Origin of the sequence: Amycolatopsis sp. NPDC006131 (assembly GCF_040614175.1) — a bacterium.
Lineage (GTDB): Bacteria > Actinomycetota > Actinomycetes > Mycobacteriales > Pseudonocardiaceae > Amycolatopsis_E > Amycolatopsis_E tucumanensis.
This window is the reverse complement of the sequence record NZ_JBEXTX010000030.1, coordinates 1-54,781: the sequence shown is the minus strand read 5'-3', so window position 1 is coordinate 54,781 and position 54,781 is coordinate 1. Positions and strand designations below refer to the sequence as shown.

The 54,781-nt window shown below is 72.2% G+C and carries 59 protein-coding genes and 1 riboswitch (1 of these 60 cut by a window edge); of the genes, 29 read left to right on the top strand and 30 right to left on the bottom strand.

Features of this window, described 5'->3' with window-relative positions; translation table 11 throughout:
- Together dhaL and ABZ215_RS17925 are read right to left on the bottom strand one after the other, a co-directional pair.
- A protein-coding gene (dhaL, locus tag ABZ215_RS17930; protein ID WP_084506189.1) for a dihydroxyacetone kinase subunit DhaL crosses the window boundary here: on the bottom strand, window positions 1-350 show its 5' portion. Its footprint begins 247 nt before the window's first position; the window shows 350 of its 597 coding nt (coding positions 1-350); its start codon is at window positions 348-350; the stop codon falls past the left edge of the window.
- A gap of 11 nt (window positions 351-361) precedes the next feature.
- Window positions 362-1,360 carry a dihydroxyacetone kinase subunit DhaK gene (locus ABZ215_RS17925; RefSeq protein WP_020421364.1) on the bottom strand — a complete coding sequence of 333 codons (999 nt, stop codon included), beginning with the start codon at window positions 1,358-1,360 and terminating at the stop codon, window positions 362-364.
- 106 nt (window positions 1,361-1,466) lie between these two features.
- Between ABZ215_RS17925 and ABZ215_RS17920 the strand changes: the two genes are divergently transcribed.
- Genes ABZ215_RS17920 through ABZ215_RS17910 form a run of 3 tightly spaced genes read left to right on the top strand, consistent with a single transcriptional unit; the run spans window position 1,467 to window position 2,881 of the window.
- The gene (locus ABZ215_RS17920; protein ID WP_354950333.1) at window positions 1,467-2,207 is read left to right on the top strand and encodes an IclR family transcriptional regulator; all 741 of its coding nucleotides are present in this window, start codon (window positions 1,467-1,469) and stop codon (window positions 2,205-2,207) included.
- Window positions 2,208-2,214: 7 nt separating this feature from the next.
- Window positions 2,215-2,682, top strand: a complete 468-nt coding sequence (locus ABZ215_RS17915; protein WP_354950332.1) for an MOSC domain-containing protein — start codon at window positions 2,215-2,217, stop codon at window positions 2,680-2,682.
- A gap of 28 nt (window positions 2,683-2,710) precedes the next feature.
- Window positions 2,711-2,881 carry a hypothetical protein gene (locus tag ABZ215_RS17910; protein WP_237337173.1) on the top strand — a complete coding sequence of 57 codons (171 nt, stop codon included), beginning with the start codon at window positions 2,711-2,713 and terminating at the stop codon, window positions 2,879-2,881.
- Window positions 2,882-2,901: 20 nt separating this feature from the next.
- Here ABZ215_RS17910 and ABZ215_RS17905 read toward each other — a convergent pair whose 3' ends face one another.
- The 4 genes from ABZ215_RS17905 to ABZ215_RS17890 form a co-directional block, all read right to left on the bottom strand.
- Window positions 2,902-3,771: a dienelactone hydrolase family protein gene (locus tag ABZ215_RS17905; RefSeq protein WP_354950331.1), complete on the bottom strand. Its 870-nt coding sequence runs from the start codon at window positions 3,769-3,771 to the stop codon at window positions 2,902-2,904.
- An 83-nt stretch (window positions 3,772-3,854) separates the two neighbouring features.
- Window positions 3,855-6,341: a LuxR C-terminal-related transcriptional regulator gene (locus ABZ215_RS17900; protein WP_354950330.1), complete on the bottom strand. Its 2,487-nt coding sequence runs from the start codon at window positions 6,339-6,341 to the stop codon at window positions 3,855-3,857.
- A gap of 242 nt (window positions 6,342-6,583) precedes the next feature.
- Window positions 6,584-7,423 carry an SAM-dependent methyltransferase gene (locus ABZ215_RS17895; protein ID WP_354950329.1) on the bottom strand — a complete coding sequence of 280 codons (840 nt, stop codon included), beginning with the start codon at window positions 7,421-7,423 and terminating at the stop codon, window positions 6,584-6,586.
- 70 nt (window positions 7,424-7,493) lie between these two features.
- Entirely contained in the window at window positions 7,494-7,874 is a 381-nt protein-coding gene (locus ABZ215_RS17890) for an STAS domain-containing protein (protein WP_354950328.1), read from the bottom strand.
- A 199-nt stretch (window positions 7,875-8,073) separates the two neighbouring features.
- Between ABZ215_RS17890 and ABZ215_RS17885 the strand changes: the two genes are divergently transcribed.
- The 6 genes from ABZ215_RS17885 to ABZ215_RS17860 are packed head-to-tail and all read left to right on the top strand — an operon-like array spanning window position 8,074 to window position 14,136.
- Entirely contained in the window at window positions 8,074-9,081 is a 1,008-nt protein-coding gene (locus ABZ215_RS17885) for an Lrp/AsnC family transcriptional regulator (RefSeq protein ID WP_020421373.1), read from the top strand.
- A complete protein-coding gene (locus ABZ215_RS17880) occupies window positions 9,078-9,974 on the top strand; it encodes a polysaccharide deacetylase (protein ID WP_354950327.1) in 897 nt (298 codons plus the stop codon). The genes ABZ215_RS17885 and ABZ215_RS17880 overlap by 4 nt, the downstream gene beginning before the upstream one ends.
- A complete protein-coding gene (locus tag ABZ215_RS17875) occupies window positions 9,971-11,257 on the top strand; it encodes an MFS transporter (RefSeq protein ID WP_354950326.1) in 1,287 nt (428 codons plus the stop codon). Before ABZ215_RS17880 ends, ABZ215_RS17875 begins: the two co-directional genes overlap by 4 nt.
- Complete coding sequence (locus tag ABZ215_RS17870) at window positions 11,257-12,015, top strand: SDR family oxidoreductase (protein WP_354950325.1); 759 nt, start codon at window positions 11,257-11,259, stop codon at window positions 12,013-12,015. Before ABZ215_RS17875 ends, ABZ215_RS17870 begins: the two co-directional genes overlap by 1 nt.
- Entirely contained in the window at window positions 12,008-12,994 is a 987-nt protein-coding gene (locus ABZ215_RS17865; protein WP_354950324.1) for a 2-dehydropantoate 2-reductase N-terminal domain-containing protein, read from the top strand. Before ABZ215_RS17870 ends, ABZ215_RS17865 begins: the two co-directional genes overlap by 8 nt.
- Window positions 12,991-14,136 carry a M20/M25/M40 family metallo-hydrolase gene (locus ABZ215_RS17860; RefSeq protein ID WP_354950323.1) on the top strand — a complete coding sequence of 382 codons (1,146 nt, stop codon included), beginning with the start codon at window positions 12,991-12,993 and terminating at the stop codon, window positions 14,134-14,136. Before ABZ215_RS17865 ends, ABZ215_RS17860 begins: the two co-directional genes overlap by 4 nt.
- A gap of 342 nt (window positions 14,137-14,478) precedes the next feature.
- Here the strand turns inward: ABZ215_RS17860 and ABZ215_RS17855 are convergent, their stop codons facing one another.
- Entirely contained in the window at window positions 14,479-15,054 is a 576-nt protein-coding gene (locus tag ABZ215_RS17855; RefSeq protein ID WP_354950322.1) for a hypothetical protein, read from the bottom strand.
- Window positions 15,055-15,091: 37 nt separating this feature from the next.
- Between ABZ215_RS17855 and ABZ215_RS17850 the strand changes: the two genes are divergently transcribed.
- A complete protein-coding gene (locus ABZ215_RS17850; protein ID WP_354950321.1) occupies window positions 15,092-15,679 on the top strand; it encodes a DUF4291 domain-containing protein in 588 nt (195 codons plus the stop codon).
- Window positions 15,680-15,812: 133 nt separating this feature from the next.
- Here the strand turns inward: ABZ215_RS17850 and ABZ215_RS17845 are convergent, their stop codons facing one another.
- On the bottom strand, window positions 15,813-17,315 hold the full coding sequence (locus ABZ215_RS17845; RefSeq protein WP_354950320.1) for an FAD-dependent monooxygenase: 1,503 nt from the start codon (window positions 17,313-17,315) through the stop codon (window positions 15,813-15,815).
- Between the two features lie 73 nt (window positions 17,316-17,388).
- Here ABZ215_RS17845 and ABZ215_RS17840 point away from each other — a divergent pair, with 73 nt between their 5' ends.
- Window positions 17,389-18,099, top strand: a complete 711-nt coding sequence (locus ABZ215_RS17840) for a TetR/AcrR family transcriptional regulator (RefSeq protein ID WP_354950319.1) — start codon at window positions 17,389-17,391, stop codon at window positions 18,097-18,099.
- A gap of 12 nt (window positions 18,100-18,111) precedes the next feature.
- On the opposite strand, the gene ABZ215_RS17835 is transcribed toward ABZ215_RS17840, so the two are convergent.
- On the bottom strand, window positions 18,112-18,489 hold the full coding sequence (locus ABZ215_RS17835; protein ID WP_354950318.1) for an STAS domain-containing protein: 378 nt from the start codon (window positions 18,487-18,489) through the stop codon (window positions 18,112-18,114).
- Window positions 18,490-18,638: 149 nt separating this feature from the next.
- Between ABZ215_RS17835 and ABZ215_RS17830 the strand changes: the two genes are divergently transcribed.
- From ABZ215_RS17830 to ABZ215_RS17800, 7 genes are all read left to right on the top strand, one after another.
- Window positions 18,639-19,478 (top strand): MEDS domain-containing protein, encoded by an 840-nt coding sequence (locus ABZ215_RS17830; RefSeq protein ID WP_354950317.1) that lies wholly within the window; start codon window positions 18,639-18,641, stop codon window positions 19,476-19,478.
- The gene (locus ABZ215_RS17825; RefSeq protein ID WP_354950316.1) at window positions 19,475-20,410 is read left to right on the top strand and encodes an anti-sigma factor RsbA family regulatory protein; all 936 of its coding nucleotides are present in this window, start codon (window positions 19,475-19,477) and stop codon (window positions 20,408-20,410) included. Before ABZ215_RS17830 ends, ABZ215_RS17825 begins: the two co-directional genes overlap by 4 nt.
- A gap of 77 nt (window positions 20,411-20,487) precedes the next feature.
- Window positions 20,488-21,249: a maleylpyruvate isomerase family mycothiol-dependent enzyme gene (locus ABZ215_RS17820; RefSeq protein WP_354712727.1), complete on the top strand. Its 762-nt coding sequence runs from the start codon at window positions 20,488-20,490 to the stop codon at window positions 21,247-21,249.
- 77 nt (window positions 21,250-21,326) lie between these two features.
- Window positions 21,327-22,202: a MoxR family ATPase gene (locus tag ABZ215_RS17815; RefSeq protein WP_020422687.1), complete on the top strand. Its 876-nt coding sequence runs from the start codon at window positions 21,327-21,329 to the stop codon at window positions 22,200-22,202.
- A complete protein-coding gene (locus ABZ215_RS17810; RefSeq protein ID WP_354950315.1) occupies window positions 22,199-23,587 on the top strand; it encodes a VWA domain-containing protein in 1,389 nt (462 codons plus the stop codon). Before ABZ215_RS17815 ends, ABZ215_RS17810 begins: the two co-directional genes overlap by 4 nt.
- A gap of 78 nt (window positions 23,588-23,665) precedes the next feature.
- Window positions 23,666-24,619, top strand: coding sequence for a hypothetical protein (locus ABZ215_RS17805; RefSeq protein ID WP_354950314.1), 954 nt, complete (start codon window positions 23,666-23,668; stop codon window positions 24,617-24,619).
- A gap of 369 nt (window positions 24,620-24,988) precedes the next feature.
- A complete protein-coding gene (locus tag ABZ215_RS17800; protein WP_020422690.1) occupies window positions 24,989-25,222 on the top strand; it encodes a hypothetical protein in 234 nt (77 codons plus the stop codon).
- Between the two features lie 37 nt (window positions 25,223-25,259).
- Here the strand turns inward: ABZ215_RS17800 and ABZ215_RS17795 are convergent, their stop codons facing one another.
- The 5 genes from ABZ215_RS17795 to ABZ215_RS17775 all read right to left on the bottom strand — a co-directional run bounded on the left by ABZ215_RS17795 (window position 25,260) and on the right by ABZ215_RS17775 (window position 29,616).
- Window positions 25,260-26,294 (bottom strand): iron chelate uptake ABC transporter family permease subunit, encoded by a 1,035-nt coding sequence (locus ABZ215_RS17795; RefSeq protein ID WP_354950313.1) that lies wholly within the window; start codon window positions 26,292-26,294, stop codon window positions 25,260-25,262.
- Window positions 26,291-27,286 (bottom strand): ABC transporter substrate-binding protein, encoded by a 996-nt coding sequence (locus ABZ215_RS17790; protein WP_354950312.1) that lies wholly within the window; start codon window positions 27,284-27,286, stop codon window positions 26,291-26,293. Before ABZ215_RS17790 ends, ABZ215_RS17795 begins: the two co-directional genes overlap by 4 nt.
- A 72-nt stretch (window positions 27,287-27,358) precedes the next feature.
- Window positions 27,359-27,481: riboswitch (cobalamin riboswitch) on the bottom strand.
- A 28-nt stretch (window positions 27,482-27,509) separates the two neighbouring features.
- Entirely contained in the window at window positions 27,510-27,743 is a 234-nt protein-coding gene (locus ABZ215_RS17785; RefSeq protein WP_354950311.1) for a hypothetical protein, read from the bottom strand.
- 173 nt (window positions 27,744-27,916) lie between these two features.
- Window positions 27,917-28,693, bottom strand: a complete 777-nt coding sequence (locus tag ABZ215_RS17780; RefSeq protein WP_020422694.1) for a sulfite exporter TauE/SafE family protein — start codon at window positions 28,691-28,693, stop codon at window positions 27,917-27,919.
- A 101-nt stretch (window positions 28,694-28,794) separates the two neighbouring features.
- Window positions 28,795-29,616, bottom strand: coding sequence for a methyltransferase domain-containing protein (locus ABZ215_RS17775; protein WP_354950310.1), 822 nt, complete (start codon window positions 29,614-29,616; stop codon window positions 28,795-28,797).
- Window positions 29,617-29,675: 59 nt separating this feature from the next.
- Here ABZ215_RS17775 and ABZ215_RS17770 point away from each other — a divergent pair, with 59 nt between their 5' ends.
- Window positions 29,676-30,041 (top strand): DoxX family protein, encoded by a 366-nt coding sequence (locus ABZ215_RS17770; protein ID WP_354950309.1) that lies wholly within the window; start codon window positions 29,676-29,678, stop codon window positions 30,039-30,041.
- Between the two features lie 13 nt (window positions 30,042-30,054).
- On the top strand, window positions 30,055-30,564 hold the full coding sequence (locus ABZ215_RS17765) for a CGNR zinc finger domain-containing protein (RefSeq protein ID WP_354950308.1): 510 nt from the start codon (window positions 30,055-30,057) through the stop codon (window positions 30,562-30,564).
- On the opposite strand, the gene ABZ215_RS17760 is transcribed toward ABZ215_RS17765, so the two are convergent.
- Window positions 30,565-31,407 (bottom strand): LLM class F420-dependent oxidoreductase, encoded by an 843-nt coding sequence (locus ABZ215_RS17760; RefSeq protein ID WP_354950307.1) that lies wholly within the window; start codon window positions 31,405-31,407, stop codon window positions 30,565-30,567. It lies immediately after the preceding gene.
- Window positions 31,408-31,487: 80 nt separating this feature from the next.
- Between ABZ215_RS17760 and ABZ215_RS17755 the strand changes: the two genes are divergently transcribed.
- Genes ABZ215_RS17755 through ABZ215_RS17745 form a run of 3 tightly spaced genes read left to right on the top strand, consistent with a single transcriptional unit; the run spans window position 31,488 to window position 33,091 of the window.
- Window positions 31,488-32,087, top strand: a complete 600-nt coding sequence (locus ABZ215_RS17755) for a sulfite oxidase-like oxidoreductase (protein WP_020422699.1) — start codon at window positions 31,488-31,490, stop codon at window positions 32,085-32,087.
- 1 nt (window position 32,088) lies between these two features.
- Window positions 32,089-32,820, top strand: a complete 732-nt coding sequence (locus ABZ215_RS17750) for a ferredoxin reductase (RefSeq protein WP_354950306.1) — start codon at window positions 32,089-32,091, stop codon at window positions 32,818-32,820.
- 1 nt (window position 32,821) lies between these two features.
- The gene (locus tag ABZ215_RS17745; protein ID WP_020422701.1) at window positions 32,822-33,091 is read left to right on the top strand and encodes a DUF6510 family protein; all 270 of its coding nucleotides are present in this window, start codon (window positions 32,822-32,824) and stop codon (window positions 33,089-33,091) included.
- 154 nt (window positions 33,092-33,245) lie between these two features.
- Here the strand turns inward: ABZ215_RS17745 and ABZ215_RS17740 are convergent, their stop codons facing one another.
- The 10 genes from ABZ215_RS17740 to ABZ215_RS17695 form a co-directional block, all read right to left on the bottom strand.
- Window positions 33,246-33,938, bottom strand: a complete 693-nt coding sequence (locus tag ABZ215_RS17740) for a GPR1/FUN34/YaaH family transporter (RefSeq protein ID WP_354950305.1) — start codon at window positions 33,936-33,938, stop codon at window positions 33,246-33,248.
- Between the two features lie 27 nt (window positions 33,939-33,965).
- On the bottom strand, window positions 33,966-35,657 hold the full coding sequence (gene groL, locus ABZ215_RS17735) for a chaperonin GroEL (RefSeq protein ID WP_354950304.1): 1,692 nt from the start codon (window positions 35,655-35,657) through the stop codon (window positions 33,966-33,968).
- 28 nt (window positions 35,658-35,685) lie between these two features.
- On the bottom strand, window positions 35,686-36,711 hold the full coding sequence (locus tag ABZ215_RS17730; RefSeq protein WP_354950303.1) for an NAD(P)-dependent alcohol dehydrogenase: 1,026 nt from the start codon (window positions 36,709-36,711) through the stop codon (window positions 35,686-35,688).
- Window positions 36,708-37,424 carry an iron-sulfur cluster assembly protein gene (locus tag ABZ215_RS17725; protein ID WP_354950302.1) on the bottom strand — a complete coding sequence of 239 codons (717 nt, stop codon included), beginning with the start codon at window positions 37,422-37,424 and terminating at the stop codon, window positions 36,708-36,710. The genes ABZ215_RS17730 and ABZ215_RS17725 overlap by 4 nt, the downstream gene beginning before the upstream one ends.
- Window positions 37,421-38,458: an amidohydrolase family protein gene (locus tag ABZ215_RS17720; RefSeq protein ID WP_237337200.1), complete on the bottom strand. Its 1,038-nt coding sequence runs from the start codon at window positions 38,456-38,458 to the stop codon at window positions 37,421-37,423. The genes ABZ215_RS17725 and ABZ215_RS17720 overlap by 4 nt, the downstream gene beginning before the upstream one ends.
- 33 nt (window positions 38,459-38,491) lie before the next feature.
- On the bottom strand, window positions 38,492-38,851 hold the full coding sequence (gene mimD / locus ABZ215_RS17715) for a propane 2-monooxygenase effector subunit MimD (RefSeq protein ID WP_020422707.1): 360 nt from the start codon (window positions 38,849-38,851) through the stop codon (window positions 38,492-38,494).
- An 8-nt stretch (window positions 38,852-38,859) separates the two neighbouring features.
- On the bottom strand, window positions 38,860-40,029 hold the full coding sequence (locus ABZ215_RS17710) for a toluene hydroxylase (protein WP_237337201.1): 1,170 nt from the start codon (window positions 40,027-40,029) through the stop codon (window positions 38,860-38,862).
- Between the two features lie 12 nt (window positions 40,030-40,041).
- Window positions 40,042-41,082, bottom strand: a complete 1,041-nt coding sequence (locus ABZ215_RS17705) for a 2Fe-2S iron-sulfur cluster binding domain-containing protein (RefSeq protein ID WP_354950301.1) — start codon at window positions 41,080-41,082, stop codon at window positions 40,042-40,044.
- Window positions 41,083-41,141: 59 nt separating this feature from the next.
- Complete coding sequence (locus tag ABZ215_RS17700; RefSeq protein ID WP_345074680.1) at window positions 41,142-42,791, bottom strand: methane monooxygenase; 1,650 nt, start codon at window positions 42,789-42,791, stop codon at window positions 41,142-41,144.
- 67 nt (window positions 42,792-42,858) lie between these two features.
- Window positions 42,859-43,104 carry a hypothetical protein gene (locus ABZ215_RS17695; RefSeq protein ID WP_020422711.1) on the bottom strand — a complete coding sequence of 82 codons (246 nt, stop codon included), beginning with the start codon at window positions 43,102-43,104 and terminating at the stop codon, window positions 42,859-42,861.
- Between the two features lie 140 nt (window positions 43,105-43,244).
- On the opposite strand from ABZ215_RS17695, the gene ABZ215_RS17690 reads away from it, so the two are divergent.
- Entirely contained in the window at window positions 43,245-45,044 is a 1,800-nt protein-coding gene (locus tag ABZ215_RS17690; protein ID WP_354950300.1) for a helix-turn-helix domain-containing protein, read from the top strand.
- Between the two features lie 150 nt (window positions 45,045-45,194).
- Here the strand turns inward: ABZ215_RS17690 and ABZ215_RS17685 are convergent, their stop codons facing one another.
- A complete protein-coding gene (locus ABZ215_RS17685; protein ID WP_020422713.1) occupies window positions 45,195-45,797 on the bottom strand; it encodes an HAD family hydrolase in 603 nt (200 codons plus the stop codon).
- Window positions 45,798-45,843: 46 nt separating this feature from the next.
- Between ABZ215_RS17685 and ABZ215_RS17680 the strand changes: the two genes are divergently transcribed.
- Together ABZ215_RS17680 and rraA are read left to right on the top strand one after the other, a co-directional pair.
- The gene (locus tag ABZ215_RS17680; protein WP_354950342.1) at window positions 45,844-46,143 is read left to right on the top strand and encodes a helix-turn-helix transcriptional regulator; all 300 of its coding nucleotides are present in this window, start codon (window positions 45,844-45,846) and stop codon (window positions 46,141-46,143) included.
- Complete coding sequence (rraA, locus tag ABZ215_RS17675; protein ID WP_157358820.1) at window positions 46,134-46,610, top strand: ribonuclease E activity regulator RraA; 477 nt, start codon at window positions 46,134-46,136, stop codon at window positions 46,608-46,610. The genes ABZ215_RS17680 and rraA overlap by 10 nt, the downstream gene beginning before the upstream one ends.
- Before the next feature lie 35 nt (window positions 46,611-46,645).
- Here the strand turns inward: rraA and ABZ215_RS17670 are convergent, their stop codons facing one another.
- From ABZ215_RS17670 to ABZ215_RS17655, 4 genes are all read right to left on the bottom strand, one after another.
- Window positions 46,646-47,458 carry an FAD binding domain-containing protein gene (locus ABZ215_RS17670; protein WP_354950299.1) on the bottom strand — a complete coding sequence of 271 codons (813 nt, stop codon included), beginning with the start codon at window positions 47,456-47,458 and terminating at the stop codon, window positions 46,646-46,648.
- Window positions 47,455-47,925: a (2Fe-2S)-binding protein gene (locus ABZ215_RS17665; protein WP_237340276.1), complete on the bottom strand. Its 471-nt coding sequence runs from the start codon at window positions 47,923-47,925 to the stop codon at window positions 47,455-47,457. Before ABZ215_RS17665 ends, ABZ215_RS17670 begins: the two co-directional genes overlap by 4 nt.
- 1 nt (window position 47,926) lies before the next feature.
- Window positions 47,927-50,167, bottom strand: coding sequence for a xanthine dehydrogenase family protein molybdopterin-binding subunit (locus ABZ215_RS17660; protein ID WP_354950298.1), 2,241 nt, complete (start codon window positions 50,165-50,167; stop codon window positions 47,927-47,929).
- A 366-nt stretch (window positions 50,168-50,533) separates the two neighbouring features.
- Window positions 50,534-51,484 carry a helix-turn-helix domain-containing protein gene (locus tag ABZ215_RS17655; RefSeq protein ID WP_354714473.1) on the bottom strand — a complete coding sequence of 317 codons (951 nt, stop codon included), beginning with the start codon at window positions 51,482-51,484 and terminating at the stop codon, window positions 50,534-50,536.
- Window positions 51,485-51,607: 123 nt separating this feature from the next.
- Here ABZ215_RS17655 and ABZ215_RS17650 point away from each other — a divergent pair, with 123 nt between their 5' ends.
- From ABZ215_RS17650 to ABZ215_RS17640, 3 genes are read left to right on the top strand one after another with little or no spacing between them, the layout of a single operon-like run.
- Entirely contained in the window at window positions 51,608-52,561 is a 954-nt protein-coding gene (locus ABZ215_RS17650) for a VOC family protein (RefSeq protein ID WP_354950297.1), read from the top strand.
- Between the two features lies 1 nt (window position 52,562).
- Window positions 52,563-53,543: an alpha/beta fold hydrolase gene (locus ABZ215_RS17645; protein WP_354950296.1), complete on the top strand. Its 981-nt coding sequence runs from the start codon at window positions 52,563-52,565 to the stop codon at window positions 53,541-53,543.
- Entirely contained in the window at window positions 53,540-54,709 is a 1,170-nt protein-coding gene (locus tag ABZ215_RS17640; protein WP_020422721.1) for an acyl-CoA dehydrogenase, read from the top strand. Before ABZ215_RS17645 ends, ABZ215_RS17640 begins: the two co-directional genes overlap by 4 nt.
- The last annotated feature ends 72 nt before the right edge of the window (window positions 54,710-54,781 follow it).

The following is a 54,781-nucleotide window of genomic DNA, read 5'->3' as shown; positions in this document are numbered from 1 at the left end:
ACCTCCGCGCCACCCAGACGACGGACCGTCGCTTCCGCTTCGCCCGCGGCGCGCGCCAGGCTCCGCGCCGACACCTCGTCCCCGAGGCCCTTCGCGAACTCGCGGAACCACATCCCGAACAGCGGGCCGCTGGTGCCGCCCGTGTGCAGGAATGCGTTCGACACCGCGGTGAACACCTCACCCGGGGTGCGCGGGTCGTCCGCGGTCAGGTTCGCCCGCACCTTCGCCAGCGCGGACCGGAGGTTGGTGCCGTAGTCGCCGTCACCGGCGCGCCGGTCCAGCTCCGTCAGCTCGGCGCCACGCTCGTCGATGACGGCGGCGAACCGCTCGATCCAGGCACGAGTGTCCACAATGGTCTCCTTCACCACGTCAGGGCCGGCGTGCGGACCGGCGCGTCCCACAGGGCCAGCAGTTCGTCGTCGGCGCGCAGCAGCGTGATCGAGCAGCCCCGCATGTCCAGCGCGGTCACGTACGAGCCCACCAGCGCGCGCCCGATGCGCACCCCCAGCCCGTCCAGGAACCCGCCCAGCTCGCGGTGCACCACCGACAACTCCAGACCGTGCGTCGCCCCGAGGCCGTTGACGATCGCGATCACCTCGTCGCCCCGGTCCAGGCCGAGCGCGGCCACCAGCGGCTTCGTCAGATCGCCCACCAGCTCCCGCACCGGCGCGAACGGGCGCCGCCCGACGCCGTGCTCGCCGTGGATGCCGACCCCGAACTCGATCTCGCCGTCGGGCAGGTCGAACGACGGCCGGTCCTGTCCCGGCTGCGTGCACGCCTCCAGAGCCAGCGCCAGCGTGCGCGCCGACGACACGATCCGCTCCCCCAGCGCGGCCAGCTCGTCCAGCGACGCGCCGTTCTCCGCGGCCGCGCCGCAGATCTTCTCCACCGCGACGACCGCCGCCGTGCCGCGACGGCCCGGCGCGCCGTCCTCCTGGCCGTCGGTGGCGAGGTCGTCGTCGACCAGGACGGTGCGGGTCTCGATGCCGTCGTCGGCGGCCAGCTCGGCGGCGATGCGGAAGTTCAGCACGTCACCGGTGTAGTTCTTGACGATCAGCAGCACCCCGCGGCCGCGGTCGGCGGCGGCGATGGCGGCGCGGATCTGGAACGCGGTCGGGCTGGCGAACACCGCGCCCGGCACGGCGGCGTCCAGCATGCCGCTGCCGACGAAACCGGTGTGCAGCGGCTCGTGCCCGGAGCCACCGCCGGAGACCAGCGCGACCTTGTCCGCCTGCCGCGCGCGGACCACGTACGCCGGGTCCTCGTGGTAGCGGACGAGGTCCGGGTGCGCGCGTTGGAGCCCCTCGAGGGCCTCCCGGACGAAGTCGTCCGGATCGTTCACGAGCTGGCGTGCCGCCATGCCACCCCTCCGTCATCGTCGACTGTCATTCGACATTATCGAATGTCTTCCGAAGATAGAACGACGCGGGACTGTTGTAAAGTGCGGCTGGCAGGAGGGTGCGCCGATGATCCAGTCCGTCGACCGGGCGGTCCGCGTGCTCGGCGTGCTGCAGGCGGAACGGCGGCTGAGCCTGTCCGAGATCGCCGCCCGGCTCGCGCTGGCGCCGTCCACAGTGCACGGCATCATCAAGACCCTGCAGGCCCACGGTCTGGTGCTGCAGGACCGCGACTCCGCCCGCTACCGGCTCGGGCCGGCGGTGCTCAAGCTGGGCAACGTCTACCTCGACACCCTCGAACTGCGGTCCCGCGCGCTCACCTGGGCGGCGGAGCTGGCGCGCACGACCGGCTGCGCGGTGCGGACCGGGGTGCTGCTGCCGGGCGAGGTGATGATCGTGCACCACGAGCCGCGTCCGGACGGGTCCCGCCAGATGCCGGAGGTCGGGATCGTCATCCCGGCGCACGCGAGCGCGCTGGGCAAGGCGATGCTGGCGTGGTCGCCCGGCCTGGCGCCGGAGCCGCTGCGCAGCATGACCCGGGACACCATCACCGACCCGGCGGAACTGGCCGCGCACCTGGAGCAGGTGCGCGGCGAGGCGCTGGCGACCGAGGTGGAGGAGGCGGTGATCGGCGAATGCTGCGTGGCCGCGCCCATCTTCGATGCCGGGCAGGACATCGCCGGGGCGATCGGCGTGGTGGTGCCGATGACGGACTGGCCGGCCGAAGCCGCCGTACCAGGCGCGGTGCGCGAGGCGGCCCGCGCGATCTCCCGCGAGCTGGGCGCGCCGTCCTGGCCCCCGGCGGGGTGAAGGCGCCATGACCTGGACGGGCGAGCTGCTGCGGATCTTCACCGCCGAGACCGCCGGGGCCGCGATGGTGGAACTGGACGAGGCGGTCCTCGTCGCGGGCCACGGCATCGAGGGCGACCGGTACGCCACCGGCCGCGGCCTCTACTCGACGCGCCCGCACGAGGACCGGCAGGTCACCCTGATCGAGGAGGAGACGCTGGTCGCCCTCGCCCGTGACCACGAGCTCACCCTCGAACCCGGGGAGACTCGCCGCAACCTGCTCACCCGCGATGTGCCGCTGAACCACTTGGTGGGCAAGCACTTCCGCGTGGGCGGCACCGTGCTGTTCGGCGGACGGCTCAACGTGCCGTGCCGCTACCTGGAGAACCTGCTCGGCAAGCCGGTGTTCGCACCGCTGGCGAACCGGTCCGGGCTCAACTGCCGCATCGTCACCGGCGGCACGATCCGGCCAGGCGACCGCATCCTGCCCGCATGATCGCGTCCCCGCCGGGTACCCGGCCGACATGACGACCTCACCGTTCGAACCCGACCCGTACCTGGGCGAAGAGCGCATCGCCGCCGCGGATGCCGGTCCCGGCGCGCCCGAGCCGGCGCCCGGGTTCGGGCCCCGCGGCGGCAACGAAGAAGACGAGCACCGCGGCGAAACGGCGGACCAGGAGCGCGAAGACTCCTGATCCGCCGTCCGCCAGCGGAATCAGTACGGGCAGGTCGACCGGTACTCCTCGATCGCCAGGCCGCTCGGGTTCGGGCAGAGGAACTGGTCGTAACGCGTGTCGTTGTCGATGAACCGCTTGAACCACGAAATCATGTACTTCGCCATCGTGGTGTTGGACGTGTTCGGGAAGAAGTGCGACGCGTTGTTCAGCTCCATGTACGCCTTGTCCAGCGAGCTGGGCAGCGACGTGTAGAACGGCTCGGAGTGCGTGGCGACCGGCGCGACCGAGTCGGACTCGCCGCCGATGATGAACGTCGGCACCTGCACGCTGGAGAAGTTCTTCCGCAGGTTCCACGGCGCGAGCGGGACGGCCGCCTGCAGGCTGGGCCGTTCGTCGGCCGCCTCCAGGGTGCCGCCACCACCCATCGAGTGGCCCGCGACGCCCAGACGGCTGCTGTCGATGCGGCTGCGCACCGTGCTGCGCTGCGTGAGGTAGTCCAGCGCGGCGAGCAGCTGGTCACCCCGGCTGGACGGCTGGTCGTAGCGGGTGATCGTGTCGATGGTGAACACGACGAACCCCTGCGAGGCCAGGCGCGGCCCGATCCAGGCGATGCTGGACTGGTCCGCCGTGTACCCCGGCGAGATCGCGACCGCGCCGAACGTGCCCTGGCTGGTGTCGGTCGGGTAGTAGATGGTGCCCCCGCCGAAGCCGCTGACGGCCAGCGACGAAACCGTGGTCTGCGAGACGGCGAACGGGCCACGGCTGGCCTCGATGCTCGTCTCGGTGGGGTCGGGCCCGCGCTCGTACGGGTTGTCGGCGGCCTGGGCGGAGGCGGTCGCGGTGGCGGTGCCCGCGACCAGGGCCAGCGCCGTGACCAGCCGGGCCAGGTGTCTTGGTGAACGTGCCATGCGTTCGAACTCCCTTTCCGTGAGAGGGGAACCAGGGAACTCTGGCAAAGGCCGCCAACCACGCGCATCGGTGAAATCGCCAGTCAGCGGAAGCGGGCGGCCAGCTCCACGCGGGACCGGATGCCGAGGCGCGCGAAGATGTTGCGCAGGTGGTGGTCGACCGTGCGGTGGCTGATCACCAGCTGCGCCGCGATCTCCCGGTTGGTCGCGCCCTCGGCGACCAGCCGGGCGATCTGCAGTTGCTGCGGCGTCAGGTCCGCCGGCTTGGCGCAGCCCGGCACCGACTCCCCCGCCGCCCGCAGCTCAGCCGTCGTGCGCTCGGCCCACCGCGGCGCGTCGTAGCGCTGGAAGATCTTCAACGCGTCCCGCAGCAGCTCCCGCGCGGCCCGCGCCTTGCGGTTGCGGCGCAGCCGGTGTGCGTAGAACAGCTCGGTCTTGGCCAGTTCCAGCGCGGTCTGGCTGGCGCGGTGCAGCTCGATCGCGGTCTCGAAGTGCTCGTCGGCGTCCGGTTCGCCGAGCAGCGCGCGGCAGCGGTGCGACAGGGCCATCCGGACGTCGCTGCCGGTGCTGCGGGCCCAGTCCTCGTACGGGGCCAGCGCCTTGGCTGCCTTCACGGTCTGCCCGCAGCGGGCGGCGGCCTCGACGAAGTGCGGCGTCGCCATCGCCCGGATCCCCGGGTGCACCCGGCCGGTGCCGGCCGCCATCAGGCGGAACCGGTCCAGCGCGTCCTCCGGCCGGTCCTCCGCGAGGTCGACACACGCCGAAGCCCACGTGCTCAGCGCGCCGGGCCGCCCGAGCCCGCGGGTGGCGACCTCGTGCCCGGCCGTGTCCAGCCGCGCCTGCGCGGTCTCCCGGTCGCCGCGCAGGGACGCCTCCAGCGCGAGGATCGTCAGGTGGTCGACCGCCGAGTTCGGCTGGCCGATCGTGCGTGCCATCCGCAGCCCCTCCAGCGCGCTGGACAGCGCCGCCGAATGCCGGTCCAGCAGCAGCTCCGACACCGCCACGTACACCAGCGCCCATGGCACGACCGCGGTGGTGCCGCGGCTGCCCGCCGAGGTGACCGCGCCGACGGCCAGTTCGTGTGCGCGAGCGGCGTCGCCGAGCGTGTAGGCGGCCTGGCTCGCCCAGATCTTCGCCACCGGCTCGTCCAGCACCCCGCCGAGCCCGACGACCCGGCGCAGCGGTGCGGCCGCGCGGTCGTGCCGTCCGCGGAAGGCGTCGCTCATGCCGGCGAAGTGGTCCAGGATCAGCCGGGTGCGTGGCGAGTCGTCGGGGCGGCGCAGCTGCTGCGCGCGGTCGGCGATCGCGTAGTACCGCACGTAGTCGCCGGCCAGGCAGCTCGCCTCGCCGGCCAGCATCAGCGCGGTGAGGGCGTGGTCGCGCTGGGCCCCGGCGAGCTGGTTCGCCGCGACGAGCAACGTCTGGCTGGCCACCGCGGGCATGCCCTCGCGCATTTCGAGGCTGCCCTGGAGCAGGTCGGCCACGCCGCGCACGGACGTGCCCCGCGCCAGCGGACGGGCCTGGCGCAGCAGCGCCCGCGCCCGCCGGGGCCGCCCGGCCAGCCAGAACTCCGACGCCGACTCCAGCAGCTCGCCCGCCAGCCGCGGGTCCGCGCCCCCGGCGAGCGCGGCCCGGTGCCAGGTGCAGCGCAGCCGGTGCCGGTCCGGGTCCAGCACGGACAGCAGCAGGGTGTGGGTGGCGCGCCGGTCGGCCAGTGGCGCCTCCTCGCGGATCAATGCCTGCAGCAGCGGGCTGGCGGTGAGGACGTGATCGCCGTCCAGGCGGACGAACCCGGCCGTCCGGGCCTCCTCCAGCGCGCGGAGGTCCACTCCGGACCGTTCGGTGGCGCGCACCAGGGTGTCCACGTCCAGCCAGTCGTCGAGCGCCGCCATCAGGGCGATCTCGCGGGCGCCGCGATCCAGCGCGGCGAGCCGCTCGCGGACGGCGCGGCGCAGGCGGCTGTGCGGCGGGATCCGTCCCTCGGCGGCCAGCTCGGTGAGGGCGAGCGGGTTGCCGGAGGCCAGGTCGAGCAGGTCCGGGACGGGTTCGGGGACGCCGTGGTCGGCGAGCACCTGGGCGCTGTCCTCCGCGCCGAGCGGTTCGAGCCACACCGCGGGGACTCCGTCGAGCGGCGTCCCGGCCGTGAACACCACGAGCACACCGGCGCCGGACAGCCGGCGGGCCGCGAAGGCCAGCGCCTCGCGTGATTCGGGGTCGAGCAGGTCGGCGTCGTCGACCAGGCACAACAACGGCGCGGCTGCGGTCAGGGCCGCGTGCACGGCGCGGCCGAGCGCGAGCGGCTCCGCGGGGAGATCGGTCAGTTCCGGCAGGAGCTGGAGCAGGCCGCAGTGGGCGAGGTGCCGTTCGGCCGCCACGCCCCTGGCCTCGCGGACGCCGAACCCGGCCGCCTCGGCCCTGGCCGCGGCGAGCAACGCCGTCCGGCCCGAACCCGGCTCACCGAGCACGACGAAACCGCCGCCGCGGCCGTCCCGGGCGTCCCCGAGCGCGCGGCGGAGCACCGTCAGCTCACGATCGCGACCACGCAGAACCACCTGGTCAACGGCGCCCATGGCGTCATCGTGCCCCGCGCCCCCGGCCGTCCGTAAGGGACTGTTGTGGGGAACTCACGCGGCCGCCGCTTTTTGAGCCAGGAACACGCACGCGGATGACAAGTTTTCCGGCGCCGCGAGGCTCAGGGGGCCAGCCGCGGGCTGTCTGGCAACCCGGGTCAGTAATTCCCCGCCAGCCCCCCGACCACCCTCGGGACGGCAAGCCCGTAGACCGGCCACCCGCGGACCGGCCCGGCGGGCCGCTACGGCTTGCGGCCCACCGCCCCGACGATGCACCGCGCCGCGAGGCTCAACGGCGCCAGCCGCGGGCCGTCCGGCCACCACTCGTCGCAGACGGCGAGTCCGGGCTCGGACAGCGCGTTCGGCTTGATCAGCTCCAGGCCGTCCAGCATCGCCATGATCTCGTCGCGCGTGCGGAACCGCCCGGCGCCCATCGGGCCGTTGACGAGGATGTTCTCGATCCGCTTCGCCACCTCGGTCAGCTCCGGCACCTCGGGGTCGAAGAAGTGCGAGAACACCACGTAGGAGCCGGAGGGCAGCGCGTCGATGTAGGCGCGCATGATGGCGGTGGCGCCGTCGCCCTCGTAGTGGTGCATCGTGCCGACGTGCAGCAGCACCAGCGGCTCGCTGAAGTCGAGGTGGCGCCGCACGACCTCGTCGCCGAGCACCTCGGACGGCTCGAAGATGTCCGCCTCGGTCATGTGCACGAAGTCGTTCTCCTCGAGCAGCGCGCGGCCGTGCGCGAGGACCACCGGGTCGTTGTCGACGTAGACGACCATCGCCTCGGGGTTGGCGCGCTGCACGATCTGGTGCGTGTTCTCCGCGGTCGGCAACCCCGAACCGCAGTCGAGGTACTGGGCCACGGTGGTCTGGCCGGCGAGGAAGCGGCAGGCGCGGTTGAGGAAACCGCGATTGCCGCGGGCGATGTCCACCGCCTCCGGGACCGCTTCGTTGATCTTCCGCATCACCATGCGGTCGACCTCGTAGTGGTCCTTGCCGCCGAGGAATCCGTCGTAGATGCGGGCGATGCTCGGCCGGGTCGGGTCGACGCCGACCGGCACCTGGCTGGGCGAAGAAGCCATCACAACACCTTCTCGCGAGCTGGTGGGTGAACACACAGTAGTGCTCCGCGTTCGCCCCGTGGAACCGCCCTCAGGCGACGGGCGCGGACTGGGCCAGCGCGCCGGTCAGGGTCGAGTACACCGGCAGCACCCGGTCCAGGCCGGCGAGCTTCAGCGGCTGCAGCACGGTCCCGCTCGCCGCGACGACCCGCAGCGGCGTGTGGTTGCGGGTGCACCGGTCGTCGGAGTTGATCAGCAGCGTCAGGCCGCACCAGCCGAAGAACTCGACGTCCCGCAGGTCGAGCACGACGGGCGCGGGCGGGGTCGCGACGGTCACCGCGGTGCTGAGCTCCTCCTGGAGGTGCCCGAGCGAGCTGAAGTCCACCTCGCCGGCGACGTGCACCACGACAGCGGAACCACGCGCCTCCCGGCGGGTGGTGAGCAGACCGTCGGCGGAGGTGCTCCGTGACATGCCGCTGCCCTCCCCTGCGCCCGAGGCCCGGTGCGGTTGTCCTATCACGGGAGGTGCGGGGTGTCCACCGATCCACCGGCCCCGACCTGGCGTTTCGTCCTCGTTGGCCTCGTCTCGAAGGAGCCACCGCCGGGTTTCGCGCATGTTTCCCCCATATTTTTCCTTGACATGACGTTTTCCTGCACCGACGATCGCTGACATGCAGAATGACGTCAAGGTTGGCGAGCTGGACCGCCGGATCGTCGCCGCGTTGCAGCTCAACGGCCGGGCGTCGTGGGGCGCCGTGGCCAAGTACGCGGGCACCAGCGAGTCGACCGTCCTGCGCCGCGCCGCCCAGCTCACCGAGAGCGGGCAGCTGCGCGTCATCGGCGTGGTGGACGTGCTGCGCTGCGGGCTCGGCGTGCCCGTCCTGGTCCGGTTCCGCTGCCGTCCCGGCACCGCGGGCGCGGTCGCCGAGGCGGTCGCGGCGCGCCCCGAGACCCGCTACGCCAGTGTCCTCACCGGCAGCGCGGACTGCACCGCCGAGCTGGTGCTGCCGACGCACTCCGACGTGGCGCGGCTGCAGCTGGACGGCCTGCCCGTCGGCGGCGACGTCCTGGAGACCGAGACGCTCGCCGTGATGCGGACCTTCACGTCCAACCACGACTGGGACTCCGGCGTCCTCGGCCCGGACGCCGTCGCGGGCCTGCGTGGCGAAGACGTGCGGCCGTTCGAAGAACAGCTGTGGGAGCGGCCGCCGGAGAAGCTCGACGAGCTGGACCTGGCGATCATCGCCGCGCTCGGCGAGGACGGCCGGATGTCGTTCAAGGAGCTGTCCCGCCAGGTCGGCAGCAGCGAATCGACCGCGGCTCGGCGGGTGGACTCGCTGGTCAAGCGGGGCTGCCTGCGCTTCCGCACGCTCGCCGAGCCGGGCATCCTCGGCTTCACCGTCGAGTTCATGCTGTGGCTGTCGGTACTGCCCGGCCACCTCGACGCCGCCGGGCAGCAGCTGGCCGCCCACCCCGGCACGCGGTACCTGTCCGCCACGACCGGCCGGTTCAACCTGGTCGGCCAGGTCGTGCTGCGGCACTACGGCGAGCTGTACCGGCACACCACCGACGTCGTGGGCGCGCTGCCCGGGCTGCAGGCCGCCGACGTCACGCTCCAGGTGTCGACCCTCAAGCGCGCCTGGACCCCCACTCCCCGCACCATCCTGGAGGAAGCGTGAACGACCAGCTCCACCCCTGGCAGTGGGACGAGCCCACTTGGCGCGGGCACGTCGGACGGGTGCGGGCCGGACGGCCGCTGCGCCCGTCGTCGTGGCCCGGCCGCGCGCGTGTGGCGGTCGCGCTGTCGTTCGACTCCGACCACGAGACGCCCGCCCTGCGCGACGGCGAGGTGCTGCCCGGCAAGCTCGCGCAAGGCGAGTACGGCGCGCGCGTCGGCGTGCCGCGGATCCTGCGGTTGCTGGAGCGGTTCTCCGCACCCGCGACGTTCTTCATGCCTGCGGTGTCGGCCCTGCTGCACGACGGCGAAGTGAAGTCCTATGTGGACGGCGGGCACGAGGTGGCGCTGCACGGCTGGATCCACGAGCGCAACACCTCCCTGCCGCCGGAGGCCGAGCGCGACCTCGCCTTCCGCGCCGCGGACACGCTGGAGCGGCTGGCCGGGACCCGTCCGGTGGGCATCCGCACGCCGTCCTGGGACTTCTCCGCCGCCACGCTCGCCATCACCCGTGAGCTGGGGCTGGCCTACGACTCGTCGCTGATGGCCGACGACGACTGCTACGAGCTGCTGGCCGACGGCGAACCGACCGGGGTCGTCGAGCTGCCGGTGGAGTGGATCCGCGACGACGCGCCGTACTTCATGATGGAGCGCTTCGCGTCCCTGCGCCCGTACACGCCGCCGCGCGGGGTGCTGTCCATCTGGCGCGACGAGTTCGACGCCGCGCACGCCGAGGGCGGGTTGTTCCAGCTGACCCTGCACCCGCACATCATCGGCCACCGCTCGCGGATGGCCGTGCTGACCGAGCTGCTGGAGCACATCAGCGGCCACGACGTCTGGTTCGCCACCCACGCCCAGGTCGTCGCCCACGTCCTCGCCGAGCAGGAGGCACCGTGACCACCCACGCCGCGACCGCCCAGGAGCACCGGCTCTCGCCCGCGCAGCGCAAGGCGATCGTCGCCGGCGCGGTCGGCAACACCGTCGAATGGGTCGACTGGGCCGTGTACGCGACCTTCGCCCCGGTGTTCGCCAAGCAGTTCTTCACCCCGGGCAACGAAACCACCGCGCTGCTGTCCACGTTGGCCGTGTTCGCGGTCGGGTTCGTGATGCGGCCCATCGGCGGCGCGGTGCTCGGCGCCTACGCCGACCGGCACGGCCGCAAGAAGGGCCTGACGCTCACCATCTCGCTGATGGCGGGCGCGTCACTGGTGATCGCGGCGTGCCCGACGTACTCGAAGATCGGGGTGCTCGCGCCGATCGTGCTGCTGCTGGCACGGCTGGTGCAGGGCTTCTCCGCCGGTGGCGAGTTCGGGTCGTCCTCGGCGTTCCTCATCGAGTCCGCGGCCCGCGGGCGGCGCGCGTTCGCCGGGTCCTGGCAGCAGGTTTCGGTCGGCGCGGGCGCGCTGATCGCGTCGCTGATGGGAACCGTGCTGAACTCGACGCTGTCCGACGCGCAGCTGCAGAGCTGGGGCTGGCGGCTGGCGTTCGGCACCGCCGGGCTGCTCGGACTGGTCGGGCTGTGGCTGCGCCGCTCGGTGCACGAAACCGAGGCGTTCACCCGGATCAAGGACCGGCCGCGCGGCAACCCGCTGGTGGCGATGTTCCGCGACCACCCGAAGGCCGCGCTGCGGGTCGCCGGCGTGACGATCGCCGGCACGCTCATCTACTACGTGTGGGTCACCTACATGCCGACCTACGCGCACCTGGCGACCGGCATCCCGCTGCGGCAGGCGCTGCTGGCGAACACGCTCGCGATCGTGGTGTTCCTGATCCTGCTGCCCTTCGGCGGGCTGCTGTCCGACCGGATCGGCCGCAAGCCGACGATGGCCGCGTTCGCCGCCGGGTTCCTGCTGTTCTCCTGGCCCGCGTTCCACTTCCTGGCGGCGGACTTCTGGACGCTGTTGCTCATCGAGATCGTCGGCATGGTGCTGATCGTCGGGTACTCGGCCAACTGCGCGGTGATCATGGCCGAGCAGTTCCCGCCCGAGGTGCGCACCACCGGCATCGGGCTGCCGTACGCGCTGGCCGTCGCCGTGTTCGGCGGCACCGCGCCGTACGTGACGACCTGGATGAACGCGCAAGGGTTCGGGCACCTGGTGTGGCTGTACGTGGCGATCGCCGCGGTGATCGGCCTGGCCGTCTACACGACGATGCCGGAGACGAAGGGTAAGGAGCTGTAGTGCGGCACGTGCTCGTCACCGGCGCCGCGAGCGGGATCGGCGCCGCGATCGCCGCACGGTTCCGCGGTGACCGGCTGACCCTGGCCGATGTGGACGGTGGCCGGCTGGCCGCGGTGGCTGCCGGACTGGGCGCCGGGTGCCGGGTCGGCGACCTGGCCGACGCCTCGTTCGCGGAGTCGCTTGTGGACTCCGATGTCGATGTGCTGGTCAACGCGGCCGGGATCTACCCGGCGACGCCGCTGCTGGAGATGACGGCGGCGGCGTGGGACCGGGTGCAGGACGTCAACGTGCGTGCGGCGATGCTCACGACCGTCGCGTTCGGACGGAGCTGTGTCGCGGCCGGGCGCTCCGGCGTGGTGGTGAACATCTCGTCGGGCGCGGCGACGCGAGCCCGTCCCGGTGCGGCGCACTACGCGACATCGAAAGCGGCGCTGGAGATGCTGACCAAGGCGTGCGCCGTCGAGCTGGGGCCGCACGGCATCCGGGTCAACGCGGTCAGCCCGGGGTTCGTGACCGTGGACAGCGCGGCGAACCCGGTCACCGAGGAGTACGCGGCCGCGGTGTCGGTCAACCCACTCGGGCGGCGCGGTCAGCCCGCCGACATCGCCGAGGCGGTGCACTGGCTGGCGGGCGAGCAGGCCGCGTGGATCACCGGCGCGGTGCTGCGCGTGGACGGCGGTTCGACTGCCGGCGCGCCGGGATTGCCGTTGCACTGGGACGGCGCGACCGCCGTCCAGGAGGGGAGTTCGCATGTCTGAGCCGTACACGGTCGTCGGCGGCGGGGCGATCGGCGGCACGCTGGCGTTCCACCTGGCGCGGGCCGGGCACCCGGTGCGGATCGTCGACACCGACGCCGCGCACGTCGCCGCGATCCGGCGTCACGGGCTGGTGCTGCGGGGTCCCGGCGGCGACGCGAGCGTTGCGGTGGAGGCGTGTTCACCCGACGAGGCGCCCGCGGTTCTGGGCCCGGTGCTGCTGGCGGTGAAGGCGCAGGCGACCGAGCAGGTCCTGCCCTGGCTCGCGCCGCGGCTGGCGCCCGACGGGTTCGTGGTGTCGCTGCAGAACGGGCTGAACGAGCAGGCGATCGCGGCGGCGGTGGGCGCCGAACGGACGGTGGGGGCGTTCGTGAACCTGTTCGCCGACGTGGTCGAGCCCGGCGTCGTCCAGGACGGCGGCGCGGGCGCACTGGTGGTGGGCGAGCCGGACGGGCGGATCACGCCGCGGGTCGAGCGGATCGTGGCCGACCTGCAGGCGTGGGGCCCGGCCAAGGCGACGGCGAACGTCGAGGGGTTCCTGTGGTCGAAGCTGGGTTTCGGCGCGATGCTGACCACGACGGCGCTGGCCGACGCGCCGATGGCGGACCTGATCGACCGGCATCGCCCGCTGATGCACGCGATCACGGCGGAGGTGCTGGCCGCCGCGGGCGACCGGGTGCTCGAGCCGTTCGACCAGTTCGACCCCGGCGCGTACCTGCCGTCGGCGTCGCCGGTGGCCCGGGAGGCGGCGACGGACCGGCTGGTGGCGTGGCTGCGGACCCAGCCGAAGGACCGCAGCGGCATCTGGCGGGACATCGCGGTGCGGCGGCGGCCGGTCGAGGTGCACCACCACTACCGGCCGGTGCTGGAGCTGGGCGGGGTGCCGTTGCTGGCGGCGGTGCTCGCCCTCTTGCGGGACGTCGAGAGCGGACGCAGGCTGATGTCGGAAGATCACCTGAGCGAACTGGAGCGGATGCTGTGACCGATGTCCGGGCGTTGCACGAGTGGGCGCGGGCGCACCGCGAAGAGATGGTCGACGACCTGGGCCGGTACACCGGGCTGGAGACGCCGAGCACGGACCGGCTGCTGCTGGAGGCCGGGCTGTCCTGGCTGGACGGCTGGCTGCGGGCGCGGCTGGGTGAGCCGGCGTCGGTGGGCGTGACCGAGGGCGGCGAGTTCGGCGACGTCCGGGTCTACGACTACGCGGGATCGGACGCCGCGCCGGTTCTGTTGCTGTGCCACTACGACACGGTGTGGCCGCAAGGGACACTCGACGGGTGGCCGTTCACAGTGGACGGTGACATCGCGACCGGGCCGGGTGTGTTCGACATGAAGGCCGGGCTGGTGCAGGCGGTGTGGGCGTTGCGGGCGCTGGAGGCGGCGGGGCTGCCGCGGCCGCCGGTGCGGCTGGTGCTCAACGGCGACGAGGAGATCGGCAGCCCGGTGTCGCGGCCGGTGATCGAGAAGTCGGCGGCCGGGGTGCAGGCGGCGCTGGTGTTCGAGGCCGCGGCCGACGGTGCGGTCAAGACCGCGCGCAAGGGCGTCGGGATCTACCGGGTGTCCGCGACCGGGGTGGAGGCGCACGCGGGGCTCGACCCGGGCAAGGGCGCGAGCGCGGTGGACGAGATCGCGCGGGTGGTGCTGGCGCTGCACGGGCTGACGGACCTGGCGGCCGGGACGACGGTGAACGTCGGCGTGGTCGGCGGCGGTTCGCGGGGGAACGTGATCGCGGGCTCCGCCTGGGGCGAGGTGGACGTGCGCGTGTCGAGCGCGGCCGAGGCGGCGCGGATCGAGGCGGCGCTGGCCGGGCTGACGGCGGCCGACCCCCGCGCGACGGTGACCGTGGAGGGCGGCTGGAACCGCCCGGTGATGGAACGGTCGCCCGGGATCGCGGCGTTGTTCTCGCGGGCGCGGGACCTGGCCGCGGAGATGGGGGTGACGCTGCGGGAATGCGCGGTGGGCGGCGCCAGCGACGGCAACTTCGTGGCCGCACTGGGTGTCCCGGTGCTCGACGGCTTCGGCGCCACCGGCGACGGGGCCCACGCACGCCATGAGCACGTTTCGGTGAGCGGCATGGTGGAACGGAGCGCCCTCGCCGCCGCGGTACTCACCTCGCTGGCCTGAGGCTGTTCGCGCCTTGCCGGGAGAGCGCCTGGCCCCGGACGGCTGGCCGCGGGCGGCTGGCCACTGGCCGCTGGCGGCGGGCGACCGGCCACTGGCGACCGGCCGCTGGCGGCTGGCCGCGGGCGGCTGGCCGCGGGCGACCGAGCCACTGCCGACCTGCCGCTGGCGACCGGCCGCTGGCGGCTGGCCGCGGGCGGCTGGCCGGGAGGCGACTTCTCCCCCTGCGGAGGAGATACCGCTCCTGGGGCGGCACCCCCTCCTGGGTGCCGAATCCGATTGCCGCGCATCCCGCCGTCACCGCAGCGGGCGATGGCCGCGGCAGCACCGTGCCGGGCGTGCGGCTCAGGCGTCGCCGCCTTCGAGGAATGCCCTGCCTCTCGGCGAGAGGCGATAACCCACCTCCAGGCTTTCCGTCAGGCCGAGTTCCTTCAGGCGCCGCACGCGGCGTTTGAACACGTCGCGCGCCAGGCCGACCCGCTCGGCCAGCTCCACGGCCCGCACGCCCTCGCTGTCGGCGATCAGCCGCAGGAACGCGCCGGTCCACGGCACCTCCGCCACCCGGTCCATCCGCCACAACGCGGCGCCGATCGCGGCGCGGTCGTCGTCCGTCAGGTCGGCGGTTTCCCGCAGGGCGATCCGCGGGTCCGGGCCCGCCACGCGCAGTCCGATCCGGTACAGCCGTCCCGAACCGCGGTCGGGCATCTGCGCCGCCGACTCGTAGCCCGCGGCCCTGGCGTCCTCGTCCGTCACCGTCGCGACCTCGTCCACCGAGGTCACCTCGACCACTCCGGCCGCGGTGCGCATCCGGGAGCCGGGGCGCACGCGGGGCGCGTCCCACCTGCGGAAGGCCACCGTGACGCGGCCCGCCGCCAGTCCCTCGATCGCCGCGCGGTCGAAGAGCATGCCCCAGTCTCGCACGCAAAACCGCTTGCGCCCATGCCCGAAGATCACCCACATGAGCAATGAGATCCGTGCCCGGTACGACGACGACACGATCGTCGTGTACCAGGCCTACTCCCCCGAGATCGCCGAGCCCGCCCTGCGCGCCGGCACGTTCGTGCCGCCGTTCAAGCGCGGCCGCATGACGTGGATCAAACCGTCGTTCCTCTGGATGGCCTACCGCAGCGGCTGGGCCCGCAAGCCCGGCCAGGAACGGGTCCTCGCGGTGACCATCACCCGCGCCGGCTTCGAATGGGCGCTGGCGCACTCGTGCCTGTCCGCGTTCGACCCGGGCCACCACCCCAGCGAGGACGCGTGGCGACGGCAACTGGCCACCAGCCCGGTGCGCATTCAGTGGGACCCGGACAAGAACCTGCACCTGCGCCCGCTCCCGCGACGCGCCATCCAGATCGGCCTGGCCGGCGAGGCCTCCGACCGCTACGTCGGCGAGTGGATCACCGGCCTGGCCGACGAGACGGAACGCGCCCACGAGATCGAAGCGCTGGTGCGCGACCGCCGCCTGGACGAGGCCCGCGCACTCCTCCCGGAGGAGCGCCCCTACCCGGTCGACGCGGACCTGGCCGCCCGCCTCGGCGCCGCCTAAGGGCCCACCGCGCGACGGCATCCGCGGCGCCCGACGGCCGCCAGGCGACGAAGCCGTCCGGGCGCAACGGTCCGACATCCCCGCCCACCGCGCCGCCCGGCGGGGCCGGGCGAGTCGCTCGCGTCGGCCCGTGCTAGCGGGCCAGCACCCGCGCCACCACCGACTCCAGCACCGCATCCGCGCCCGCCACGGCGACCGGCGAGCGCCAGGCGACGAAGCCGTCCGGGCGCACCAGCAAGGCGCCGCCCTTCTCGATGCCGATCGTCGACAGCCAGTCCGCGTCCGGCAGGACCGCCGTGCCCATCGGGACGTCCAGCCGGGCGGCGGCCTTCTCCGCTGCCTCGCGCCAGGACACCTCGCCCGCGAACACCGCGAACCCGGATCCCACCAGGTCCAGAGTGGACACCCCGGGCGAGACCCACCGGTGCGGCAACCGGGATCCCGGCGCGCCATCCAGTGCGGCCGCCAAATCCTCTGTGGACGGTGGCCGCACGACCGCGTCGATGACCGCCGTCGAGTCGTACCGGTAGCCCATCGTCACCAGCGGCGCGTTCCACGCCCCGACGGCCTCCCGCTCCGCCACCGCGGCCGGGTCCCAGTGCAGCCGCGGGTTCTCCCAGCGCAGCACGGCCTGCCGCGTCACGAACTCGGCCACCGCGTGCCGCTCGTCGTGGTAGGTGTCCAGCAGTCCATCACCGGCCTGGCCTGCCAGCACCAGCGCCAGCTTCCACGCCAGGTTGTGCGCGTCGGCCATCCCCGTGTTGAGCCCGAACGCCCCGAGCGGCGAGACCGACCGCGCGGCGTCCCCCGCCAGGAACGCCCGCCCGGCCCGGAACTCCTCGGCCATCCGCAGCGTCGCGCGCCACCACTTCGCGGCGACCACCCGCACCGGCACGTCCGCGCCGAGCGCCGTCCGGATGAGTTCCTCGGGGCTCCCGAGCGCGCCGGTGTGCAGGACCCACCGCCGTTCGCCGACGCTGAGCAGCATCCCCCGCACGCCCGGGTGGCCGATCTCCACCATCATCGGCAGCGCGCCGAAGAACCCGGTGAGATCCGCCTCGAACAGGATGTTCAGCACCGGCTCCCCCACCTCGCCGGGACCGGTCGTGCCGATCCCGAGCGCAGGCCGCACGGCGGTCTTCACCCCATCCGCCCCGATGAGGTACCGCGTCCGCAGGACCCGCCCGTCGGACAGCTCCACCGACACCCCGTCCGCGTCCTGCGAAACCCCGGCGACGGCCACGCCGAATTCCACCGTCACACCACGCTCGCGTGCGGCGGGCAGCAGCGCGGCGTCCAGCCGGTCCTGCGGGTAGTGGCCGACAGGCTGCTCCGGCGAGATCTCCGGCTGCGTGAACGGCGTCCGCCGCGGCGCGTTCGCCCGGTCGATCTCCGCGACCGTGCGCGCGTCCGCCTTCCACATCTCGGTCGACCGGACAGCGACGGTGTCGAGTTCCGCCGTCAGGCCGGCCTCGCGGAAGAACTCCAGCGTGCGCGGGCTGAGACCGAGCGCCCGCGGGTGCTCCGACAGACCCGCGCGGCGCTCCACCACGTGCGCGCGCACCCCGTGGTGCGCCAGGAACACCGCGGCGGCCAGGCCGACCGACCCACCACCGGCGATCACCACATCCGACATGAGCTTCCTCCTCCCAGGCGGGAACACTGTTCCCGCTCTTGGGAACACTGTACCCGAGAAGTACGCTGTGCCCATGCCGCCCGCGAAGAACCCGCCGACGATGGTCTGGATGCGCGACCGGACCACGAAGACGCGGCCGGTCGTCACCGAGGAGAAGATCGTCCGGACGGCCATCGCGATCGCCGACGCCGAGGGACTGGACGCGCTGTCCATGCGGCGGCTGGCGGCGGAAATGGGCACCGGCACCACGTCGCTCTACCGGCACGTGGCCGGCAAGGACGAGCTGTTCGAGCTGATGGTCGACACGATCATCGGCGAGGAGCCGCTGCCCGAACCGGCCGACGACTGGCGCGCCGAGCTGGCCCAGCTGGCCCGCCGCCAGCGGGCCGTCATGCTGCTGCACCCCTGGCTCGCCCAGCAGGCGGCCCGCCACCCGACGCTCGGGCCGAACGTGATCGCGCGCGCCGACCACCACCTCGGCGTCGTCTCCAGGATGACCGGCGACCCGACGCTCGCGACGATGGTGGTGGACACGATCAACACCCACGTGCTGGGAGCGGTGTCCGCCGAGCTGGCCGAGCTGGAGGTCCAGCGCCGCACCGGCATGACCGAAGACGAGTGGCGGAACTGGGTGGGCGCCTACGTCCGGCAGGTCGTCGAGTCCGGCCGGTACCCGCACTTCAACCGGCGGGTGCTGGAAGCCGACGACGTCGATCCCGCCACCCGCTTCGAATTCGGCCTGGAATGCCTGCTCACCGGGATCGAAGCGGCCCTGCGCGGGTGAACTCCCGGACGGTCAGCCCGCGGCCAGCGCCTCGTCGACGGTTCCATAGAGGTCGAGCACCTTGTCCAGCGCGGTGAGCGCGAAGATCCGGGCCAGCGAGCCCGGTGCGACGATCCGCAGCACGACGCCCGACGTGAGCGCGGCGGTGATCGCGGCCAGCCCGGACGATCCGAGGAACGCGACCCCGCTCAGGTCGACCACGACCACGCGCGGCCGTCGCGCCACCAAGCGGCGGAACGCGGCCTCCAGCCTGCCCGCGGTGGCCAGGTCGAGTTCGCCGCCGACCGCGAGCACGGCGACGTCGCGACTCGGCCAGCGGACCGAGACGTGCAGCGGTGTGGATGTGCTGAGTCCGGCGGATTCCTCCGGAACACGCGGAGCCCGTGACATGACGCGCTCGCCTACCCTTCGGCGACAGCACTCTGCGGCTGCGCTCTGAACCGCGTCCAACCCAGCGTAGTCGACGCGCCTCCGGCAGTACCACCGCCGGGCGCGACGGACCCTGTCCTGGCCGCCGCGGCGCGGTACGCTCGGATGCGATGAGACGGTCCGGAATCGTCGTGGACGCGCGCGGCCTCGGCTGCCACGACCACCTGTGCTGGGGCTACGAGGACCCGGCCGAGTTCCGGTCCCGGGTTCGGGAGTTCCTGGCCGAGGGTCTGGCCCTGGGTCACCGGGTCTGCTACGCCGGGACCGGCCCGGTGTCGCGCCTGGCCACGGATCTGGACGGCATCGTGGACGGCGGCGAGGCCCGCCGCCGCGGCGACCTGCGGGTGGTTTCGCTCGACGACCTCGGCGCGCTCGGCGATCCACACGTGCGCTTGCGGATCTACGCGAAGGCCACCGAGGCGGCGCTGGCCGACGGTTACCGGGGCCTGCGGGTGGCGGCCGACGTCACCGGGCTGTTGCAGTCACCCACGCGGTTGAATTCGCTGGCGCGGTTCGAGCACCTCGCCGACGGCTACTCCGCGGTGCACCCGTTTTCCGCGCTGTGCGGCTACGACCGCCGGAAGCTGGACCGGCCCACCCTGGCGCTGCTGTCCGCGCTCCACCCGAGCGCCAACGAAAACGGCGCGGGTTTCCGGTTGCACGCCTCGGCCCGCGGCGGCTGCTGCGCGAGCCTCGGCGGCGAGCTCGACCTCGCTTCGGCCGAGCTGTTCCCCCGCGCACTCGGCCACGTCGATCCCCGGCCCGTCGGCGGCCGGCTGGTGCTCGACGCGGCCACCCTGGACTTCATCGACCACCGCAACCTGCTGACGCTGGCCGAGCACGCCAGGCGGCACGCGGCCGAGGTGGTTCTGCGCACTCCCCGCCCGGGACCGGCGAGCGTCGTGGAGGTCCTGAAACTCGAGGACATCCGCGTGGAGGCCCCGCGATGAGCACCGGATTCGTGCACGAGGCCCTGTTCTACGGCTCACCGGAGGAGTACCTGGCCGGGCTGGTGCCGTTCCTGACCGACGGCCTGGCGGCGGGCGATCCGGTGGCGGCCGCCGTGCCGGAGCCCAACCTGTCGCTGCTGCGCGAGGCGCTCGGCGACGACGCGAGCCGCGTGCACCTGCTCGACATGGGCGTCGCGGGCCGCAACCCGGGCCGGATCATCCCGCAGGTGCTTCGGGGCTTCGCCGACCGGCACCGCGACGCCGCCCGCGTGCGCATCATCGGCGAGCCCATCTGGGACGGGCGGTCCGCCGTCGAGTACCCGGCCTGCGCTCAGCACGAGGCTCTCATCAACCCGGCCTTCGCGGGCCGCGACGTGACGATCGTGTGCCCGTACGACACCAAGGCGCTCGACTCGGTCGCGATCGCCGACGCCCACGTGACGCACCCACTGGTCACCGAGGGTGGCGTGCGGCGCGGCAGCGACACCTACGCGTGGGACGACCTCGTCGCCCGGTACAACGACGAGCTGAAACCGGCCGCGGGCGCGGTGACGTTCCGCGTCCAGGTGCCGGACGACCTGTCCGTGGCGCGCCGGTCCGTCGCCGCGTACGCGCTGGAGTTCGGGCTGGGCGAAGCGCGCACCGAGGACCTGAAGCTGATCGTCACCGAGCTGGCGACGAACAGCCTGCTGCACGCCGGCACCGCGTGCGAGCTGAGCCTGTGGCGCGAGGGCGCGGAACTGGTCTGCTCGGTCACCGACGGCGGGCGGCTGACCGACCCGCTCGCCGGACGGCGCCCGCCCGAACGGGGTCAGCTGTCCGGCCGCGGCCTGCTGCTCGTCAACGACCTGGCCGACCTGGTCCGCACACACCGCGCGCCGCACGGCACGACCATCCAGGTTCGCATGCGGCTGGACGGAAAGCCCTTGTGACAGAAGGGGCCGGGATGTCCACTTCGGAACCGATCCGGCCCCCACGGCGATCACCCACCCGGTATGTTCGGCGGGTCATGACGAAACCCGACCAGCCGTTCCTCCTCGACACCCTGCGCGCCGAGATCCACGGCATCGGGGTCCTCGCCGCTCCGGCCGATCCGGACCTCCCGGTGCCCGCGTGTCCGGGGTGGACGGCGGGCGCGCTGGTCCGCCACCTCGGCGGGGTGGCGCACCGCGTGACCGACTGGGTGGACAGCCAGACCCTGCCGCTGGAGTGGGAACAGCAGCCGCCCGCGGGGCAGGACGTGCTGAGCTGGTTCCAGGCCGCGGCCGACGGACTGTTCCGCAGCCTCGCCAGCCGCCCGCCGAGCTTCCCCTGCCAGACCTGGTTCCCCGCCGACCGGACCTACGGGTTCTGGCGCCGACGGATGGCCCACGAGTTCACCGTGCACCGCGTCGACCTGGAGCAGGCGCTGGGCCTGCCGCCGGTGGTGGATCCGGCGCTGGCCGCCGACGGGGTGGACGAGGTGCTGACGGTGTGGCTGGCGGAGGGCAACCGGCCGGCGCCCGAGGACACGGTCTCGGTGGACGCCTCGGGCGAGGTGTTCGAGGTGCGGTGCGCCGGTCGCGTGTGGACGGTGCGGATGCCCTCGGGGACCGGAAATCCCTTGGTGCGACCGGAACCGGCGGCGAGCGCGGACGGGCGGGTGTCCGGCGCGCCGGCGGACGTGTACCTGTGGCTGTGGGGGCGCGGGCCTGCCGACCCGCTGACGGTGACCGGGGACGTCTCCGGACTGCGTGCGGCGCTGGCGGCCGTCACCCGCTACGCGGCGTGAGATTGGGCACGACAGCCGCGGGATCAGGTCGCGAGGGCCCAGAATGGGTGGGTTGCGCACCAACCCAGGGAGGGCCGATGCAGGAGCCGTTGTTCGGCTCGGTCGACGAGGTCGTCGAGCGCCTGGCCGGCGCGGGCTACCTGGCGTCCACCGCCGTCGCCACCACCGTCTTCCTCGCCGACCGCCTCGGCAAGCCGCTGCTGGTCGAGGGCCCGGCCGGGGTCGGCAAGACCGAGCTGGCGCGGGCGCTGGCGCAGGCCACCGGCAGCGAGCTGGTCCGGCTGCAGTGCTACGAGGGCATCGACGAGGCCCGCGCGCTCTACGAGTGGAACCACGCCAAGCAGCTGCTGCGCATCACCGCGGGCCGCGACGAGGGCTGGGAACAGGCCCGCGACGAGGTGTTCAGCGAGGAGTTCCTGCTCCCCCGCCCGCTGCTCAAGGCGATCCGCAACCCGGACCCCACGGTCCTGCTGATCGACGAGACCGACAAGGCCGACGTCGAGATGGAAGGCCTGCTGCTGGAGGTCCTCGGCGACTTCCAGGTGACCGTGCCGGAGCTGGGCACGATCACCGCGCAGCGTCGCCCGTTCGTGTTGCTCACCTCGAACGCGACCCGTGAGCTGTCGGAGGCGCTCAAGCGGCGCTGCCTGTTCCTGCACCTGGACTTCCCCACGCCGGAGCTGGAGCGCGACATCGTCACGCTCAAGGTCCCCGGGCTGGACGCGCGCCTGGCGGACTCGGTGGTGCGGGTCGTGGCCGCGCTGCGGACGATGGAACTGCGCAAGGCGCCCTCCATCGCCGAGACCGTCGACTGGGCGCGCACGCTGCTCGCGCTGGGCGCCGACACGCTCGACGAGCAGGTGGTCGAGACCAGCCTCGGCGTGATCCTGAAGTACCAGAGCGATCACCGGAAGGCCGCGGCCGAGCTGCGGCTCGACTCGCTGCTGTCATGACCTCCCCGGGGCTGGCGCGGCGGCTGGTCGAGTTCGTCGGCTCGCTGCGCGAGCACGGCATCCCGGTCGGTCCCGGCGAAACGGTCGACGCGGCCGCCGCCGTGGACGTGCTCGGGCTGGCCGACCGCGAGCAGCTGCGGGCCGCGCTGGCGGCGACCGTGCTGCGCCGCTCGGGGCAGCGGGGCACCTTCGACGCGTTGTTCGACCTGTACTTCCCGGTCGCGGTCGGCGCCGCGGAGACGGCCGGGGACGTGCCCGCGGACGCGGCGGAGCTGCGGGAAGCGCTGGTCGCCGCGCTCGCCGAGGGCGACGGGGAACGCCTGCGGGCGCTCGCTTCGGCCGCGGTCGACCAGTTCGGCCGGTACGGCTCGTTCGGCGAAGGCGGGTCCGGCGGAGGCGGAGCGAACGGGATGCGCGGCTGGTCTGCCTACCAGGCGCTGGACCGGGTGCGGCCGGACGCGCTGCTGAACCGGGTGCTCGCCGCGATCCGCACGGACGACAGCGCGTTCGGCGACGCCGTCGCCCGCAGCGAGGCGCAATCCCGGATCACCACCTACCGCGAGGCCGTGCAGGCCGAAGCCCGCCGCCGCACCGCCGAGCTGCGCGGGCGTGAGCGGATCGCGCAGTACGCGGTGCCGCCGCAGACCGACCTGGTCAGCTTCACCAACGCCACCCGCGCCCAGCTCGCCGAGCTGCGGCGCACGATCCAGCCGTTGTCCCGCAAGCTCGCCACCCGGCTGGCAACGCGCCGCCGCCGTGCCCGGCGCGGGCAGATCGACCTGCGCCGCACGCTGCGCCGGTCGCTGGCCACCGGCGGGGTGCCGATGCGGCCGGCGATGCGCGACCGCCGTCCCGGCCGCCCGGAACTGGTGCTGCTGTGCGACATGTCCGGGTCGGTGGCCGGGTTCGCGCAGTTCACGCTGCTGCTGGTGCAGGCGCTGTCGGACCAGTTCAGCAAGATCCGCACGTTCGCGTTCGTCGAGCTGACCGACGAGATCACCGGCCTGGTCACCGCGGGTGCGGCGGACCCGGAGGGGCTCGCGCGGCGCATCCTGACGCAGGCGAAGCTCACCCGGTGGGGCATGAGCAGCGACTACGGCGGTTCGCTGGCGAGCTTCGTGGACGGGTGGCCGGACGCGGTCGGGCCGCGCACGTCGGTCCTGATCCTCGGCGACGGCCGCACCAACGGCGGCGACCCGAACCTGGACGCGGTGCGCCGGATCGCGGAGCGGGCCAAGCACGTCCACTGGCTCAACCCGGAGGCGCGATCAGCTTGGGGCACGGGCGATTCCGCCGCCCTGCGGTACGCGCGCGTGGTGCCGATGCACGAGTGCCGCAACCTGCGCCAGCTCACCCAGCTGGTGACCGAACTGCTGCCCGGCTGACGGTAACGAAGCCGTCTCGCGGGGAGTGATTTTCCCGCTGCTGTGTGTAAGTGGTCGAGACCAGGGCATCCCGTGGTCATGGCGGGGAGCACGGTCGGCAGGCGGGCGTTCCTCACCGCGGCCCTGGCGGGCGCGGCGAGCGTCGCCTGCAGCAGCGGTGGTGAGGGTTTCTTTCCCAGGCAGGCGCTTTCCGGGCGGCCGGCGCCGCTGGACGCGCCCGCGGCGGGGTTGCGCGGATTTCCGGCGCAGGTCGCCGCGCACAGCGTGGTCGAAGACCACCTGCTGGTCGGTTACTGCGGCGCGCCGGGCAGCCCGGCGCTGGGGCGGATGACCGGTGATCTGCAGGAGGCGTCCGCGCAGCTGCGCGAGCTGATCGGCACCTACCCGCGGACCCGGCCGGTGGTCCCGGTGGTCGAGCTGATCGCGACGACGGTGAACCCGACGCCGGGCCCGGACGGCATGTACCGCAGCCGGGCGAACGAGAACACGATCCAGCGCTACCTCGACGCGGCGCGGGCGCTCGACGGGCAGCTGCTGCTCAACATCCAGCCGGGGCGCGCGGACTTCCTGCCCGAGGTCAAGGCGTTCGAGCGCTGGCTGACCGAGCCGGACGTCGGTGTCGCGCTGGACCCGGAGTGGGCGGTGGAACCGGGCGTCGTGCCGGGCGAGGAGTTCGGCGTGACGACCGGCGAGGAACTGGACGGCGTGGCCGCCTACCTCGCTTCGCTGGTGGCGCGGCACCGGCTGCCGGAGAAGATCATGGTCTACCACCAGGTGGCGGTGACGGTCGTGCGGGACATCGCCGGGCTGAAGCGGCACAACGGGGTCGCGGTGATCAACGTGGTGGACGGCATCGGCAGCGCCGAGGCGAAGAAGGCCACCTGGGACCAGGTGATGAAGCGCAAACCGCCGCACGTCAAGGCCGGGTTCAAACTCTTCTACCAGGAGGACACCCGCGGCGGGCAACCGCTGATGACGCCCGAGCAGGTGGTCGGGCTGCAGCCGGAACCGGTCTACGTGGTGTACGAATAGGGCCCCCGAGCGCGGGGCAGTTGGGAGTCCGCACTCGGGGGCCACTCGCCTGCCACAACGCTCCGAGGGGGAGTTCGAGCGCGGGCAAGACGGCGGTGCCGGAGGTGTCGCGCCCACCCTCCGCGCGGGCCTTATCAGTGAATCGAGGCGAAAGCAGGGCGTGTTACTGGCAGGTCTTCAACAATTTCAGGGAATCCAGGAGATGTCGTCGGGGTCGCCGCCGATGAGGGTCTGCCGGGTGTCCTGTGAGCTGACTCGCATGCCCCACGACGCTAGCGATTGTTGAACGATCCGTCAACCCGGTTGCTCGATTGTTCAACGATCCCCTATTCTGTGGCGCACCACACCGTTCTCGGAAAGGTGCCAGCGATGACCGCGTCCACCCTCAGCCACCGCGACGTCGAGTTCCTGAAAGCGGTTGCCGACGGCCGCGTGGAACTGACCGCGAGCAGCGAGCCGCACGTGTACGTCGACGGACTCTCCTGCTGCGACCAGTTCGGCGCGCGACTGCTGATCCACGCCGGCCTGGTCCGCCGCGTCCCCGGCACCGGCTCCCGCATCCCCGCCAAACTCACCGACGCCGGCCGCGACGCGATCAGGTGACCTGAGGCGGCGCAAGCTGCTCGGGTGGTGAAAAAATCTAGGCGGCCCGCCGCGTCCACTGTGGACGGCTGCGGTACAGCACGGCCACGAACGCGGGCACGCCGATGATCGACGTGACCACGCCGACCGGCACCTCCTGCGGGTCGAGCACCGTACGCGCCAGCGTGTCGACCCACACCAGGAACACCGCGCCGGCCACGGCGGTCACCGGCAGCAGACGTCCGTGGCCGGGGCCGACCAGCGCGCGGGCCGCGTGCGGGAGCACCAGCCCGACGAACCCGACCGCCCCGCAGGCGCTCACCAGCGCGGCCGTCAGTAGCGCGGTGACGCACATCAGCACGATTCGCGTCCGCGTCAGCGCGACCCCGAGCGCCGCGGCGAGGTCCTGTCCGTAGGCGAGCACGTCGAGCGTCCGGGCGTGGCCGAAGCACACCAGCAGCGCGACGACCAGCACCGCGGCGCACACGCCGACCTCGGACCACGACGCGCTGCTGAACGACCCGAGCAGCCAGAACAACACGCCCCGCGTCGTTTCCGCGTCCCCGGCCGTCAGCACGACGAACGAGGTCAGTGCGGAGAACAGCTGCATCGCCGCGACCCCGGACAGCACCACGCGCTCGGTGGTGCCGCCCAGCGTCTGGCTGAGCAGCAGCACGAGCCCGAACGACAGCACCGCCCCGGCGAACGCCCCCGCCGACAACGACACCACTCCCCCGCCGACGCCGAGCACCACGACCAGCACGGCGCCGGTCGACGCGCCCGAGGACACCCCGAGCACGAACGGGTCGGCCAGCGGGTTGCGCAGTAGCGACTGCATGACCGCCCCGCACACCGCCAGACCCGCGCCGCACACGGCGGCGAGCAGGGCGCGCGGGATCCGCAGGTGCCACACGATCCCGTCGCGGACCGGCGAGAGCACCGGCTCCCCGAGACCGAGGTGGGCCAGGACGGTGGCGTACACGTCGCCCACGCCGATCCCGGCCGGGCCGATCGTCACCGCGACGGCCACCGACACCACGAGCAGCGCGAGGCCCCCGGCGCACAGCGGCAGGACGCGCGCGGTGCACGTCACCCGCCGTACCCGAACCCGCGCAGCGCCGCGGCGACCTGCTCGGCGCCGTCCACGGTGCGCAGCGTCGGGTTCATCGCCTGCCCGGACAGCGGCACGTACCGCTTGTTCCGCACCGCGGCCAGGTCGCGGGTCACCGGGTGCGACTCCAGGAACGCGATCTTGGCGGCGGCGTTCTCCGCGGTCTGCGAACGGCGGGTCAGGTCGCCGAGGACGATCACGTCCGGGTCGCGTTCGGCGACCGTCTCCCAGTTGATCTGCGGCCACTCCTCGCGTGTGTCGTCGAAGACGTTGCGGGCGCCGACGGTCGTCGTGATGATGCCGGGCGCGCCGCAGCAACCCGCCAGGTAGGGGGCCTCGGAGTTGGCGAACCAGAACATCAGCCGGGCGTTCGCGCCTGCACCCGCGACCGCGCGCATCCGTTCCTGCAGGCTGGTGACCAGCTGTTCGCCGCGGTCCTCGACGCCGAAGATCCGCGCGAGGTCGCGGATCTCGGTGTAGACGGCGTCCATGGTCAGCGTCTCGGTGCGCGCGCCGTCACCGCCGCCGCTGGTGTCCTTGGCGCACTCGGTCGGCGACAGGTAGGCGGGCACCCCGAGCTGCTCGAACTGCTCGCGGGTGGCGACGCCGCCCTTGCCGAGGATGGCGCCGAACGAGGCGGCGACGAAGTCCGGCTCGGTGGCGAGCACGGTCTCGAACGACGGGTAGTTCTCGGCGAGCCGGGGCACCTTCGCGTTGTCCGCGGCCAGGTGCGGCGGCACGGGATCGGTCCAGGTGGCGGTGCCCGCCATGCGGTCGGCGAGGCCGAGGGACAGCATGATCTCCGCCGCGCCCTGGTTGAGCGCGACCGCCCGCCGCGGCGGTTCCGGCACGCGGACCTGGTGGCCGCAGTTGTCGACGGCCACGGCGGCGGTGTCTCCGGAGGGGGTGGCGCTCGCGCACCCGGTCAGCGCCAGCACGGCGGCGAGGAGCGGGAAGGTGATCGATCGGCGCACAGCGGCCCCTAGCGTCGAGGGCTCATGCGCGGAGCCCGGTCCGGCGGTCTCCCCCGTGGCGGGGGTGCCAGCAGGTCTTCGGACTCGGGGTCGTCCGGGCGGAACGCCTTCCCGGACCGCGTGGTCCAGTGGCCGTTGTCCCGCCCGTCGCCGCTCACCGCTGCGCGTCAGTTCCGGATTCGCACCGGATTCCCTGGCCCCTCGCGGGGCACGACTGGCGGGCTCACGCTACCACGACGACCTCGTCCCCGACCCCGACCGTGCCGGGTTCCACAGTGGACCCGTAGACGCCGAGGCACACGTCGTGCTCACGCGCGATGCGGCGCAGGACGGCCGGGTCCCGGCGGCCGGTGCGCGGATCGGTCCAGTCTTCCTCGGGCACGTCGGCGTCGATCCGGAGGTGGGACCGGAAGCGCAGCGGCTCGGCGCCCTCGCTGTGGGTGGTGATCAGGGACAACCGTGCGCTGTCGAAAGTGCCGCGATCCAGTTGACCGGGTAGCGGACGAGGTTTTACGCCTGCGGATGGCCAGGGGAAGCCGTTCGACTCCTGGCGCGGCCGGACAACGGCCAGGGCCCGCGGCGGTGCCAGCTGATCAAGCGGCGAGACGGCGCCACCGCTTGAAACAGAATCTAGTTCCAGGCCTGCCAGGCCAGCGTGACGGCCAGACCCATGCCCGCCAGCGCGATCGCGACCCGGAGTGGCGCCGCGGGCAGGCGGCGGACCACCGCGGGCCCCACGAAGGATCCGGCGACCAGACCGAGGCACAGGGCCGCCGCCGCGGGCCAGAGCACCGAGCCGGTGAACGCGAACACCACGGCGGCCACCAGGTTGGCCGCTCCGGTGACGATGTTCTTCGCCGCGTTCGTCCTGGCCAGCGGCTGCGCCCAGGCCGCGGACAGCAGCGCCAGCATGATCACCCCGGCCGCCGCGCCGAAGTAGCCGCCGTAGATCGCGACCAGGAACGCGCCCGTGGCGGTGCCCGCGGTCAGCCCGCCGTCACCACGGCCGGCGCGTTCGGCCAGGCGCGGGGAGAACAGCAGCAGAATCGAGGCGCCGCCGATCAGGAACGGGACGATGTAGGCGAACGTGCCCTCCGGGGTGAGCAGCAGCAGCGCGCTGCCCGCCGCGCCGCCGACCGCCGTGATCGCGCACAGCCGCAGCAACCGGGCGCGCTGCCCGCGCAACTCGGGACGCGAACCGGCCGCCGAGCCGACCGTGTTGCCCATCAACGCGACGGTGTTGGTCACGTTCGCGGTGACCGGCGGCACACCGATCGCCAGCAGCGCCGGGTAGGACACCAGCGACGCGAGCCCCGCGATCGAACCGGTCAGGCCCGCCCCGACCCCGGCCACCACGAGGAACAGCAGTTGCCACGGGCCGAGGGTGAGCAGCGGTTCAGCGGGCACGTTGCCCCAATTTACCGCAGGAGCAATCGTTTTCCGGCCGCGCGAGACGAACCCCACTCCTCCACTGTGGAATCAGAGTGCGCTGTCCAGAAGGGACTCCGTCACGGCCTGCGCGCGGTGACGAGCCAGGCAGCCGCGCCCAGGAGCACGCCGTCGGGCGTCTCGTGCGGGACGAGGGCCTCGGTCAGCGCGGCGACCGCCCGCTCGACCGTTTCCGCCGGGTACCGCTCGAAGATCGTCCGCAGCATCGCGCCGCGGCGCAGGAAATCGGCCGCTGACGTGGCGTCGGCGCCGAGCCGGACCGGCGCCCGCACGTCGTCCACGGCGACGCCGGTCAGCCCGGCGCCGGTCAGCAACTCGCGCAGGTAGCCCGGCTGGGCGAACGAGAACGGGCCGGGGCCGGGCGGGACGGCGTCGGCGGTGTCGACGTGCGGGGCGACCGCGTTCAGCGCCAGCACCCGGTGCTCGTTCTCGCGCACGTCCTGCCAGCACAGGAACGCCAGCCGCCCGCCGGGCCGCAGCGCCCGCGCGACGTTGGTGAAGGCGGCGAGCGGGTCGTCGAAGAACATCACGCCGAACCGGCTGAGCGCCAGGTCGAACGAGCCCGCACCGAAGTCGTGGACCTGCACGTCGGTCTGCTCGAACCGCACCCCGTCGAGCCCGGCGGTGCGCTCCCGGGCCACGGCGAGCATCGGGCCGGACAGGTCCGCGCCGAGTACGGTCGCGCCCCGCCCGGCCGCGAGCAGCGTGGTGGTGCCGCAGCCGCAGCCGATGTCGAGGACCCGCTCGCCCGGCTCGATGCCGGCGGCGTCGAGGAGGTGCGGGGTCAGGTGCGCGAGCATCGCGTCGTAGTGCTCGGCGTGGTCGGCCCAGTAGCGGCCGGTGTCGCCGTTCCAGTCGCGTGCCTCGTCCTCGTTGGCCATGCGGTCACGTTAGCCCGCGCCGCCTCGTCCGGTGGGTGATACGGAAGGAGGCGTGTCAGGTGAACGTCGTGTTGTGGATCTGCCAGGGGCTGCTCGCGGCGCTGTTCCTGGTGTCCGGACTGCTCAAATCCACCCAGTCGAAGCAGCGGATGCTCGACACCGGCCAGACCGGGGTGGTGTTCTTCCCGCTGCCCGTCATCCGGGTGGTCGCCGCCGCGGAGCTGGCCGCGGTGCTCGGGCTGATCCTGCCCGGTGCGACCGGGATCGCGCCCGTGCTCACGCCCGCCGCCGCGATCGGGCTCGCCGTCGTGATGACCGGGGCGGCGATCAGCCACGCGAAGCTGCGCGAGTACCGCACGAGCGCGGTCAACCTGCTGGTGCTGGCGGTTTGCGTGTTCGTGGCCGTGGGGCGGCTGGCGGGGTAGGTAACCTGCCGGTATGGCCTACTCGCGCCCCGCCGCGCCGGACGATCTGCGTCCGCTCGAGGTGTTCGGCAACTCGGCGCGCTTCCTCTACGGCGAGGACCACTTCGGCACGCCCGGCTCGGCCCGCGACTGGCTGGCCGGGCACCGGCTGGGCGAGCTGACCCTGGACGAGCGGGATCTGGCGCGCCTGGTCCGGTTCCGCGAGAAGCTGCGCGACCACCTGGACGGCGTGGACGTGGCGGCCGAGCTGAACGCCTTCGCGGCCGCGACCGTCGCCGGGCCGCGCTGGCCCGGTCCCGCGCTGGCCCCGGCGGGCGAGGGCGTCGACGGCCTCATCGCGCGGCTACTCGACGTGCTGTTCCGCGCCGAGGTGACAGGCCGGGCTCGGCGGCTGAAGCCGTGCCGAGCGCCGGAGTGCCGGTGGCTGTTCTACGACCGCTCCCCGGCCGGCAACAGCGTCTGGTGCAGCATGGACATCTGCGGGGCGCGGCACAAGATGCGGGCCTACCGGTCCCGCGCCTGATCAGCCCAGCCGCAGCCGCTCCCCCAGCTTCGCGATGTAGGCCGCCACCTGGCCGGCATCCCGGTCCGGCAGCCCGAACAGCACCTCGGTCACCCCGAGCGACCGCCAGTGCGCGAGCACCTCCTCGTCCGGCCGCCCGGCGAGCGCGACCACCCGCGGCTCGCCCGCCCGGCCCGCGTCCTGCCAGATCTTGCGCAGCAGCCGCACCTTGTCGTCCAGCTCGTGGTCCCGGGGCGTGGTCAGCCAGCCGTCGGCGGAGCGCGCGATCCAGGCGAACGTCCGCTCGGTACCGCCCGCGCCGATCACCACCGGCACCTCGCCGACCGGTTTCGGCCACGCCCAGGACGGGCCGAACCGGACGTGGGCGCCCTCGTAGGCGGCCTCCTCGTCGGTCCACAGCGCCCGCATCGCCTCCAGGTACTCGCGCACCACCGTGCGCCGCTGCCCGGCCGGGACGCCGTGGTCGGTCAGCTCGTCGACGTTCCACCCGAACCCGGCGCCGAGCACCACCCGGCCGCCGGACAGGTGGTCGAGCGAGGCGATCGTCTTGGCCAGGGTGATCGGGTCGTGCTCGGCGGGCAACGCGACCGCGGTCGACAGGGTGATCCGCGTCGTCACCGAGGCCGCTGTGGCCAGGGCGACCCACGGGTCCAGGGTGCGCAGGTACCGGTCGTCGGGCAGCTCGGCGGTGCCGGTGCCCGGGTGCGCCGCCTCCCGCCGGACCGGGATGTGCGTGTGCTCCGGCACCGCGAACGAGTCGAACCCGGCGTCCTCGGCCGCCTTCGCCGCCGCGGCCGGCGTGATCCCGCGGTCACTGGTGAACAACACGACCCCGAACCGCACAGCGGCCTCCCGTCTCCAGCGGCTAGAACACGTTCTAGTAAAGCACGGCTTAGACTCGCGGGACGAGGAAGGGGAAGCAGATGGGGATTGTGACTCCCGGGTTCCAGGGCCGGGCGCGATCGGCGGACGAGAAGCTGCCGCCGGGGCAGTACCTGGTGGAGGACTTCCCCGTCCTCTCCGCCGGGCCGACGCCCCGGGTGCGGCTGGAGAACTGGCGCTTCACGGTCACCACCGAGACCGGGCAGAAGCACGAGTGGACGTGGGCGGACCTCAAGGCGCTGCCGTCGGAGACGCCGACGGTGGACATCCACTGCGTGACGCGGTGGTCGAAGTTCGGCACCACCTGGCGCGGCGTCTCGCTGGACACCCTGCTGGAGGACGTGGACACGGCCGCCGACTACGTGATGGTCGAGTCGCACGGCGGGTACACGACGAACCTGCCGCTGGAGGACCTGCTCGACGGCCAGGCGTGGATCGCCTACGAGTTCGAGGGCGAGGACCTGCCCGCCGAGCACGGCGGCCCGGCCCGGCTGCTGGTGCCGCACCTGTACTTCTGGAAGTCGGCGAAGTGGGTCAAGGGCCTGCGGCTCATGCTGGACGACGACCTGGGCTTCTGGGAGGCCGCGGGCTACCACAGCTACGGCGACCCGTGGCGCGAGCAGCGCTACCAGGGGGACTGACGTGGTCCAGGGGAAGCTGGCGTGGCGGGTCGGACGGCTCGCCGAGGTGCGGGACGAGACGCCCACCGCGCGCACCCTCGTGCTGGACGTGCCCGGCTGGCCGGGGCACCTGGCCGGGCAGCACGTCGACGTCCGCCTCACCGCCGAGGACGGCTACAGCACGACGCGCACGTACTCGATCGCGGCGCCCGCCGACGGCGAGCGCGTCGAGATCACCGTGCAGCGGGTGCCCGGCGGCGAGGTGTCGCCGTTCCTGACCGAGGTGTTCGCGCCCGGCGACCCGGTCGAGCTGCGCGGCCCGGTGGGCGGGTGGTTCGTCTGGCGCCCGGCGTCACCCGATCCGGTGCTGCTGGTCGCGGGCGGCGCCGGGATCGTGCCGCTGATGGCGATGATCCGCGCCCGGCGCCAGGCAGGCAGCCGGGCGCCGTTCAAGCTGCTGTACTCGGTGCGCACCCCGGAGGACGTGTACTACGCGGGCGAGCTGCGCCGCCCGGAGGCCGGGCTGGACGTCACGTTCGTCTACACGCGCAAGGGCCCGGCGGACTGGCCGGGCGAGCCGCACCGGATCGGGGTGGCCGACGTCAACTCCGCGGGCTGGCCCGCGGAGTTCGGGCCGCAGTGCTACGTGTGCGGGCCTACCGGGTTCGTCGAGGCGGTGGCGAACGTGCTCGTCGCGCTCGGCCACGATCCGCGGCGCGTCAAGACCGAACGCTTCGGGCCCAGCGGGAGCTGACATGAGCGAGCCCTTCGAAGACGGCAACGCACTGGCCGGCCCGGCCGGCGAGATCTTCGCCGTGGACATCACCGCCGCCACGACCCGCTGCGTGGCCTGCGGCCGCGTCGACGCGGTCGCGTCGCTGCGCGTCTACCGGCACGCGCCGGGCCTGGTGGCCCGCTGCGCCGGCTGCGACGCCGTGGTGCTGAAACTGGTGCGCGGCCCGGAGTCGGCGTGGCTGGACCTCACCGGGACGTCCAGCCTGCGCGTGCCGCTGCCCGGAGCCTGACGGGACCGGCAAACACCCCACCCGGACCGGCAAACACCCCACCCGGACGGGCAAACACACCGGCTGGGGCGGCGTGTTTGCCCATCTGCCGTTGCGGTGTGGGCGCGTGTGCCGGGAGTCGCGGCCGGCTCCCGGCGCACGCTCGCGTCCGCCGTCAGGACAGCAGCGGCCTGCCCAGCGGCGGGAAGGGTTCGCGAGCCCCCATCGCGGTGAGCCCGACGTTCACGAAGGCGTAGAACCCGAGCGCGGCGAACGCCAGGACCACGTACCCGGAGAACTCGAACAGCGTCGCGTCGCCAACGTGCAGCGCCGTCGCGGCCAGTGCCAGCGCGGCCACGACGAGCCCGACGATCAGCGGGTAGACCGCCGGCAGCCGCAGGCACGGCACCAGGAGGAACACGAACAGGCACGCCCAGCAGATGAAGAACATCTCCTGCGTCTGGGCCGCCACCTCGGGCAGCAGCCCGAACCAGTTGTGCGTCAGGCCGAGCAGCAACCCGCCCAGGCTCAGCCAGAACCCGGCGAACGTGCCGGTGATGCCGGCGACCATCGTCTGCCCCAGCAGCAGCGCCCACACCGTGGAGATGACCAGGCCGACGCCGGTCGCGAACAGCACGATGGGCAGCACCGCGCCGAGCGCGGCCAGCGGGAGCATCACCCCGGTCAGCGCGATGCCCAGTGCCAGCGACCCGACCGCGAAGATCGGGAGGGCCAGGATCAGCGGATCACCGCCCGCGCCGACCACGACGCTCGCCGGGTGGCCGGGCGATTCGACGATCGCCCGCAGGTCCTGGACGTGGGGAACGGTTTCCGGATGGACGTTGGTGCTCTGCGTTGTCTCTGACATGGCGTTCCACCTCACGGGCACGGGAGGTCAGCCCACCGACGGGCCCATCCCGAGCGACTGCGGCGTAGAGGAATCGGGCGAGGGCTGGTGCAGCCCCTCGTCCAGCGGACCGAACTCGGTCATCAGCGCGGGGCTGCCGCCCCACGGGGTCTGCTCCTCGGCGACCAGCGAGTTGGTCGTGAGCAGCAGCCCGGCCACCGACGCGCCGTTCTGCAGCGCCGAGCGGCACACCCGCAGGGGATCGATGATCCCCATCTCGATCATGTTGCCGTAGCGGTCGAGCAGCGCGTCGAACCCCTCGTCCTCGCCGAGATCACGCGTGCGCGCCACCACCTCGTCGGCCGGGTAGCCGGCGTTGGCCGCGATCAGCCGCGCCGGTTCGGCCAGCGCCCGCCGCACGATCTCCGCCCCGGTGGCGTAGTCGCCGGCCAGGCCGGTGTCGGCCAGCACCTTCTCGGCGTGCAGCAACGCCGCCCCGCCACCGGCGACGATGCCCTCCGCCATGGCCGCCCTGGTCGCGGACAACGCGTCCTCGACCCGGTGCTGCAACTCCTTCAGCTCGGCCGGGGTGGCCGCGCCGACGTGGATCATCGCGACCTTCCCGGTCAGCGCGCCGATGCGTTCGGTCAGGACGTCCTCGTCCACGCCGAACTGGGCGCGCTCCAGCTCCGCGCGCAGCTGGGTGACGCGGAACTCGACGTCGTCGGCGGATCCCGCCCCGTCGACGACGGTCGTCTTGTTCTCGGTCACCCGCACCTGCCGGGCCCGCCCGAGGTGCTCCAGCGTCATCGTCTCCAGCGTGAACCCGGAGTGCCGGGACAGCACCGCGCCCCCGACGACCGCGGCGAGGTCCTCCAGCTTGTGCAGCCGCCGGTCGCCGAAGCCGGGCGCCCGGATCGCGCACGCCTGGAACGTGCCGTTGACGTGGTTGTGCACGAGCATGCTCAGCGCGGTGCCCTCGACCGTCTCGGCGATCACCACCAGCGGCCGCGGCGCGCGCATCACCTTGTCCAGCAACGGCATCAGCTGCTGCACCTTGGTGATCTTCTCGCTGCACATCAGGATGTAGGGGTCGTCGAGCACGGCCTCCAGCCGGCCCGGGTCGGTGACCAGGTACGGCGAGAGGTAGCCGTTGTCGAACTCGAACCCCTCGACGAAGTCGACGGTCATCCCGATCCGCGGGGCCTCCTCGACGGTGACCACACCGGTGTCGCCGACGGTGTGCAGCGCCTTCGCGATGACCGCGCCGACCGCGTCGTCGTCGTTGGCGGAGATGGCGGCGACCCGGGCGTAGTCGTGCTCGGCGACGACCGGGTGCGCGACCTTCTCCAGGTGCTCGACCAAGCGGCCGACGGCGTGGTCGATGCCGCGCTTGACCAGCACCGGGTTGCCGCCGCGCGCGATCGCCGCCATGCCCTCCCGCACGATGGCCTGGGCGAGCACCGTCGCCGTGGTGGTCCCGTCTCCCACCACGTCGTTGGTCTTGATCGCGGCTTCCTTGACCAGCTGCGCGCCCATGTTCTCGAACTGGTTCTTCAGGTGGATCTCCCGAGCGATCGTGACGCCGTCGTTGGTGACCACCGGCGAGCCGGTGATCTTCTCGATGATCACGTTGCGCCCCTTGGGACCCAGCGTGGACTTCACCGCCTCGGCCAGCTTGTCCACACCGGACAGCAGCAGGCCGCGGGCGTCCGCGCCGAACCGCAGTTCCTTCGCCATCGTTTCGTCACTCCTCCGCTGCGAGTGGTCAGGGGGTGAGGATCGCCCGGCCCCGCACGCGGCCGCCGTCCAGATCGGCCAGCGCGTCGAGTGCCGCGTCCAGCGGGTACTTCTTCGTGTGCAGCGTGACCTTCCCGGCCTGCGCCAGCACCATCAGCTCCACCAGGTCGTTGTAGGTGCCGACCAGGTTGCCGATCACGTTGCGCTCGGTGGAGATGATGTCGATCGTCGGGATGTCGATGTTGCCGCCGTAGCCGATGACGAAGTGCGAGCCGCCCCGCCGGGTCATAGCGAAGGCGTCCTGCTGGGCGCCCTGCTCGGCGACGAAGTCGAGCACGACCTCGGCGCCGTTGCCGCCGGTCAGATCCAGCACCGCGTCGACCTGCTTGCCGTCGGCCAGCACCGTGTGGTCCGCGCCGAGCCCGGCCGCGAGCTCGAGCGCCTCGGCGTTGCGGTCGACGACCACCACGGTGGCCGCCGTCAGCGCGCGCAGCGACTGGATGCCGATGTGCCCCAGCCCGCCGGCGCCATTCACGACGCACACCGTGCCCGGGTACAGCTGCGGCACCGCCTTGCGCACCGCGTGGTAGGCGGTGATCCCGGCGTCCGCGAGCGCCGCGACGTCCGCGGGTTGCGTGCCGGGGTCGAGCTTGATGCACGCCCGCGCGGAGGTGAGCAGGTACTCGGCCATCCCGCCGTCGGAGTCGATGCCGGGGAAGACCGAGTTCTCGCAGTGCATGTCGTTGCCCGCGCGGCAGGCGTGGCACAGCCCGCAGGTCGGCGTCGGGTGCAGGATCACCGTGTCGCCGACCGCCACGTTGGTCACGCCCGGCCCGATCTCGTGCACCCAGCCCGCGTTCTCGTGCCCGATCGTGTAGGGCAGCGTGACGCCGGACTTCTCCGCCCACTGCTCCTCGATGATGTGCAGATCGGTCCGGCACACACCCGCGCCGCCGATCTTCACCACGACGTCGAAGGGTTCCTTGGCCCGCGGCTCCGGAACGTCCTCGATCACCGGCTGCTGGTGGTAGGCGTGCAGCCGCACCGCTTTCATCGTGCGCCCTCCTGTTCTCCGGTGTGCGGGTACCGCACGCGCAGCATGTCCCGGCAGACCCCGGAGTTGGCCTCCTGGCCTGCCCGCGTCAGCCGCGCGAATCCGAGGTGCCGCGCTGCGTCCGACGGCGGCACCGCCTCGCCGGTCTCCGGGTCGACCAGCAGCGGATCGCCGTCCCCGCACGGCAGCCCGAGTTCCCGGCGCCTGGCCCGGAGCCGTTCCAGGTCCGGGCTCGCGGGCACCTCGCCCAACGTCATCCGTGACAGCCGGTCACCGTCCACACCGGACCTGCGCAGCGCGCGGCAGACCCGGTCGGTGCCGGCGAGCACCGCCTTGCGGACGAAGGTGGCCCGCAGCTCGTCCAGCTCGTTCACCGCCTCGCCCGCGAACGAGGCGACGAACCCGGCCCGCGCCGCGACACCCCGGTTGATCGCCTCGGCCGCGAAGTGGTCGACCAGCCGGACCTCGACGCTCGTGACGCCGGGCACCGCGGAGACGGCGTCGAAGGCGTCGGCGACCATTAGGAACGCGAAGTTCGGCGCGCAGAAGTAGGTCGGCAACCGCAGTTCGACGGCCGCCCGTCCGCCGTCCACCGCGCACCGCGCGACGAACCCGAGGTCGGTGAGCGGCTCGTCCAGCTCGGGATCGCGGACGGTGCCCAGCGCCTGCCACACCGCGGCGTGGCAGGCGCGGACCTCCTCCAGCGCGGTCACGGGTTCGGCACGCCGACGGGCTCGACCACCTTCGGCGCCTCGAGCCGCAGCTCCTCGGGCACGTCGATGTCGTAGAGCCGGGCGGCGTTCAGCCCGAGGATCTTCTTCTTCTGTTCCACCGTCAGCGGCGCGAAGTCGGACAGCTCCTCGTCGGCCGGCATCTGCCAGTCGACGAACCCTTCGACCTGCCACTTCGGCTCCCAGATCGCGTAGTCCGCGCCGAAGATCAGCTTGTCCTCGCCGAGCCAGAACATCAGCTCGCCCATCACCTTCGCGAAGAACTTCGGCCGGGCGTGCATGAGCCCGCCGACGACGACCGCGAGGCCGGCGTAGACGTTGCGCTCCTGCGTGGCCATGAAGCAGAAGTCCTCGATGCGCGGCAGTCCGACGTGCTCGACGATGAAGTTGAGCCCCTGGAAGCTGGTCGCGGCGCGGTCCACATCGGACATGTCGAACGCGTCCTTGTCCAGCGGCCAGATCGTCGGGCCCTTGTGCACGTGGACGTTCCTGACGCCCAGCTCCTCGCACTTTTCCAGGTAGCGGAACGCCTCCGGGTCCTTCAGGCTCCAGCCGCGGGAGTCGCCCAGCCACTCGGCGGTGTAGAGCTTGACGCCCTTGCAGCCGTAGCGCTTGACCCGCTCCTCGAACGCCTTCATGCCCGCGTCGCCCTCACGCGGGTCGAAGTAGGTGTTGACGAGGAACTTGCCCGGGTGCTTCTCGGCCAGCGCCCCGTCGGCTTCGGTCGTGTTGAACCCGTTGCGGTACCACTGCCGCAGGTTCGTCGGCTGGAAGATCGCGACGTCGACGTGCCCGGCCTCGAACAGGTCGTGCATCATCAGTTCCTCGGAGTACTTCTGGAACCGGTCGATCGGCCAGTGGGTGTCGGCCGGGCCGAGGCCCTGGTAGGCGTGGAAGCACTCGATCCAGCCCTTGGCGTACTCCTCCTGCCCCTCGACCCAGTTCTCCGGGCTGGCGTCCCAGAAGTGGGTGTGCCCGTCGACCACGAAGTACTTCTCGCCGTCCTTTTCGTACATTCTCCTGCCCTCACTCCGTTGTGGTGGTCGGCGTCAGCGGATCGGTTTGAGGTCGAAGTCGAGGTACTCGGCCGCGTCCTCCGGGTTGGCGAACATGATCGTGCGATCGTCCAGGTGCACCATCCGGCCATAGTGGGTGGACATGCTCTCCTCGAACTCGGCGGAGTTGAACCAGCCCTCCTCCTCGCCGGCGGCCTCGTCGATCTCGCTGTAGACCACGTCCATCCGGTTCTTCGCGTCCACGCGGATCATCGACGGCAAGTGGGTGATCCGCACGTTGTCCTTGGTCCCCATCACCTCGGCCACGATCACGCCGACCTGGTTGTTCATCAAGGTGAAGCCGCACATGTTGGACGCGGTGTTGTCGGACTTGAACGGGCTCTCGGCGCGCACTTGGGTAGTCACTGGGCCAGCTCCTTCGGTGCTTGCAGACGCAGGTCGGACAGGATGCCGCCGAAGCGGCTCTTCACGCGGTCGAGTCCGTCCTCGAAGCGGGACGGTTTGGCGTCGGGCTGCGACCACAGCGGCTGCAGCGTCCTGGCCGCGGTGACGCAGCGCGGCACCCAGGTGCTCAGCCAGTCCTGCATGATCTTCGTGTTGTGCTCGGCGAACTCGCGGTCGCCGACCAGCAGCTCGAACATGGCGCGCGTGTAGCGCAGGTCGCGTTCGGCGTAGTCGTACTCCTCGGCCCCGATCAGGGTCGGGGTCACGAAGTCGCCGTTGGCCGGCGCCGCCTGCTGCACCAGGTTGCTGCGGAACAGCTCCCCCACCAGCGGTTCGAACACGATGTTGGCGGCGAAGACGGCCTCGCACCAGTCGTCGATCGCGGTCAGCTGCTCGGCGACCTCCCGTACGCCCTGCCAGGCCGGGTCGTCGTTCCACGTCGCCAGGTGCGCGGCGCCGTCGAAGCCCTCGATCTCCTCGGTGAGGGTGAGGTTGTACAGCGCCAGGTCCTGCGCGGCCCGGATCTTGTGCATGCTGTTGACCGAGATCGCGTTGTTGTGCATGTTCGTCGGGGCCCGCCGGTTGGCGTTGGCGAACAGGTACAGGCCCAGCCCGTGGTCGACGTGCATCCACGCTCCGACGTGCTGCGCCACGAACTGGGTCCAGTTGCGGTTCCACTGGTCGAAGGCGTTCGACTGCCGGGCGGCCTCGATGTTCTGGTTGAGCTGGCGCACCACGTTGGCGTTGTAGCGGTAGAGCGTGAGCTCCCACTCCTCGTTCGGGTCGCGGAACTCGTGCCAGCCCAGCGCGGGCCAGTCGTAGCCCTTGCCGCCCGAGCCCGGCCCGCGTTCCGGCACCGGCCGGTCCGAGCCCCACGCCTTGAGCACGGTCCATTCGAGCGGGTACCCACCACGCCCGTCGGCGAACGCGTACAGCCAGCCCTGCGCCAGGTAGTGCCGCGGGTCGGGCTGCACCTCGACGGTGACGTCCTCGTAGTGGCTCTGCTTCCGCTTGGCCGGGTTGAAGTAGTTGAACCGGCGCGCCCCGGAGTCCGGGAAGACCTTGGCGCCCGCTTCGGCGTCGGTGAAGACGGGCTTGGGCACGCTGCGTTCCTGCGTCGCTGTCATCGGCTTGTTCCTTCACTCGTCGCCGGTGGTGGTGAACTTGTCGTAGAAGATCCGCTTGTCCGCGACCCCGAGCGCGGGCAGCAGTTCCAGGGCCGCCTCGACCATCGGCGGCGGACCGCACACGTAGGCGTCGGCGCCGGCGAGATCCGTCTCGCGGCGGCGCACGACATCGGTGATCAGCCCGGTCTCGCCGTCCCAGTCGTCGTCGCCGGGCTCGGACAGCGCGGGCACGTAGGTGAACGCGGGCAGGGTCTGCTCCAGCTCGTGGAGCTCCGCCTCGAAGCAGAGGTCCTGCTTGCGGCGGGCGCCGTAGTAGAACGTGGTCCGGCGCGCCGCCACCTCGCCGCCGCGGGCGGCCATCGACCGCAGCAGCGACAGGATGGGCGCCATGCCGGCCCCGCCGCCGACGAACACCAGTGGCGCGCCGGGCGCGTCCCGCAGGGTGAACACCCCGAACGGCCCGGTCACCTCGAGCCGGTCACCGACCGCGACACCGGTGTCCAGGAACTGGGAGAACAGGCCGCCGGGGTAGATCTTGACCACGAACTCCAGGTGCCCGTCGGCAGGCAGGCCGGCCATGGAGAACGAGCGCGTCTGGTCCGTGCCGGGCACCGCGAAGTCCAGGTACTGGCCGGGGAAGTACTTGAGCGTGGCCGGTTCGACCAGCTTCAGCACGAGGTGGCGCATGTCGTGCGTGACCGGCTCGTTGGACACGACCTCGGCCACCGCGGTCCGGATCGGCAGTCCGGAGTGGATCATCTCCTCGTCGTAGTTGAGCAGTTCGATGGTCAGGTCCTCGTACGCGTGCGCCCGGCACAGCAGCGTGAACCCTTCCTCCTTCTCGAAGTCCGGCAGCGCGAACGTGGAGTACCTTTCGTGCTCCACGTCGTCGCCGTCGAGGATGAACGACTTGCACGAGGCGCACTGCCCCTCCTTGCAGCCGTGCATGAGCATCACGCCCTGTTCGGCGGCGGCGCGGAGGATCGTCTGGTCCTCGTCGACCTCGATCTCGATCCCCACCGGCTCGAAGCGCACCACGTGCTTGTCGCCCATCGACACCCCTTCGTGTCCCGGCGCGCGGGCCCCGGTGCGCCCGGGGCCCGCAGCGGGCGTCAGTTCGCCGGCGCCGGCCGCCCGGCCGGTCCCTGGCGGTTGTAGTCGGCGATGAAGGCCGACCGCTCGTCGTCGGTCATCTGGTTGAGCAGCACGTTGGGGCTCTGCACCTCGGGCATGCGCCGCAGGTGGTCCAGCGTCCACATCTTCTTCGGGTCGAGGTCCAGGTGCGGCTGCGCGACCATCGTCTTGCCGTCGTCGCGCACGAAGCCCATGTCGGAGACGACGTCGGCCCAGTTCCAGCCGTGGTAGAGGGTCTCCCACTCGCGGGCGCCGACCAGCTGGCCCATGTTCGGCGTCTGCCTGCCCTGGTAGACCGGGCGGAACGCCTCGGCGTCGGTCCAGCGGCACGGCTCCGAGCAGTAGGTGCGCCACTGCCCGTCCACCTTGTCGATCACGGTGTCCTCGCGGATGAGGCACGGCACCATGCACGTCCAGCACCGGTGCGGGTACACGTAGTCGACGTCCTCGGCGACGATCGGGTGGTGCCCGTTCGGCACGGACAGCCGGTTGTAGTTCTCCCACCACTTCCCGTACTTGTCGTACCAGCCGGGGTACTTGTGCTCGAACCACTCGAAGTCCTCGTCGGTCATCGGGTCGATGCGCCAGTAGTTGGCGAGCCACCCGGTGGCGAAGAACTGCGCGACCTCGTGCACGTAACCCTTGTTCCAGATGCGGTTCCAGGCCTCCTCGATCAGGTCGTGCGGGATGACCAGGCCGTACTTCTCCAGCGGCACGAGGTAGCTGCGGTAGTAGTCGTCGTAGATCCAGCGGCGCCACATCTCGGCGTAGGACTCGCGGTCCTTGCGGCGGTCCTTGGTGCCGTACTCGATGAACGTGCCGATCGCCGCGTCCACCACGGCGTGGTTGTTCCACCACGCGTAGCGCAGGTCGCGTTCGAGCAGCTGGTGGTTGCTCTCGTCGGACAGCGCCATCAGCAGCGTGGCGTAACCGTTGCTGATGTGCCGGGACTCGTCGGACTGCACCGAGTGGAAGACGGTCGGCAGCAGGTAGTCGCCGTTGGCCGCGGCCTCCGCCGGCATGGCCACGAACAGCGTGTTGGTGAACGCGGTCTCGGCGACGATCGTCAGGTAGATGCTCGCGGCGGTGATGGCGTCACCGGTGATGAAGCCTTCCGCGAACTGGCGGCCGATCGTGCCGCAGTAGTCGTTCTGGAAGTTGCGCAGGCTCGAGTTGAAGCCGGCCGGGTCGATGTAGTTGTTCATGTACAGGCGCTTGAGGTTCTGCTGGATCGTCGAGTGCCGGACCTCGTCGATCATCTGGATCGCCTGGCCGTTGTGCAGCTCGGGGTTCGGCACGGTGCGGAACAGCAGCGGCATCGCGCGCGCCGCGGAGATCTCCGGCAGCGGGATGATGCTCAGGAACAACTTCTGCCACTCCAGCCAGCGTTCCTGGACCTGGCGGAACATGTTGCCGCGGATCGCGCCGTCCTCGGCGCCGTACACGCGGTGGTCCTTCTCCTCCTGCATCGGGAAATAGGACCGCAGGACCTGCTTGAGCGGATCCTTCTTCTTCGCCTTGCGGAACGTGTAGTCCGTCCCGTACTGCGACACCGGCTCGTGGTAGGCCGGTTCCCAGGACAGTTCCTGGATCTTCTGGTGGGCTCTCGCCACACTTTGGCGGCTCATGATCACTCCTAGGTGGGCACAAGTCCTACACCGTCTATTGGAGGCCGGGCGCCCGCGCGTGCGGGTCTCAATATGAGACAGGCGGTTCAGGTTCGCCGAAGACGGATCGGCGCAGCTCGGCGAGGTGGTCGTGCACCGCGGCCTTCTGCCGGGCGTCGCCCTCGGCCTCCGGCGTGATGCCGAGGGCGCGCAGCAGTTCCGCCGCCGGGTCGCCCGGGTGCCCGTCCCCGAGGGTGGGGTGCAGGCCCTGGTCGACGAGGTGGTGGAACACGACGTTCACGACCGTCCACGGGTTGTACGTTTCCTCGGGCATGCACCCATCCCACGCCCGGCCGGCACAGGGGCGTGTCTCAATTTGAGACGCGGTGCGACCGGCCGGGCGGCTACCTTGTGACCCAGGACACAACGGCGGTGTCCGGACTACCCTGTGCGGGGCAGCGGCAGGAGGTCAGAGTGGACCACGACCGGGGCGGCGCGGTGCTCGACGACGTCAAGCTGGCGCGCACCCGGTTGCGGTTCCTGACGGCCGAAGCGGTCGAGCCCGGGCAGGTCCGCGAGGCGATCCTCGCGTCCTGGTGGCGCTCCCGCGAGTTCCAGGTGCCCGCCGACCGCATCGACCTGCCCTACAGCGGCGACCAGAACCTGGACACGCCGCTGATCCGCGGCGCGCAACCGGTGCTGGAACGGCTCGGCGACCAGCTCGACGGCCAGCCGATCAGCATGATCCTCACCGACCAGTCCGGCGTCGTGCTCACGCAGCGCACCGGCGACCACGACCTGCACCGGCACCTGCAGAGCGTGGAGCTGGCGCCCGGGTTCAGCTATGGCGAGAAGTTCGTCGGCACCAACGGGATCGGCACCGCGCTCGCCGACGGGCGGCCGACGCAGGTGTTCGGGCACGAGCACTACGCGGAGAACCTGGAGAACCTGGCGTGCGCGGGCGTGCCGATCCAGCACCCGATCTCCGGCAAGACGATCGGCGCCGTGGACCTGACCTGCTGGCGCAAGGACGCCGGCGGGCTGCTCGTCGCGCTCGCCAGGTCGACCGCCGAGCAGATCCGGCAGGCGCTGCTCACCCACAGCACCATGCGCGAGCTGGTGCTGTTCCAGACCTACCTGCAGGCCTGCCGCCGCACCACCGGGATCGTGATCGCGTTCAACGACGACGTGGTGATGATGAACGACGCCGCCCGCCAGCTCCTCGACCCGGCCGACCAGTCGCTCGTGCTCGGGCACGCCAAGCAGGCGCTGTCCGCGGCCCGGCGCGCCACCGAGACGATCGTGTTGTCCAGCGGCGGCAAGGTGCGGATGTACTGCCGTCGTGTGGCGGGCGAGCGGACCGGCGAGATCGCCGGCGGGGTGCTGTCGGTGCAGCTGGTCGACACCGACGACGGGGGCGCGGGCGTCACGCTGCCCGCCGTGCCGATGTTCCTGCCCGGCGTGGCAGGGTCGGCGCCGACGTGGTCGCGCAGCTGCCACGCCGTCGACAGCAGCTTCGTCCGCGGCGAGTGGCTGGTGCTGGCAGGCGAGCCCGGGGTCGGGAAGCACACGCTGGCGCAGGGCGTGCACCGGCGGCGCAACCCGGCCGGGCGGCTGCACACGCTCGACGCGGCCGAGGCCGGACCGGGCTGGGCCGGGGACGTGCGGCACGAGCTGCTCGACGACCCGGTGGACACGCTGGTGATCCGGCATGCCGACCGGCTGGGCGACGAGGACGTGCGCGCGCTGGTCGCGGTGCTGCGGCAGGTGCCGCGGCCGGACGGGCCGTGGGTGGCGCTGACGCTGACGCCGGAGGCCGAGAGCAGCCCGCGGCTGGCGGAGCTGCTCGCGTTCTTCCCGCGGACGGTCGGGGTGCCGTCGCTGCGGCGGCACGTGGAGGACCTGGCCGAGCTGGTGCCGCTGTTCCTCAGCAAGCTGTCGCACGGCGGGCAGATCACGTGCTCACCGGAGGCGATGCACCTGTTGATGCGGGCGTCATGGCCGGGCAACACGGCGCAGCTGCACCAGGTGCTGCGGGAAATCACCCAGCGGCGCCGCACTGGGACCATCCGGCCGAACGACCTGCCGGCCGAGTACCACACCATCACGCGGCGTCCGCTGAACCGGTTCGAGGCCGTCGAACGCGACGCGATCGTGCGCAGCCTGGAGGACGCGGGCGGCAACAAGGCCCGCGCGGCGCAACTGCTGGGCATCTCCCGCGCGACGATCTACCGGAAGATCCACGAGTACGGGATCGTCACGCCGGTGCACTGACGCCGGCGCGGTGGGTTTGCCGTTCTGGGCGGTGTGTTTGCTGTCTGGGTGGTGTGTTGGCGTTCCGGGTGCGGGCCAGCCACCCGGCACCAAGGCGCCCACTCCGGGCGCCTTGTTCACCACGCAGCCGTGTTCTCTCCCCAGGCGACGTCACGCGGTGCGCAGGCTCCGCGCCCACTCGGCGAGATCCGTGACCGTCCAATCCGGACTCGCGTGTGCGGGCAGCGGGCGGCGGCCGTCGCGGGTGACGAAGGCCGTGCGCATTCCCGCGGCCTGCGCGCCGGCGATGTCCCAGTCGTGCGCGGCGACCATCACCGGCGGCTCGCCGGCGTGTTCGACCAGCGCGTAGGCCGCCGGGGACGGCTTGAGCGCGCCCGCCGCCTCGGCCGAGTAGATCGCGTCGAAACCGAGGTCCGCGAGTTGCGCCTCGATCACCGCCTGCGGCGAGTTCCCCAGCGCCACCAGCCGGTGCCCCTGGTCGCGCAGCTCGGCCAGCGCGGGCTCCACATCGGGGTGCGGCGGCAGGGATCGCAGCGTCGCGGCCAGCCGTGGCACGTCCGCGTCGGGCGCGACGGCGCGTGCGCAGGCTCCGGCGAGCTGCGCGAAGTCCTGGTACCGGCCGCTCGCGGTGACCACCAGCGCGGTGTGGATGAGCAGGTCGAACCACCGCGTGCGGACCTCCTCGCCGCCGAGGACGTCGTCCAGCGGCGCGAGGTCGAGCAGGGTTTCGTTGATGTCGAAGACCATGAGCATGACCGGCAAGGTACTATCACCTTCGTACCTACGACAAGGGGACGCGATGGACCTCGATCTCGGCACCGTGCTGTCGGCGCTGGCCGACCGGCACCGGCGCGGGGTGGTCGTCGACCTGCTGGACCGGCCGGACGGCGAGCACGCGTGCGCCTCGTTCGACCTGCCCGTCGCCAAGTCGACCCGCACCTACCACTGGCGGGTGCTGCGGCAGGCCGGGCTGATCCACCAGCGCGACGCGGGCAACGGCAGCTTCGTGCGCCTGCGCCGGGACGAGATCCACCAGCGGTTCCCCGGCCTGCTGGACTCCATCCGGCAGGCCCACCACGACGAAAGGCGATCCGAGTGACCTCCTCCACCGCCGACCTGGTCGACGAGCACGGCGACAAGCTCCGGGTGTGCGACACGCAGTTCCGCCAGTTCGGCGGGCAGCGGGTGTTCTCCGGCCGGGTCCGGACCGTCTCGTGCTACCAGGACAACGGCCTGGTCAAGCAGGTGCTCGCCACGCCGGGCGAGGGCGCGGTGCTGGTGGTCGACGGGCGCGGCTCGCTGCACACCGCGCTCACCGGCGACCTCATCGCGGGCTCGGCGGTGGAGAACGGCTGGGCCGGCCTGGTGATCAACGGCGCGGTGCGGGACAGCGCGGTGCTCGCCGGGCTGCCGATCGGCATCAAGGCGCTGGGCACCAACCCGCGCAAGAGCAGCAAGGCGGGCAACGGCGCGGTCGACGTGCCGGTCGGCTTCGGCGGGGTCACCTTCCACCCCGGCGACATGCTCTACGCCGACGACGACGGCATCGTGCTGCTGGAGAGCTGAGCGTGGGGGCGGGCCGGCCGGCCCGCCCCTCTGGCTCAACGACCGGCGGACACCAGCGCCCGCTCGGTCAGCACGCGCGCCAGGTGCTGCCGGTACTCGGCCGTCGCGTGGGCCTCGTCGGCCGGGGAGGTGCCCTCCGCGGCCAGCGCGGCGGCCTCGGCGGCGGACGCGCCGTCGGCCAGGGCCGCCTCGGTCGCCGTGGCGCGCAGCGGGGTGCCGCCCATGTTGATCAGCGACACGGCGCTCCCGGCGACGACGACCCCGACGATCGCCCAGTCGATCGACCGCCGCGTGAACTTTTCGAACGCCCACCCGGCGCCGTTCTGCACCGGGATCCGCACCTCGGTCAGCAGCTCCTCCGGCGCGAGCGGCGTCTCGAACGGCCCCTGGAAGAACTCGGCCGCCGGAATCCGCCGCTCGCCGTCCGGGCCGCGCGCGACCAGCACCCCGTCCACGGCGAGGACCGCCGCGGGCAGGTCGGCCGCCGGGTCGGCGTGGACCAGCGAGCCGCCGATCGTGCCGCGGTGGCGCACCTGCTGGTCCCCCACCTCACCCGCGACGTGCGCGAGCAGCGGCGCCTGCTCGGCAAGCACCGGGTCGTGGTGCAGGTCGTGGTAGCGCGACATCGCGCCGATCGCGATCTCGCCGCCCTCGGCCCGCACGTACCGCAGCTCGTCGAGCGGGCCGATGTCGACGACCACCTCGGGCGCGGCGAAGCGCAGTTTCATCAGCGGCAGCAGGGACTGCCCGCCCGCCAGCAGCTTGGCGTCGTCACCGTGCTCGGCGACCACCGCGAGCGCCTCGTCCACAGAGGACACCCGCCGGTAGGTGAACTGGGCCGGGATCACCGCTGGACCTCCTGCCCGGACGCGTTCATCACCGCGTTGACGATGTTGTGGTAACCCGTGCAGCGGCACAGGTTCCCCTCCAGCCCCGCACGCACCTCCTGGCGCGTCGGCTTCGGGTTGTGGTCCAGCAGCGACACCGACGCCATGATCATCCCGGGCGTGCAGAAACCGCACTGTAGGCCGTGTTCCTCGCGGAACGCGCGCTGCACCGGGTGCAGGTCGCCGCCGTCGCCGTGCAGGCCCTCCAGCGTGGTGACCGAGTGCCCGTCGGCCTGCGCGGCCAGCACGGTGCACGACTTCACGGACTCGCCGTCGAGCAGCACCGTGCACGCGCCGCAGGAGGTGGTGTCGCATCCGATGTTCGTCGCCGTCAGCCCGGCCTGCTCGCGCACGAAGTGGACCAGGAGGGTGCGGTCCTCGACCTCCTCGGAGACCGTCGTGCCGTTGATCTCGATCGAGACCTTCACTTCAGTTCGCCTTCCTCGCGTCGGTGAGAGCCTGCCAGACCCGCAGCGGGGTGGTGGGCATGTCGAGATGGCGCACGCCCAGGTGGGACAGCGCGTCGACCACCGCGTTGTGCACCGCGGGGGTCGCGCCGATCGTCGCGGCTTCGCCGATCCCCTTGACGCCCAGCAGGTTCCGCGTCGTGGGCGTCTCGGAGTCGACCAGCTCGAAGTCGGGCAGCTCGGTCGCGGTGATGAACGAGTAGTCGGCCAGCGTGGCGGTGGTCGGGTTGCCGTCGGCGTCGTAGTTCATGACCTCCAGCAGCGCCTGCGCCGCGCCCTGGCCGAGCCCGCCGTGCCGCTGGCCCTGGAAGGCGAGCGGGTTGACGATCGGGCCCGCGTCGTCGCACGCGATGATCCGCTTCAGCTCGACCTTCCCGGTGAGCGTGTCGACCTCGACGACGGCGAGGTGCGCGCCGAACGGGAACGTCGGGGCGCCGTCGCCGAACCACACGTCGGCGGTCAGGTCGGCCTGCTCGGCCACCTGCGCCCAGGTCACCGAACCGCTCGCGGGCGCGCCGCGCACCTGGAAGGCGCCGTCGGCGAGCTCGATGTCGTCCGGGCTGGCCTCCAGCCGGTCGGCCGCGAGCGCGCGGGCCTGCTCGATGACCTGGTCGGCGGCCTGGCGCAGCGCGGATCCGCCCAGCTGCAGCGATCGCGACCCGAAGGTGCCGATGGCCCGCGGCACCTCGTCGGTGTCGCCGTGCCGGATGCTGATCTTCTCGATGGGCACGCCGAGCTGGTCGGACAGCAGCATCGCCAGCGTGGTGTCCAGGCCCTGGCCGTGCGGCGAGGCGCCGGTCCACGCGGTGACCGAGCCGTCCGGGTTGATGTGCACCTTGCCCGCCTCGCCCGCGCGGTCGTTGCCGGTGACCTCGACGTAGGCGGACAGGCCGAGCCCGAGCACGATCGGGTCGCCCGCCTCGCGGCGGCGGGCCTGCTCGGCGCGCAGCTGCTCGTACCCGCCGGCTTCGAGGACCTTGTCCAGGACCTTCGCGTACTCGCCGGTGTCGTAGTTCGCGCCGGTCGGCGACTGGTACGGGAACTCGTCCGGGCGGATGAAGTTCACCCGGCGCACCTCCGCCGGGTCCATGCCGATCTCGGCGGCGAACAGGTCCATGGCGCGCTCGATGGCGGCCGCCGCCTCGGGCCGCCCGGCGCCGCGGTACGCCGCGATCGGCGTGGTGTTGGTGACGACGGCCCGGCTGCCCGTCTCCACCTTCGGGAAGTGGTAGACGCCGGTGCCCATCAGCTCGGTCAGCGTGGGCAGGAACATCGTGCGCGGGTAGGCGCCCGCGTCCTGCACGACCTCCAGCCGGAACGCGAGCACGGTGCCGTCGCGGCGGCCGCCGATGGTGACGGTGTTCTGCTGTGCCCGGCCGTGCGTCATCGCGACCAGGTTCTCGCTGCGGGTCTCCACCCAGCGGATCGGACGGCCGGCCCGCTTCGAGGCCCAGCCCAGCACGACGGACTCGGGGTCGGTGCCGATCTTCGCGCCGAACCCGCCGCCGACGTCCGGCGTGATGACCCGGACGTTCGCCGACTCGACGCCGAGGCCCTTCGCGACGGTGGAGCGGGAGATCTGCGCGTTCTGCGTGGACAGCCACAACGTCAGGCGGCCGTCCTCGCCCCACGCGCAAGCCGCGCCGCGCACCTCCAGCGGCGCCGGGGCGACGCGCTGGTTGAGGATCGTCTCGGTGACCACGACCTCGCACTCGTCGAAGGCCTTGTCGTCGAACTCGCCGCCGGTGGTCTGCAGCAGGTTCGTGCCCTGGTCCGGGAACAACACGGTCTCGTCGCTGAGCGCGCTGTCGATGCTCGCCACGACGTCCAGCGGGTCGTAGTCGATGTCGACGAGTTCGGCGGCGTCCGCGAGCTGGTAGCGCTCCTCGGTGAGCACGAGCGCGACGGGCTCGCCGACGTGGCGGACCACGCCGTCGGCGAGCCACGGTTCGACGACCGGGCCCGCCTTGTGCGGGGCGAGATCGATGTCGGCGGCCGTGTAGACCGCGACGACCCCGGGCGCCTCCAGCGCGGCCGAGGTGTCGATCGAGGCGATGCGGGCGTGCGCGATCGGGCTGCGCACGAACATCGCGTGCACCGCGCCGGTCAGCGCCTCCACCCGTAGATCCTCGACGTAGGTCCCGCCCTGCGTGATCAGCTGCTGGTCCTCGATGCGGACCACCCTGGTGCCGACGATGCTCAAAACTGGCCTCCCACTACGGATACTTCGCGATCATGCCTCCTGGCGCGGCGGAAGTCACCCTCGGGTTCGCCCCGCGGAAGACGGCGCTGGCAGAATTTTGCCGAACACGTGCGGTTCTGCCACTCGTGCCGGGGGCGCGGCTGGAGCACGCTCCAGGTGTGGGAAAGCTGAGCCGAATCTTCGCCGGGCTACGGGAGTTCGCTGCCACGCAGATCGAGCTCACCGAGCGCCGGGACCTGGAAAACCGGCCGTGGGAAGAGGAGTTCCTGCACTGGTCCGCCGACGGGCACCTGCACGGAGCCGTCGTGCCGCCACGCGGGCGCCACAGCACGTCCCGCTCCGGCTGGTGCCCCGGGCTCCACCGCGCTACCGCAGGCCCGCCAGCGACTCCGCGCGGAACTCCGCGGGGGTGCGGCCCGTCTCGCGCTTGAAGACCTGGCCGAAGTGGGACGCGCCCTTGAACCCCCAGCGCGCGGCGATCGCGGCGACCGGCGTCGCGGCCAGCCGCGGGTCGGCCAGGTCGCGGCGGCAGCACTCGACACGGCGGGCGCGGATCCACGACGACACCGTGAACCCGGTGCCCGCGAACAGGTTGTGCAGGTGCCGGGGCGAGATGTAGTGCGCGGCGGCGACCGCGTTCGGGCCCAGGGCCGGGTCGCCCAGGTGCGCGTCGATCCACTCGCGCACCTGCTCCAGCAGCACCTCGCGCCGTCCGGGCAGCAAGCGCGTGCCGTGCAGCATCACGGTCACCAGGTCCATCACCGTGCGCACCGCGCGCGGGCCGTGCGGGCCCAGGGACTCCACGTTCCGGTTGAGGCTGAGCAGCATGCCCCACACGGTCGACGGCAGCCCGGGCTCGCACTCGAAGGCGGTCGCGGTGATCCCGGGCGGCGGCGCGGGCAGGTACCGCTTGGGGAACCGGATGCAGGTGGAGCGGTAGTCGTCGCTGGAGACGATCGCGGCGGGCTTCGCGGAGTCGTAGATGGCGAACTGCCCCGGCTTCAGGACCGCGGTCCGCCCGTCCTGCGCCAGGCGCAACTGCCCGGACAGCTGCAGGGTCATCACGTAGAAGTCCTGCTCGTCCGGCGAGATCGTGGCCGCGTCCCGGTAGGCGGCGTGCCGCCCGCTCTCCATGTCGACGAAGTTGACGTCGGCGAGCGGGCGGTTGCGGACGATGCCGGCGAACGCGCGCGGGCGCTCGCAGTCGAAGTGGAACCGCAGCACGCTGCGCTCCACCTGGTGCGTCCACGAGCCGAACTCGACCTTCGGCCCGGAGGCCGGGGGCGCCACGGCCACCACGTCCGCGAGTGACGTCATCGTCATCCCCACCGGTTGTGCGCGCATTCGACAGCGGTGTGCGCCCATCGTTCATGACGGGCGCCGTCCGCCGAATCTACCGTTGCGACACCACCGCGGAAAACCTCAGTGTGGAGGCGTTTCATGGCGTTCGTCGAAGGTTCCCACCACGTCACGTTGTCCGTCGCGGGCGCTCAGGAGGACGTGGACTTCCACGTCAAGGTGCTGGGCATGCGCCTGATCAAGCGCACCGTGCTGTTCGACGGCTCCCTGCCGATCTACCACCTCTACTACTCCAACGCCACGGGCGACCCCAGCAGTGTGGTCACCACGTTCCCGTGGGCGCAGGCCGGGTTCTACGGCAAACGCGGCACGAACCAGGCGCGCGAGGTGCTGCTGTCGGTGCCGCACGATTCACTGGACTTCTGGCACCGGCGCCTGACCGAGCACGACGTCGAGGTGGACAACGTCGAGGTGTTCGGGCAGCGGCGGCTCGCGTTCCGGCACCCGTCCGGCATCGAGTACGTCTTCGTCGGCAACACCGGTGACGACCGCGTCGGGCACGCGGGCTACGGCGTGCCGCCTGAATGCGCGATCCACGGGATCCACGGCGTGGGCATCCACGTCGCGACGCCGGACCGGATGGTCGAGTTCGCCGAGGAATCGTTCTTCTCCCAGGGCCGTCTCGCCGAGGAGGGCGACCGCGCGGCGCTGCAGATCGGCAACGCCAAGTACGGCAACCACCTCGAGCTGACGGTCAACCGCACCGACGACCAGGGCACCTGGGGCTACGGCGCGGGCACCTACCACCACTTCGCGTGGAACGTCGGCAACCTGCGCAACCAGGACGAGGTCAAGTTCGACATCGAAGGCCGCGGCTACACCGACATCTCGGAGCTGAAGGACCGCAAGTACTTCAAGAGCGTGTACGTCCGCACGCCCGGCGGCGCGTTGTTCGAGCTGGCCGTGACTCACCCCGAAGGCGGCTGGACGTGCGACGAGTCGCCGAAGGAGCTGGGCACGCGGTTCCAGCTGCCCGAGCAGTTCGAGCACCGCCGCGAGGAGATCCTCGCCCGGCTCGAGCCGATCGAGATCTGACGTGACCGCACCACATGTGGCCGGCGGCCACGAGATCACCGTGCGGCGCGGGCAGTTATGGATCCCGGGCGAGCGGGTGGCGGCCGGCGGCGTGACCGTGCAGCGGGCGCCGATGTTCGTGCAGTGGGAGGCGCCGCCGGAGGTGACCCGGCCGTACCCACTGGTGCTGGTGCACGGCGGCGGCGGGCAGGGCACCGACTGGACCGGCACCCCGGACGGGCGGCCGGGCTGGGCGACGCGCTTCGTGGAGGCCGGGTTCGCCGTGTACGTGGTGGACCGGTGCGGCCACGGGCGTTCGCCGTACCACCCGGACGTGGTGGCGCCGATGGGCGCGCCGTTCCCGTACGAGGCGGCGCGGGCGTTGTTCCTGCCCGAGGAGCGGCGCGGCGAGCAGGTCCAGTGGACCTACGGCGAGGCGGAGGTCGACCAACTGCTGTGCCCGATGGGCCCGTTGCCCGCGGACCTGGCGGAGTCGCAGCGGATGGACGCCGACCGGCTGGGCCGGTTGCTGGACCTCACCGGTCCCGCGGTGCTGGTGACCCACTCCGCGGGCGGTCCGGTCGGGTGGCTCGCGGCTGACGCGCGACCGGATGCGGTGGTGGCGATCGTGGCGGTCGAACCGGTCGGCCCGGCTTTCGGCGAGATCCCCGGGATGGGTTCGCTGGACTGGGGGCTGACCTCGGCGCCGATCACCTACGACCCGCTGGTTTCCGACCCGGCCGAGGTGCGAGCGGGAATGCCGATCCCGGCGCTGGCGGGCAAACCCGTCGTGGTCGTCACCGGTGGCGCGTCGGCGTTCGCGGACTTCGCGCCGCAGGTAGTGGACTTCCTGCGCGACGCGGGCGCTCTCGCCGTGCGGCTGCACCTGCCCGACCACGGCGTCAAGGGCAACGGGCACGGACTGATCTTCGAAGCCAATTCCGACGAGACGGTGCGGCCGGTCATCGACTGGATCCGCGGACTGGAGGGGACGGACGCATGAGCCTGCACGTCAGCGACGAGTTCGACGGGTTGATGGCGCGCCTGGACGAGGCCGCGCCGGTGCTCGCCGCGAACGCCGAGAAGGGCGAGGAACTGGGGCGGCTCACCGACGAGGTCGCGCAGGTGCTGCACGAGACGGGGGCGCTGAAGATCGGCATCCCGCGGGACCTGGGCGGGTACGAGTTCTCGCCGCGACAGGTCATCGAGACGATCGCGAAGATCGCCTACTCGGACGCCTCCGCCGGGTGGTCGTTCATGGCGTTGCAGATGGTCACCGGCACCACGGCCGCCTACCTCGGTGACGAGGCCGCGGCGGAGTTGTTCCCGGACGTGCCGGGCAACCGGTACGCGCTGATGGCGGGGCAGGGCACGCGGCTGGGCGCCGCGCGGCGCGTCGACGGCGGGTACGTGATCAACGGGCAGTGGAGCTTCGCGTCCGGGATCTCGATGGCCAGCCACATCCACACGGCGGCGCTGTGCGAGGAGACGGGGCAGGCGCTGATCTTCACGTTCCCCAAGGAGCAGGCGACGCTCGTCGACAACTGGGACGTGATGGGCCTGAAGGCGACCAGCAGCATCGACTACGTGTGCGAGGACGTGTTCGTGCCGTCGACGCACGTGTACGAGATCACCACGATGGCGGCCCGGCACGGCGGCGCGATCTACCGGATGGGGCTGGCGAACATGGCCGGCGTGTGCCACACCGGCTGGGCGCTCGGGGTGGGGCGCCGGATGCTCGACGAGATGCGGGCGCTGGCCGCGCGGAAGTCCGGGACGCCGGGCGCGTCGGTCGACACCGGGCAGTTCCACGCGGAGTACGCGCAGGCAGAGGCGGCGCTGCGCTCGGCACGGGCGTGGGCGATGGAGGTGTGGGAGGCCAACGAGGCGACGCTGGACGGTGGTTCGCTGCTGACCACGGAGCAGGAGACGCTCACCCGGCTGATGCTGAACAACACGACGTGGTCGGTGCACGCGGCGGGCCAGACGGTGTACAAGTGGGCGGCCACGGCAGCGCTGCGCAGGGGCGACCTGCAGCGCTTCTTCAGGGACCTCCACGCGGGGACGCAGCACATCACGTCGGGCCCGGTCGTGCTGCAGAACTGCGGCCGCTGGATGGCCGGCCTGGCGCCGGAGGCGCACTGGGAGTTCCTGGAACTGAAGGGCTGAGGGCAGCGCGACAGCGCGACAGCGCGACAGCGCGACAGCGCGACAGCGCGACAGCGCGACAGCGCGACAGCG

Coding starts and splice junctions, on each gene's coding strand:
- ABZ215_RS17710 (WP_237337201.1), bottom strand. CDS start 40,029: ATGACAGCGACGCAGGAACGCAGCGTGCCCAAGCCCGTCTTCACCGAC.
- ABZ215_RS17640 (WP_020422721.1), top strand. CDS start 53,540: ATGAGCCTGCACGTCAGCGACGAGTTCGACGGGTTGATGGCGCGCCTG.
- ABZ215_RS17835 (WP_354950318.1), bottom strand. CDS start 18,489: ATGTCACGGGCTCCGCGTGTTCCGGAGGAATCCGCCGGACTCAGCACA.
- ABZ215_RS17720 (WP_237337200.1), bottom strand. CDS start 38,458: ATGTACGAAAAGGACGGCGAGAAGTACTTCGTGGTCGACGGGCACACC.
- ABZ215_RS17730 (WP_354950303.1), bottom strand. CDS start 36,711: ATGAAAGCGGTGCGGCTGCACGCCTACCACCAGCAGCCGGTGATCGAG.
- ABZ215_RS17775 (WP_354950310.1), bottom strand. CDS start 29,616: ATGGCCAACGAGGACGAGGCACGCGACTGGAACGGCGACACCGGCCGC.
- ABZ215_RS17885 (WP_020421373.1), top strand. CDS start 8,074: ATGCAGAATGACGTCAAGGTTGGCGAGCTGGACCGCCGGATCGTCGCC.
- ABZ215_RS17650 (WP_354950297.1), top strand. CDS start 51,608: ATGGCGTTCGTCGAAGGTTCCCACCACGTCACGTTGTCCGTCGCGGGC.
- ABZ215_RS17890 (WP_354950328.1), bottom strand. CDS start 7,874: ATGTCACGGAGCACCTCCGCCGACGGTCTGCTCACCACCCGCCGGGAG.
- ABZ215_RS17815 (WP_020422687.1), top strand. CDS start 21,327: ATGCAGGAGCCGTTGTTCGGCTCGGTCGACGAGGTCGTCGAGCGCCTG.
- ABZ215_RS17745 (WP_020422701.1), top strand. CDS start 32,822: ATGAGCGAGCCCTTCGAAGACGGCAACGCACTGGCCGGCCCGGCCGGC.
- ABZ215_RS17820 (WP_354712727.1), top strand. CDS start 20,488: ATGACGAAACCCGACCAGCCGTTCCTCCTCGACACCCTGCGCGCCGAG.
- ABZ215_RS17905 (WP_354950331.1), bottom strand. CDS start 3,771: ATGGCACGTTCACCAAGACACCTGGCCCGGCTGGTCACGGCGCTGGCC.
- ABZ215_RS17845 (WP_354950320.1), bottom strand. CDS start 17,315: ATGTCGGATGTGGTGATCGCCGGTGGTGGGTCGGTCGGCCTGGCCGCC.
- ABZ215_RS17865 (WP_354950324.1), top strand. CDS start 12,008: ATGTCTGAGCCGTACACGGTCGTCGGCGGCGGGGCGATCGGCGGCACG.
- ABZ215_RS17755 (WP_020422699.1), top strand. CDS start 31,488: ATGGGGATTGTGACTCCCGGGTTCCAGGGCCGGGCGCGATCGGCGGAC.
- ABZ215_RS17915 (WP_354950332.1), top strand. CDS start 2,215: ATGACCTGGACGGGCGAGCTGCTGCGGATCTTCACCGCCGAGACCGCC.
- ABZ215_RS17680 (WP_354950342.1), top strand. CDS start 45,844: ATGGACCTCGATCTCGGCACCGTGCTGTCGGCGCTGGCCGACCGGCAC.
- groL (WP_354950304.1), bottom strand. CDS start 35,657: ATGGCGAAGGAACTGCGGTTCGGCGCGGACGCCCGCGGCCTGCTGCTG.
- ABZ215_RS17895 (WP_354950329.1), bottom strand. CDS start 7,423: ATGGCTTCTTCGCCCAGCCAGGTGCCGGTCGGCGTCGACCCGACCCGG.
- ABZ215_RS17700 (WP_345074680.1), bottom strand. CDS start 42,791: ATGAGCCGCCAAAGTGTGGCGAGAGCCCACCAGAAGATCCAGGAACTG.
- ABZ215_RS17740 (WP_354950305.1), bottom strand. CDS start 33,938: ATGTCAGAGACAACGCAGAGCACCAACGTCCATCCGGAAACCGTTCCC.
- ABZ215_RS17840 (WP_354950319.1), top strand. CDS start 17,389: ATGCCGCCCGCGAAGAACCCGCCGACGATGGTCTGGATGCGCGACCGG.
- ABZ215_RS17800 (WP_020422690.1), top strand. CDS start 24,989: ATGACCGCGTCCACCCTCAGCCACCGCGACGTCGAGTTCCTGAAAGCG.
- ABZ215_RS17765 (WP_354950308.1), top strand. CDS start 30,055: ATGGCCTACTCGCGCCCCGCCGCGCCGGACGATCTGCGTCCGCTCGAG.
- ABZ215_RS17920 (WP_354950333.1), top strand. CDS start 1,467: ATGATCCAGTCCGTCGACCGGGCGGTCCGCGTGCTCGGCGTGCTGCAG.
- ABZ215_RS17655 (WP_354714473.1), bottom strand. CDS start 51,484: ATGACGTCACTCGCGGACGTGGTGGCCGTGGCGCCCCCGGCCTCCGGG.
- ABZ215_RS17705 (WP_354950301.1), bottom strand. CDS start 41,082: ATGGGCGACAAGCACGTGGTGCGCTTCGAGCCGGTGGGGATCGAGATC.
- ABZ215_RS17685 (WP_020422713.1), bottom strand. CDS start 45,797: ATGCTCATGGTCTTCGACATCAACGAAACCCTGCTCGACCTCGCGCCG.
- ABZ215_RS17810 (WP_354950315.1), top strand. CDS start 22,199: ATGACCTCCCCGGGGCTGGCGCGGCGGCTGGTCGAGTTCGTCGGCTCG.
- ABZ215_RS17830 (WP_354950317.1), top strand. CDS start 18,639: ATGAGACGGTCCGGAATCGTCGTGGACGCGCGCGGCCTCGGCTGCCAC.
- ABZ215_RS17925 (WP_020421364.1), bottom strand. CDS start 1,360: ATGGCGGCACGCCAGCTCGTGAACGATCCGGACGACTTCGTCCGGGAG.
- ABZ215_RS17805 (WP_354950314.1), top strand. CDS start 23,666: ATGGCGGGGAGCACGGTCGGCAGGCGGGCGTTCCTCACCGCGGCCCTG.
- ABZ215_RS17825 (WP_354950316.1), top strand. CDS start 19,475: ATGAGCACCGGATTCGTGCACGAGGCCCTGTTCTACGGCTCACCGGAG.
- ABZ215_RS17900 (WP_354950330.1), bottom strand. CDS start 6,341: ATGGGCGCCGTTGACCAGGTGGTTCTGCGTGGTCGCGATCGTGAGCTG.
- ABZ215_RS17695 (WP_020422711.1), bottom strand. CDS start 43,104: ATGCCCGAGGAAACGTACAACCCGTGGACGGTCGTGAACGTCGTGTTC.
- ABZ215_RS17910 (WP_237337173.1), top strand. CDS start 2,711: ATGACGACCTCACCGTTCGAACCCGACCCGTACCTGGGCGAAGAGCGC.
- ABZ215_RS17850 (WP_354950321.1), top strand. CDS start 15,092: ATGAGCAATGAGATCCGTGCCCGGTACGACGACGACACGATCGTCGTG.